This is a genomic window from Pseudomonas putida (assembly GCF_030159595.1).
Taxonomy (GTDB): Bacteria; Pseudomonadota; Gammaproteobacteria; order Pseudomonadales; family Pseudomonadaceae; genus Aquipseudomonas; species Aquipseudomonas putida_AC.
Genome location: NZ_BSKJ01000014.1, coordinates 1 through 55,993 on the forward strand (window position 1 = coordinate 1; position 55,993 = coordinate 55,993).

Annotated in this window: 56 protein-coding genes and 1 pseudogene (1 of these 57 cut by a window edge); 28 read left to right on the plus strand and 29 right to left on the minus strand. The window is 62.3% G+C overall.

Going from position 1 to position 55,993, the window contains the following annotated elements:
- On the minus strand, nt 1-449 hold a 449-nt coding region (locus QQL85_RS24170; protein ID WP_284368780.1), incomplete at its 3' end, for an aldehyde dehydrogenase family protein.
- 196 nt (nt 450-645) lie between these two features.
- Here QQL85_RS24170 and QQL85_RS24175 point away from each other — a divergent pair.
- Both QQL85_RS24175 and QQL85_RS24180 read left to right on the plus strand, forming a co-directional pair.
- Entirely contained in the window at nt 646-1,005 is a 360-nt protein-coding gene (locus tag QQL85_RS24175; RefSeq protein WP_016489813.1) for a cupin domain-containing protein, read from the plus strand.
- Nucleotides 1,006-1,088: 83 nt separating this feature from the next.
- On the plus strand, nt 1,089-1,292 hold the full coding sequence (locus QQL85_RS24180; protein ID WP_284357048.1) for a hypothetical protein: 204 nt from the start codon (nt 1,089-1,091) through the stop codon (nt 1,290-1,292).
- 67 nt (nt 1,293-1,359) lie between these two features.
- On the opposite strand, the gene rpmG is transcribed toward QQL85_RS24180, so the two are convergent.
- Both rpmG and rpmB read right to left on the minus strand, forming a co-directional pair.
- Entirely contained in the window at nt 1,360-1,515 is a 156-nt protein-coding gene (gene rpmG, locus QQL85_RS24185; RefSeq protein WP_003253507.1) for a 50S ribosomal protein L33, read from the minus strand.
- A gap of 11 nt (nt 1,516-1,526) precedes the next feature.
- Nucleotides 1,527-1,763 (minus strand): 50S ribosomal protein L28, encoded by a 237-nt coding sequence (gene rpmB, locus QQL85_RS24190; protein ID WP_003253504.1) that lies wholly within the window; start codon nt 1,761-1,763, stop codon nt 1,527-1,529.
- A gap of 361 nt (nt 1,764-2,124) precedes the next feature.
- Here rpmB and QQL85_RS24195 point away from each other — a divergent pair, with 361 nt between their 5' ends.
- Nucleotides 2,125-3,732: an ABC transporter substrate-binding protein gene (locus QQL85_RS24195; RefSeq protein WP_284357047.1), complete on the plus strand. Its 1,608-nt coding sequence runs from the start codon at nt 2,125-2,127 to the stop codon at nt 3,730-3,732.
- A 122-nt stretch (nt 3,733-3,854) separates the two neighbouring features.
- Here QQL85_RS24195 and radC read toward each other — a convergent pair whose 3' ends face one another.
- Nucleotides 3,855-4,535: a RadC family protein gene (radC, locus tag QQL85_RS24200; RefSeq protein ID WP_284357046.1), complete on the minus strand. Its 681-nt coding sequence runs from the start codon at nt 4,533-4,535 to the stop codon at nt 3,855-3,857.
- A 128-nt stretch (nt 4,536-4,663) separates the two neighbouring features.
- Between radC and coaBC the strand changes: the two genes are divergently transcribed.
- From coaBC to argB, 4 genes and pseudogenes are all read left to right on the plus strand, one after another.
- On the plus strand, nt 4,664-5,875 hold the full coding sequence (coaBC, locus tag QQL85_RS24205; protein ID WP_284357052.1) for a bifunctional phosphopantothenoylcysteine decarboxylase/phosphopantothenate--cysteine ligase CoaBC: 1,212 nt from the start codon (nt 4,664-4,666) through the stop codon (nt 5,873-5,875).
- A 4-nt stretch (nt 5,876-5,879) separates the two neighbouring features.
- Complete coding sequence (dut, locus tag QQL85_RS24210) at nt 5,880-6,335, plus strand: dUTP diphosphatase (protein ID WP_060499666.1); 456 nt, start codon at nt 5,880-5,882, stop codon at nt 6,333-6,335.
- A 144-nt stretch (nt 6,336-6,479) separates the two neighbouring features.
- Nucleotides 6,480-7,847, plus strand: a pseudogene (locus QQL85_RS24215) (phosphomannomutase/phosphoglucomutase); the annotation flags it as partial.
- A gap of 30 nt (nt 7,848-7,877) precedes the next feature.
- On the plus strand, nt 7,878-8,783 hold the full coding sequence (gene argB / locus QQL85_RS24220) for an acetylglutamate kinase (RefSeq protein WP_004575216.1): 906 nt from the start codon (nt 7,878-7,880) through the stop codon (nt 8,781-8,783).
- A 180-nt stretch (nt 8,784-8,963) separates the two neighbouring features.
- Here argB and pyrE read toward each other — a convergent pair whose 3' ends face one another.
- On the minus strand, nt 8,964-9,605 hold the full coding sequence (gene pyrE, locus QQL85_RS24225) for an orotate phosphoribosyltransferase (RefSeq protein WP_003253405.1): 642 nt from the start codon (nt 9,603-9,605) through the stop codon (nt 8,964-8,966).
- Between the two features lie 80 nt (nt 9,606-9,685).
- On the opposite strand from pyrE, the gene QQL85_RS24230 reads away from it, so the two are divergent.
- Complete coding sequence (locus QQL85_RS24230; protein ID WP_003253401.1) at nt 9,686-10,465, plus strand: exodeoxyribonuclease III; 780 nt, start codon at nt 9,686-9,688, stop codon at nt 10,463-10,465.
- A 61-nt stretch (nt 10,466-10,526) separates the two neighbouring features.
- On the opposite strand, the gene rph is transcribed toward QQL85_RS24230, so the two are convergent.
- The gene (rph, locus tag QQL85_RS24235) at nt 10,527-11,249 is read right to left on the minus strand and encodes a ribonuclease PH (protein ID WP_172229255.1); all 723 of its coding nucleotides are present in this window, start codon (nt 11,247-11,249) and stop codon (nt 10,527-10,529) included.
- A gap of 228 nt (nt 11,250-11,477) precedes the next feature.
- Between rph and QQL85_RS24240 the strand changes: the two genes are divergently transcribed.
- Nucleotides 11,478-12,341, plus strand: coding sequence for a YicC/YloC family endoribonuclease (locus QQL85_RS24240; protein WP_284357044.1), 864 nt, complete (start codon nt 11,478-11,480; stop codon nt 12,339-12,341).
- Nucleotides 12,342-12,354: 13 nt separating this feature from the next.
- Nucleotides 12,355-12,975, plus strand: a complete 621-nt coding sequence (gene gmk, locus QQL85_RS24245; RefSeq protein ID WP_284357043.1) for a guanylate kinase — start codon at nt 12,355-12,357, stop codon at nt 12,973-12,975.
- Between the two features lie 131 nt (nt 12,976-13,106).
- On the opposite strand, the gene QQL85_RS24250 is transcribed toward gmk, so the two are convergent.
- From QQL85_RS24250 to QQL85_RS24260, 3 genes are all read right to left on the minus strand, one after another.
- Complete coding sequence (locus tag QQL85_RS24250) at nt 13,107-14,648, minus strand: APC family permease (protein WP_284357042.1); 1,542 nt, start codon at nt 14,646-14,648, stop codon at nt 13,107-13,109.
- Between the two features lie 119 nt (nt 14,649-14,767).
- Nucleotides 14,768-15,535: a gamma-glutamyl-gamma-aminobutyrate hydrolase family protein gene (locus tag QQL85_RS24255; protein ID WP_284357041.1), complete on the minus strand. Its 768-nt coding sequence runs from the start codon at nt 15,533-15,535 to the stop codon at nt 14,768-14,770.
- Nucleotides 15,536-15,539: 4 nt separating this feature from the next.
- On the minus strand, nt 15,540-16,922 hold the full coding sequence (locus QQL85_RS24260; RefSeq protein ID WP_284357040.1) for a glutamine synthetase family protein: 1,383 nt from the start codon (nt 16,920-16,922) through the stop codon (nt 15,540-15,542).
- A gap of 204 nt (nt 16,923-17,126) precedes the next feature.
- Between QQL85_RS24260 and QQL85_RS24265 the strand changes: the two genes are divergently transcribed.
- From QQL85_RS24265 to QQL85_RS24285, 5 genes are all read left to right on the plus strand, one after another.
- A complete protein-coding gene (locus QQL85_RS24265) occupies nt 17,127-17,999 on the plus strand; it encodes a LysR family transcriptional regulator (protein WP_284357039.1) in 873 nt (290 codons plus the stop codon).
- 256 nt (nt 18,000-18,255) lie between these two features.
- A complete protein-coding gene (rpoZ, locus tag QQL85_RS24270; protein ID WP_003253383.1) occupies nt 18,256-18,519 on the plus strand; it encodes a DNA-directed RNA polymerase subunit omega in 264 nt (87 codons plus the stop codon).
- 59 nt (nt 18,520-18,578) lie between these two features.
- Complete coding sequence (gene spoT / locus QQL85_RS24275; protein WP_284357038.1) at nt 18,579-20,687, plus strand: bifunctional GTP diphosphokinase/guanosine-3',5'-bis pyrophosphate 3'-pyrophosphohydrolase; 2,109 nt, start codon at nt 18,579-18,581, stop codon at nt 20,685-20,687.
- A 23-nt stretch (nt 20,688-20,710) separates the two neighbouring features.
- Entirely contained in the window at nt 20,711-21,091 is a 381-nt protein-coding gene (locus tag QQL85_RS24280) for a RidA family protein (protein WP_003253379.1), read from the plus strand.
- Nucleotides 21,092-21,149: 58 nt separating this feature from the next.
- Nucleotides 21,150-21,881, plus strand: coding sequence for a hypothetical protein (locus QQL85_RS24285; RefSeq protein WP_284357037.1), 732 nt, complete (start codon nt 21,150-21,152; stop codon nt 21,879-21,881).
- 98 nt (nt 21,882-21,979) lie between these two features.
- Here the strand turns inward: QQL85_RS24285 and QQL85_RS24290 are convergent, their stop codons facing one another.
- Nucleotides 21,980-22,849: an SDR family oxidoreductase gene (locus QQL85_RS24290; protein WP_284357036.1), complete on the minus strand. Its 870-nt coding sequence runs from the start codon at nt 22,847-22,849 to the stop codon at nt 21,980-21,982.
- Between the two features lie 190 nt (nt 22,850-23,039).
- Between QQL85_RS24290 and exbB the strand changes: the two genes are divergently transcribed.
- The 6 genes from exbB (at nt 23,040) to QQL85_RS24320 (ending at nt 29,783) form a co-directional block, all read left to right on the plus strand.
- Entirely contained in the window at nt 23,040-24,038 is a 999-nt protein-coding gene (gene exbB, locus QQL85_RS24295) for a tonB-system energizer ExbB (protein WP_284357035.1), read from the plus strand.
- A 3-nt stretch (nt 24,039-24,041) separates the two neighbouring features.
- Nucleotides 24,042-24,470, plus strand: a complete 429-nt coding sequence (gene exbD / locus QQL85_RS24300) for a TonB system transport protein ExbD (protein ID WP_003253367.1) — start codon at nt 24,042-24,044, stop codon at nt 24,468-24,470.
- Complete coding sequence (locus QQL85_RS24305) at nt 24,467-25,198, plus strand: energy transducer TonB (protein WP_284357034.1); 732 nt, start codon at nt 24,467-24,469, stop codon at nt 25,196-25,198. The genes exbD and QQL85_RS24305 overlap by 4 nt, the downstream gene beginning before the upstream one ends.
- A gap of 94 nt (nt 25,199-25,292) precedes the next feature.
- Entirely contained in the window at nt 25,293-26,219 is a 927-nt protein-coding gene (locus tag QQL85_RS24310) for a hydrogen peroxide-inducible genes activator (protein ID WP_284357033.1), read from the plus strand.
- 3 nt (nt 26,220-26,222) lie between these two features.
- Nucleotides 26,223-28,301 (plus strand): ATP-dependent DNA helicase RecG, encoded by a 2,079-nt coding sequence (gene recG, locus QQL85_RS24315; protein ID WP_284357032.1) that lies wholly within the window; start codon nt 26,223-26,225, stop codon nt 28,299-28,301.
- A 78-nt stretch (nt 28,302-28,379) separates the two neighbouring features.
- Nucleotides 28,380-29,783, plus strand: a complete 1,404-nt coding sequence (locus QQL85_RS24320) for an aminoacyl-tRNA deacylase and HDOD domain-containing protein (protein ID WP_284357031.1) — start codon at nt 28,380-28,382, stop codon at nt 29,781-29,783.
- 34 nt (nt 29,784-29,817) lie between these two features.
- Here the strand turns inward: QQL85_RS24320 and QQL85_RS24325 are convergent, their stop codons facing one another.
- The 4 genes from QQL85_RS24325 to QQL85_RS24340 all read right to left on the minus strand — a co-directional run bounded on the left by QQL85_RS24325 (nt 29,818) and on the right by QQL85_RS24340 (nt 32,161).
- Nucleotides 29,818-30,192, minus strand: coding sequence for an SCP2 sterol-binding domain-containing protein (locus QQL85_RS24325; protein WP_134697394.1), 375 nt, complete (start codon nt 30,190-30,192; stop codon nt 29,818-29,820).
- A gap of 149 nt (nt 30,193-30,341) precedes the next feature.
- Entirely contained in the window at nt 30,342-30,641 is a 300-nt protein-coding gene (locus tag QQL85_RS24330) for an HU family DNA-binding protein (RefSeq protein WP_016712717.1), read from the minus strand.
- Between the two features lie 187 nt (nt 30,642-30,828).
- Nucleotides 30,829-31,977 carry an NAD(P)/FAD-dependent oxidoreductase gene (locus tag QQL85_RS24335; protein ID WP_284357030.1) on the minus strand — a complete coding sequence of 383 codons (1,149 nt, stop codon included), beginning with the start codon at nt 31,975-31,977 and terminating at the stop codon, nt 30,829-30,831.
- A 16-nt stretch (nt 31,978-31,993) separates the two neighbouring features.
- Nucleotides 31,994-32,161 (minus strand): rubredoxin, encoded by a 168-nt coding sequence (locus QQL85_RS24340; RefSeq protein WP_003253349.1) that lies wholly within the window; start codon nt 32,159-32,161, stop codon nt 31,994-31,996.
- A gap of 129 nt (nt 32,162-32,290) precedes the next feature.
- Here QQL85_RS24340 and QQL85_RS24345 point away from each other — a divergent pair, with 129 nt between their 5' ends.
- Together QQL85_RS24345 and ubiA are read left to right on the plus strand one after the other, a co-directional pair.
- Entirely contained in the window at nt 32,291-32,848 is a 558-nt protein-coding gene (locus QQL85_RS24345) for a chorismate--pyruvate lyase family protein (protein WP_284357029.1), read from the plus strand.
- Entirely contained in the window at nt 32,848-33,738 is an 891-nt protein-coding gene (ubiA, locus tag QQL85_RS24350; protein WP_015272345.1) for a 4-hydroxybenzoate octaprenyltransferase, read from the plus strand. The genes QQL85_RS24345 and ubiA overlap by 1 nt, the downstream gene beginning before the upstream one ends.
- A gap of 107 nt (nt 33,739-33,845) precedes the next feature.
- On the opposite strand, the gene QQL85_RS24355 is transcribed toward ubiA, so the two are convergent.
- Nucleotides 33,846-34,217, minus strand: a complete 372-nt coding sequence (locus tag QQL85_RS24355; protein WP_284357028.1) for a COG4315 family predicted lipoprotein — start codon at nt 34,215-34,217, stop codon at nt 33,846-33,848.
- Nucleotides 34,218-34,390: 173 nt separating this feature from the next.
- Here QQL85_RS24355 and phoB point away from each other — a divergent pair, with 173 nt between their 5' ends.
- The 3 genes from phoB (at nt 34,391) to QQL85_RS24370 (ending at nt 37,950) form a co-directional block, all read left to right on the plus strand.
- Nucleotides 34,391-35,080 carry a phosphate regulon transcriptional regulator PhoB gene (gene phoB, locus QQL85_RS24360; RefSeq protein WP_003253341.1) on the plus strand — a complete coding sequence of 230 codons (690 nt, stop codon included), beginning with the start codon at nt 34,391-34,393 and terminating at the stop codon, nt 35,078-35,080.
- A 48-nt stretch (nt 35,081-35,128) separates the two neighbouring features.
- A complete protein-coding gene (gene phoR / locus QQL85_RS24365; RefSeq protein WP_284357027.1) occupies nt 35,129-36,436 on the plus strand; it encodes a phosphate regulon sensor histidine kinase PhoR in 1,308 nt (435 codons plus the stop codon).
- Between the two features lie 173 nt (nt 36,437-36,609).
- Nucleotides 36,610-37,950, plus strand: a complete 1,341-nt coding sequence (locus tag QQL85_RS24370; RefSeq protein WP_284357026.1) for a hemolysin family protein — start codon at nt 36,610-36,612, stop codon at nt 37,948-37,950.
- Nucleotides 37,951-37,962: 12 nt separating this feature from the next.
- Here QQL85_RS24370 and QQL85_RS24375 read toward each other — a convergent pair whose 3' ends face one another.
- The 11 genes from QQL85_RS24375 to QQL85_RS24425 all read right to left on the minus strand — a co-directional run bounded on the left by QQL85_RS24375 (nt 37,963) and on the right by QQL85_RS24425 (nt 53,047).
- Nucleotides 37,963-38,859, minus strand: a complete 897-nt coding sequence (locus tag QQL85_RS24375) for a peptidoglycan DD-metalloendopeptidase family protein (RefSeq protein ID WP_284357025.1) — start codon at nt 38,857-38,859, stop codon at nt 37,963-37,965.
- A gap of 114 nt (nt 38,860-38,973) precedes the next feature.
- Nucleotides 38,974-39,870, minus strand: coding sequence for a response regulator (locus QQL85_RS24380; RefSeq protein WP_284357024.1), 897 nt, complete (start codon nt 39,868-39,870; stop codon nt 38,974-38,976).
- Nucleotides 39,871-40,033: 163 nt separating this feature from the next.
- Nucleotides 40,034-40,804, minus strand: a complete 771-nt coding sequence (phoU, locus tag QQL85_RS24385) for a phosphate signaling complex protein PhoU (RefSeq protein WP_284357023.1) — start codon at nt 40,802-40,804, stop codon at nt 40,034-40,036.
- A gap of 63 nt (nt 40,805-40,867) precedes the next feature.
- Nucleotides 40,868-41,701: a phosphate ABC transporter ATP-binding protein PstB gene (gene pstB, locus QQL85_RS24390; RefSeq protein WP_012274853.1), complete on the minus strand. Its 834-nt coding sequence runs from the start codon at nt 41,699-41,701 to the stop codon at nt 40,868-40,870.
- A 72-nt stretch (nt 41,702-41,773) separates the two neighbouring features.
- Nucleotides 41,774-43,390 carry a phosphate ABC transporter permease PstA gene (pstA, locus tag QQL85_RS24395; protein WP_284357051.1) on the minus strand — a complete coding sequence of 539 codons (1,617 nt, stop codon included), beginning with the start codon at nt 43,388-43,390 and terminating at the stop codon, nt 41,774-41,776.
- Nucleotides 43,391-43,461: 71 nt separating this feature from the next.
- On the minus strand, nt 43,462-45,750 hold the full coding sequence (locus tag QQL85_RS24400; protein WP_284357022.1) for an ABC transporter permease subunit: 2,289 nt from the start codon (nt 45,748-45,750) through the stop codon (nt 43,462-43,464).
- Nucleotides 45,751-45,889: 139 nt separating this feature from the next.
- Entirely contained in the window at nt 45,890-46,888 is a 999-nt protein-coding gene (locus QQL85_RS24405) for a phosphate ABC transporter substrate-binding protein PstS (protein WP_086976579.1), read from the minus strand.
- 159 nt (nt 46,889-47,047) lie between these two features.
- The gene (locus tag QQL85_RS24410) at nt 47,048-48,565 is read right to left on the minus strand and encodes an S-type pyocin domain-containing protein (protein WP_284357021.1); all 1,518 of its coding nucleotides are present in this window, start codon (nt 48,563-48,565) and stop codon (nt 47,048-47,050) included.
- Nucleotides 48,555-49,028 carry a hypothetical protein gene (locus tag QQL85_RS24415; protein WP_284357020.1) on the minus strand — a complete coding sequence of 158 codons (474 nt, stop codon included), beginning with the start codon at nt 49,026-49,028 and terminating at the stop codon, nt 48,555-48,557. The genes QQL85_RS24410 and QQL85_RS24415 overlap by 11 nt, the downstream gene beginning before the upstream one ends.
- Nucleotides 49,025-51,604, minus strand: a complete 2,580-nt coding sequence (locus tag QQL85_RS24420) for an S-type pyocin domain-containing protein (RefSeq protein WP_284357019.1) — start codon at nt 51,602-51,604, stop codon at nt 49,025-49,027. The genes QQL85_RS24415 and QQL85_RS24420 overlap by 4 nt, the downstream gene beginning before the upstream one ends.
- Nucleotides 51,605-51,757: 153 nt before the next feature.
- Nucleotides 51,758-53,047 (minus strand): MFS transporter, encoded by a 1,290-nt coding sequence (locus QQL85_RS24425; protein WP_284357018.1) that lies wholly within the window; start codon nt 53,045-53,047, stop codon nt 51,758-51,760.
- A gap of 362 nt (nt 53,048-53,409) precedes the next feature.
- On the opposite strand from QQL85_RS24425, the gene QQL85_RS24430 reads away from it, so the two are divergent.
- The gene (locus QQL85_RS24430; RefSeq protein ID WP_016712731.1) at nt 53,410-53,808 is read left to right on the plus strand and encodes an acyl-CoA thioesterase; all 399 of its coding nucleotides are present in this window, start codon (nt 53,410-53,412) and stop codon (nt 53,806-53,808) included.
- A 71-nt stretch (nt 53,809-53,879) separates the two neighbouring features.
- Nucleotides 53,880-54,776, plus strand: a complete 897-nt coding sequence (locus tag QQL85_RS24435) for a D-hexose-6-phosphate mutarotase (protein ID WP_284357017.1) — start codon at nt 53,880-53,882, stop codon at nt 54,774-54,776.
- A gap of 124 nt (nt 54,777-54,900) precedes the next feature.
- Here QQL85_RS24435 and QQL85_RS24440 read toward each other — a convergent pair whose 3' ends face one another.
- From QQL85_RS24440 to QQL85_RS24450, 3 genes are all read right to left on the minus strand, one after another.
- Nucleotides 54,901-55,434, minus strand: a complete 534-nt coding sequence (locus tag QQL85_RS24440) for a DUF3299 domain-containing protein (protein WP_284357016.1) — start codon at nt 55,432-55,434, stop codon at nt 54,901-54,903.
- Nucleotides 55,435-55,482: 48 nt separating this feature from the next.
- A complete protein-coding gene (locus QQL85_RS24445) occupies nt 55,483-55,728 on the minus strand; it encodes a GlsB/YeaQ/YmgE family stress response membrane protein (protein ID WP_010955824.1) in 246 nt (81 codons plus the stop codon).
- A gap of 99 nt (nt 55,729-55,827) precedes the next feature.
- Nucleotides 55,828-55,993: the end of a 5-(carboxyamino)imidazole ribonucleotide synthase gene (locus QQL85_RS24450; protein ID WP_284357015.1), read on the minus strand. The gene runs 917 nt beyond the window's last position; only the last 166 of its 1,083 coding nucleotides appear in the window; the start codon falls outside the window, past its right edge — the gene reads right to left on this strand; the stop codon is at nt 55,828-55,830.

Consider the following 55,993-nt stretch of genomic DNA (forward strand, 5'->3'; position numbering starts at 1 on the left):
AGCTGGTCGTGCGGGGTCGGGGCGACTTCGTCGTAGACCTTGTCGATCGCTTCGGCCGTCCAGTGAATGGCTTGGGCCGCACCCGGGATGTCGATGCTGGAGGAGTCGCCGATCGGCTTGCCCATGTCCAGGGTTTCCAGCAGCGCCAGCTCTTCGACATTTTTACGCAGCAGGTCGGCGAAGCGGATCAGCTTGGCCTTGCGCTTGGCCGGGGCCAATTGCGACCACACGCCAGCGTTGAAGGTGGCGCGGGCATTTTCCACAGCGCGGTTGGCATCGGCCAGGTCGCAGCTGGCAACCTTGGCCAGGAAGCGTCCGTCGACCGGGCTCAGGCACTCGAAGGTTTCACCAGATGCGGCATCGGTGTATTCGCCGTTGATGAAGGCGCGGCCTTCGATCTTCAGTTGCTGGGCACGTTGTTCCCAGTCCGCACGGGTCAGGGTAGTCATACGAAACTCCTCCTCTTGTTTAGGTGCAACGCCGCACTGAGGACTCACAGGCGTTGTCAGAATTCTGGCCGGGCGATGCGCGCACACGGGCAAGCGATACCCTAAACCAGCCGGTGTAAACTATCAATATATTTGACACGAAAGGCTCAAAAGCCTACTGATGTTCATTTTATTAAACAACAATAGGAGCGGCACCATGAGAATAGACAGCATCATCGACTTCGCGCAGATCATTACCGAGGCCGAGCGCTACCGCCCGGCGGCGGAAAAAATACTCAAGGGCGAGCCGGACCAGGCTGTCTACAACCACTATTCCAGCCCATGCGGGCAATTTGCCGCAGGCGTGTGGGAAGGTGAGGTGGGGCAGTGGACGGTGAACTACACCGAGCACGAGTACTGCGAGATCGTCCAGGGCGTTTCGGTGCTGCGCGACCAGGACGGCGGGGCGAAAACCCTGCGTGCCGGCGATCGGTTTGTCATCCCGGCCGGCTTCAAGGGCACCTGGGAGGTGCTGGAGCCGTGCCGCAAGATCTATGTGATGTTCGAACAGAAGTAACTATGTAGTGCAGGCAGCCTGCTGGCTTGCGTGAGGATGGCCCTGCCCATGTCGGGCCACCCCACTTCAACAGGAAGATCAGCATGACCAACGAAGAAGTTCTGCGAACCCTCGCCCACCTGGTCGGCACCCCCTACGCGCCAGCCATGAAAGACACCATCTGCGCCCTCACCGGCCGCACCCGAGTGGTCGGCCCCAACGAGATGTGCACTCGCGAGCACGACATCGAGCGCATCCAGATCAAGGCCGGCGCCGACCTGCTGATCCAGGGCTTCGACTTCAACTGACCCTGCTGCAGGCATAAAAAAACCCGCGTCCTTTCGGATGCGGGTTTTTTTTCAGGTCGCCGATCAATTACTTGATCTTGGCTTCCTTGTACACCACGTGCTTGCGAACAACCGGATCATATTTCTTGATCTCGATTTTGTCCGGGGTGGTGCGCTTGTTCTTGTCGGTGGTGTAGAAGTGGCCGGTACCGGCACTCGAAACCAGACGGATCAATTCACGCATGATGTTCTCCCTTAAACCTTGGCGCCAGCTTTACGGATGTCAACCAGAACGGCGTCGATGCCGCGCTTGTCGATGATACGCATGCCTTTGGCGGAAACGCGCAGACGCACGAAACGCTTCTCGGATTCAACCCAGAAACGGTGGTGCTGCAGGTTCGGCAGGAAACGACGACGGGTTTTGTTGTTTGCGTGGGAAATGTTGTTCCCGGTTACTGGACCCTTACCAGTAACTTGACAGACTCTCGACATGACTCAGCCCTCTAAAACCACATGCCCAACCCGGCATGGGTTGGCCGCTTAATCTCTCAGTCTTTGGCGCCTGGGCGCCGTGATTCTGGAGGTCTTATCGACCGGATCCGCTTATGCGACAGGCCGAGCCCCTAGAAAAGAGCGCTGCTTTATACCAGAAAGACTTGGCTGCAACAACAGTAGATGTACATTGCCGCACGCCAGAACGCGCCGGGCCAGCATAGCGGCAGGCCCCGCCAGCCGTCGACCGCTCGTCGCCAGATTTGTAAAAAAGGGTGTGGTCATTTGCCGGCGGGCGCACTAGGGTAGGCCTTTTCCAGACTGCACTGGCAGATGGGCCACTGACAGCCAAGGAGCCACCATGCGTGCCGCCGCCCTTTCCTTATTGTTCAACTCTCTGTTCGCCGCCGGCGCTCTGTTCGCTGCCGGCGTTGCCCAGGCGGCGCCGCTGAGCGTTTGCAGCGAAGCCAGCCCTGAAGGCTTCGACGTGGTGCAGTACAACTCGTTGACCACCACCAACGCCACGGCTGATGTGCTGATGAACCGCCTGGTGGAGTTCGATGCGGCGCAAGGCAAGGTGGTCCCGAGCCTGGCGGCCAGCTGGACGGTATCGGCCGACGGCCTGGTGTATGACTTCACCCTGCGCGAAGACGTGAAGTTCCACAGCACCGCTTACTTCAAGCCAAGCCGCGAACTGAATGCCGACGATGTGCTGTTCAGCTTCCAGCGCATGCTCTACCCGGCCCATGCCTGGCACAAGACTGCACCGGGCGGCTACCCGCATGCCCAGTCGCTGCAGCTGGGCAGCCTGATCAAGGCAATCGAGGCGCCGGCGCCGAACACCGTGCGCTTCACCCTCAGCCACCCGGACGCCACCTTCCTGGCCACCCTGAGCATGGGCTTCGCCTCGATCTACTCCGCCGAATATGCCGACAAGCTGCTCAAGGCCGGCACACCCGAGAAGCTCAACAGCCAGCCGATCGGCACCGGTCCGTTCGTCTTCCAGCGCTTCCAGAAGGACGCCGTGGTGCGCTACCGCGCCAACCCTGACTATTTCGCCGGCAAGCCGGCGGTCGACCCGTTGATCTTCGCCATCACCACCGATGCCAACGTGCGCCTGCAGAAACTCAAGCGTGGCGAGTGCCAGGTTGCCCTGTCGCCCAAGCCGCTGGACATTGCCGAGGCGGGCAAGGATGGCAATCTCAAGGTAGCGACCACCCCGGCCTTCATGACCGCCTTCGTCGCCATCAACAGCCAGCACCCTCCGTTGGACAAGCCGGAAGTGCGCCAGGCCATCAACCTGGCCTTCGACAAGCAGGCCTACCTCAAGGCCGTGTTCGAAGACTCCGCGGTGGCCGCCAACGGCCCCTACCCGCCTAATACCTGGAGCTACGCCAAGGACCTGCCCGGCTACCCGCTGGACGTGAAGAAAGCCAAGGCGCTGCTGACCAAGGCCGGTCTGGCGGAGGGTTTCAGCACGACCATCTGGACCCGCCCGTCGGGCAGCCTGCTCAACCCCAACCCCAGCCTTGGCGCGCAGTTGCTGCAGGCTGACCTGGCGAAGATTGGTGTGAAAGCGGAAATCCGCGTGATCGAGTGGGGCGAGCTGATCCGCCGCGCCAAGGCCGGCGAGCATGACCTGCTGTTCATGGGCTGGGCGGGGGACAACGGTGACCCGGACAACTTCCTCAGCCCGCAGTTTTCCTGTGCGGCGGTCGAGTCGGGGACCAACTTCGCGCGCTTCTGCGACAACCGCCTGGACCAGCTGATCAGCGCCGGGCGCACCACCAACGACCAGAGCGTGCGCAGCCGGCTGTACCAGCAGGCGCAAACCTTGATTCAGCAACAAGCGCTGTGGGTGCCGCTGGCGCATCCGACGGCGGCGACCCTGCTGCGCCAGGAGGTCGAGGGGTACCAGGTGAGCCCGTTCGGGCGGCTGGACTTCAGCAAGGTGTCGGTGACCAAGTAAGCCTGCACCGGCCTCTTCGCGGGTAAACCCGCTCCCACAGGAATAGCACCGCCTTTGAGGGCTGTGGAGATCCTGTGGGAGCGGGTTTACCCGCGAAAGGGCCAGCACAGGAGCACAACGACCTAAGCCACAATCCATCCCTGCTCAACCATCGACAACGGCTCCCCATCACCGATGATGATGTGATCCAGCACCCGCACATCGATCAGCCCCAGCCCTCGCTTCAGCGACAAGGTCAGATGCACATCATCCTGGCTCGGCTCACTGTTGCCTGAAGGGTGGTTGTGGCACAGGATCAACGCCGCCGCGTTATGCAGCAATGCCCGCCGCACCACCTCCCGAGGGTAGACACTTGCCCGGTCGATCGTGCCCCTGAACAAGATCTCGAACGCCAACGGCCGGTGCTTGGTGTCCAGAAACAGGCATCCGAAAACTTCACTGGCCTCATGACGCAGCATCGCCTTGAGATAACGCCGCACCGCCGCTGGCCCGTCAAGAGCCTCCGCGCGCTTGATGTTCTCATCCAGATAACGCCGACCGATCTCCAGAAGCGCCTGTAACTGTGCATACTTCACGGCCCCAATGCCCGGCTCGCGCAACACGGCCTCGCGATCAGCCTCCAGAAACTGCCTCAGCCCGCCAAAACGCACCAGCAGACCCCGCGCAAGGTCCAGTACGTTGCGCCCGGCAACACCCGAGCCCAGCAGAACGGCAAGCAACTCGGCATCCGTCAGCACCGCAGCCCCACGCTGCAACAACTTCTCCCTCGGCCGCTCTTCTGCCGGCCACTCCCTGATATTCATCCCGCCCCTCTGCCTTTGCTGCGGCCCATTTCGGCCCTGTGTTAATCTATTTCGCCTCGTACATGCGACGTACTGCCGCAGGCAATTTCAAACGTCGCCGCCCGCTCTCACTGGAAAAAGGCAAGCCTATGCAGCGGCTGTATCGCAAGCGCATCGTTCTCGGCGTAGGTGGCGGCATTGCCGCCTACAAAAGCGCCGAGCTGATTCGCCGACTCCTGGAGCACGGCGCGCAAGTGCGCGTCGTCATGACCCGTGGTGGTGCCGAGTTCATCACCCCGCTGACCCTGCAGGCGCTGTCGGGCCACCCGGTGCACATGGACCTGCTCGACCCGGCCGCCGAAGCGGCCATGGGCCATATCGAACTGGCCAAGTGGGCCGACCTGGTGCTGATCGCCCCGGCCACTGCCGACCTGATGGCGCGCATGGCCCAAGGCATGGCCGACGACCTGCTGACCACCTTGGTGCTGGCCACCGACGCCACCGTCGCCGTGGCCCCGGCCATGAACCAGGCCATGTGGCGTGACCCGGCCACCCAGGCCAACCTCGAACTGCTCAAGAGCCGTGGCATTCAGGTGTTCGGCCCGGCGTCCGGCAGCCAGGCCTGTGGTGACGTGGGCCTGGGCCGCATGCTCGAAGCCACCGACCTGGCCTGGTGCGCCGCAGAAAGCTTCAAGCGCCAGGCACTGACCGGCAAACATGTGCTGATCACCGCCGGGCCGACCCAGGAAAACATCGACCCGGTGCGCTACATCACCAATCATAGCTCCGGCAAGATGGGCTTCGCCCTGGCCGAAGCGGCTGCCGAAGCCGGAGCTCGGGTGACCCTCGTCACCGGCCCGGTGCACCTGCCAACCCCCGACCGGGTCAGCCGTATCGACGTGGTCAGCGCGCGGGACATGCTCGCGGCCTGTGAAGCAGCCATGCCGTGCGACCTGTTCATCGCCTCGGCAGCGGTTGCGGACTACCGCCCGGAAGTGGTTGCCACACAAAAACTGAAGAAAGATCCTACGACCGGCGACGGCATGCTGCTGCAGATGGTGCGCAATCCCGATATCCTTGCCACCCTTGCTGGCCGCAGCGACCGCCCGTTCAGCGTCGGCTTTGCCGCCGAAACCGAACACCTGCTCGATTACGCCACGCGCAAGCTCAAGGACAAAAACCTCGACCTGATCGTCGCCAATGATGTGGCCAACCCCAGCATCGGCTTCAACAGCGAAGAAAACGCCTTGACCGTGATCGACCGCCAGCAGCACCAGACTCTCTTCGCGCAGACCAGCAAGGGCAAGATCGCCCGGCAGTTGGTCGCCTTCATCGCCGAACGGCTTAACCAGGTTCAATAGTTACATGCACGCTCTTCAAGCCAAGATCCTCGACCCACGCCTGGGCACCGAATTCCCCCTGCCGACCTACGCCACCCCAGGCTCCGCCGGCCTGGACCTGCGCGCCCTGCTCAAGGAAGACACCGTCCTCGAGCCAGGCCAGACCCTGCTGATCCCTACTGGCCTGTCGATCTACATCGGCGACCCGGGCCTGGCGGCGGTGATTCTGCCGCGCTCGGGCCTGGGCCATAAGCACGGCATCGTGCTGGGCAACCTGGTCGGTCTGATCGACTCGGACTACCAGGGCGAGCTGATGGTGTCATGCTGGAACCGCGGCAACACGCCGTTCACCATCGCGGTTGGCGAGCGTATCGCCCAACTGGTGCTGGTGCCGGTGGTACAGGCCCATTTCGATATCGTCGAAGCCTTCGATGAAAGCCAGCGTGGCGCTGGCGGCTTCGGTCACTCCGGCAGCCACTGAGCCGGCAAATGACCGTTCAGGCCAAGGATGGCGAACTCTCTGGCGAAACCACCGTCCAAGCGTTCAGTTTGCGCCTGCCCAGAAAGCCTTTGACTAATGGAGCTTCCAGAGATGAACGACATGGCCCACCTGGTCCCCGCCGCATTGCCCGACAGCATTTTCCGCGCGTATGACATCCGCGGCGTGGTCGGCAAGACCCTCCACGCCGAAACCGCCTACTGGATCGGCCGCGCCATCGGCGCCCAGAGCCTGGCCCAGGGCGAACAGCAGGTTTCGGTCGGCCGTGATGGCCGCCTGTCCGGCCCGATGCTGGTCGAACAGCTGATCAAGGGCCTGGTCGACGCCGGCTGCCACGTCAGCGACGTCGGCCTGGTGCCCACCCCGGCGCTGTACTACGCAGCCAACGTGCTGGCGGGCAAGTCGGGCGTGATGCTGACCGGCAGCCACAACCCGTCGGACTACAACGGTTTCAAGATCGTCATCGCTGGCGACACTTTGGCCAACGAACAGATCCAGGCCCTGCTGACGCGCCTGAAAACCAACGACCTGACCCTGGCCGAAGGCCGTGTGAAAAAGGTCGAGATCCTGGACCGCTATTTCCAGCAGATCGTCAGCGACGTGAAACTGGCCAAGCAACTCAAAGTGGTTGTGGACTGTGGCAACGGCGCCGCCGGTGTAGTCGCACCGCAACTGATCGAAGCCCTCGGCTGCGAAGTGATCCCGCTGTTCTGTGACGTGGACGGCAACTTCCCCAACCACCACCCGGACCCGGGCAAGCCGGAAAACCTCGAAGACCTGATCGCCAAGGTCAAGGAAACCGGCGCCGACATCGGCCTGGCCTTCGACGGTGACGGCGACCGCGTCGGTGTGGTGACCAATACCGGCAGCATCGTCTACCCCGACCGCCTGCTGATGCTGTTTGCCCAGGACGTGCTGGCGCGCAACCCGGGCGCCGAGATCATCTTCGACGTCAAATGCACCCGCCGCCTGACCCCGCTGATCGAACAGCACGGCGGCCGAGCCTTGATGTGGAAGACCGGCCATTCGTTGATCAAGAAGAAGATGAAGCAGACCGGTTCGCTGCTGGCTGGCGAGATGAGCGGTCACATCTTCATCAAGGAACGCTGGTACGGTTTTGACGACGGTATCTACAGTGCCGCGCGTCTGCTGGAGATCCTCAGCAAGACCGGACAGAGCGCCGAAAACCTGTTTGCCGCCTTCCCGAACGATATTTCCACGCCGGAAATCAATATTGATGTGACCGACGAGGGTAAATTCAGCATCATTGATGCACTGCAACGCGACGCCGACTGGGGCGAAGCCAACTTGACCACCATCGACGGTGTGCGGGTCGACTACACCCACGGCTGGGGCCTGGTTCGCGCCTCCAACACCACCCCGGTGCTGGTGCTGCGCTTCGAGGCCGACAGCGACGCCGAGTTGCAACGTATCAAGGATGTTTTCCGTACCCAGTTGCTGCGGGTTGAGCCTGAGCTGCAACTGCCGTTCTGACCGACTATCTGTTCCTTACAGGAGCCCTGCATGACCCTCGATCGCGATGCCGCTTCCCATGTAGCCGAGGTTTTGTCCGAAGCACTGCCTTACATCCGCCGCTTTGTCGGCAAGACCCTGGTGATCAAGTACGGCGGCAACGCGATGGAAAGCGAGGAGCTGAAAACAGGCTTCGCCCGTGACATCGTGCTGATGAAGGCTGTGGGCATCAACCCGGTGGTGGTCCACGGTGGTGGCCCGCAAATCGGCGACCTGCTGAAGCGCCTGTCGATCGAAAGCCACTTCATCGACGGCATGCGCGTCACCGACTCGGCGACCATGGACGTGGTGGAGATGGTGCTGGGTGGCCAGGTCAACAAGGACATCGTCAACCTGATCAACCGCCACGGCGGCAGCGCCATCGGCCTGACCGGCAAGGACGCGGAACTGATCCGCGCCCGCAAGCTGACCGTCAGCCGCCAGACGCCCGAGATGACCACCCCGGAAATCATCGACATCGGCCATGTGGGTGAAGTGGTGAGCGTGAACACCGACTTGCTTAACATGCTGGTGAAGGGCGACTTCATCCCGGTGATCGCGCCGATCGGCGTGGGCGCCAACGGTGAGTCGTACAACATCAACGCCGACTTGGTAGCAGGCAAAGTGGCCGAGGCGCTGAAGGCCGAGAAGCTGATGCTGCTGACCAACATCGCCGGCCTGATGGACAAACAGGGCCAGGTACTGACCGGCCTGACCACCGAACAGGTCAACGAACTGATCGCTGATGGCACCATCTATGGCGGCATGCTGCCGAAGATCAAGTGCGCGCTGGATGCGGTGCAAGGCGGTGTGAACAGCTCGCACATCATCGACGGCCGCGTGCCGAATGCTGTGCTGCTGGAAATCTTCACCGACAGCGGCGTGGGCACCTTGATCACCAACCGCAAGCCGCGCTGAGTGATGGGTTAGCCTGCACCGGCCTCTTCGCGGGCAAGCCCGCTCCCACAGGGATAGTGTCAACCTCGAAACTGGCGCATTAATTGTGGGAGCGGGTTTACCCGCGAAAGGGCCCGAACAGACGACACAAAAAAGGCGACCTTCAGATGAAGGTCGCCTTTTTTCATTTCCAGGCCAGGATCAGATCCCGTACTGCGCCCGATAAGCCTCGACAGCCGGCAGATGCTGCTTCAGCTGCGGGTCGTCGGCCAGGAACTCCAGCACCTGGGTCAGCGAAACGATGCTGACCACCGGGATACCGAAGTCGCGTTCCACTTCCTGGATCGCCGACAGTTCGCCATTGCCACGCTCTTCGCGGTTCAGCGCGATCAGCACGCCAGCGGCCTTGGCCTGCTGGGCGTTGATGATCTGCATGACCTCGCGGATGGCGGTACCGGCAGTGATCACGTCGTCGATGATTAGCACATCACCGGCCAGCGGCGCGCCGACCAGGCTGCCGCCTTCGCCGTGGTCCTTGGCTTCTTTACGGTTGAAGCACCATGGCACGTCGAGCTGATGCTGATCGGCAAGGGCCACGGCGGTGGTCGCCGCCAGAGGGATACCCTTGTAGGCCGGGCCGAACAGCACATCGAACGGGATCTTGCTGTCGACGATGGCTGCGGCATAGCACCGCCCCAGCTCGGCCAATGCAGAACCGGTGTTGAACAGGCCGGCATTGAAGAAATACGGGCTGGTACGCCCCGATTTCAGGGTGAATTCACCGAAACGCAGTACCCCGCGATCGATGGCAAAACGGATAAAGTCGCGCTGATACGGCTGCATGAATAGTCCCGGACACCACGGATTTAGCTAAATGGGTTGAGCTCGGGTATCATACACGCACGAGATTTTTGGGGCCATTTATGCGGATCATCAGTGTGAACGTAAATGGCATTCAGGCTGCGGCCGAGCGTGGTTTGCTCAGCTGGCTACAAGCCCAGAATGCCGACGTCATCTGCCTTCAGGATACCCGCGCCTCGGCCTTTGAACTCGATGACCCAGCTTTCCAGCTCGATGGCTATTTCCTTTATGCCTGCGACGCGGAGGTGCCTGCCCAAGGGGGTGTGGCCCTTTATTCGCGTATGCAGCCCAAGGCAGTCATCACCGGCCTGGGCTTCGAGACAGCCGACCGCTACGGGCGTTACCTGCAAGCAGATTTCGACAAAGTCAGTATTGCCAGCCTGCTGCTGCCTTCGGGCATGAACGGCGACGAAGACTTGAACCAGAAGTTCAAGTTGATGGACGACTTCGCCAAGTACCTGGACAAACAGCGTCGCAAGCGCCGTGAATACATCTATTGCGGCTCGTTCTATGTGGCGCAGCAGAAGCTCGACATCAAAAACTGGCGTGACAGCCAGCAGTCGCCGGGCTTCCTGGCGCCGGAACGCGCCTGGATGGATGCGATCACCGGCGAGATGGGTTACGTCGATGCCCTGCGCGAAGTCAGCCGTGAAGGCGACCAGTACAGCTGGTGGCCGGACAACGAGCAGGCCGAGATGCTCAACCTGGGCTACCGGTTCGACTACCAGATCCTCACCCCGGGCCTGCGCCGTTTCGTGCGCAACGCCCGCCTGCCGCGTCAGCCGCGCTTCTCGCAACATGCGCCGCTGATCGTCGACTACGACTGGACGTTGACCATCTGAGCGCTGTTCAGACACGAAAAAGCCGACATCGATGTCGGCTTTTTCGTGTCTACAGGAACAGTCAGTCAGCCAGCGCGGCCTGCTGCAGTTCGAAGATCTCGTTCATGCCCTTTTGCGCCAGCGCCAGCATGGCGTTGAAGTCTTCCGGCTGGAACGGCGCGCCTTCGGCGGTGCCCTGCACTTCGATGAAGCCACCGGCGCTGGTCATCACCACGTTCAGGTCGGTTTCGGCAGCGGAGTCTTCCGGGTAGTCCAGGTCGAGCACGGCTTCGCCCTGGTACATGCCCACCGACACGGCAGCGATCATGTGCTTGAGCGGGTTGCCGCCCTTCAGGCCACCGCGCTTCTTGATCACCGCCAGGGCATCGCACAGGGCGACCATGGCACCGGTGATGGAGGCGGTACGGGTGCCACCATCGGCCTGGATCACGTCGCAGTCGACGTACAGGGTGATGTCACCCAGCTTGCTCATGTCCAGCGCAGCGCGCAGCGAGCGGCCGATCAGGCGCTGGATTTCCAGGGTGCGGCCACCCTGCTTGCCACGGCTGGCTTCGCGCTGGTTACGCTCGCCGGTGGAGCGCGGCAGCATGCCGTACTCGGCGGTCAGCCAGCCTTGGCCCTGGCCTTTGAGGAAGCGCGGCACACCGTTTTCCACGCTGACCGTGCAGATGACCTTGGTGTCACCGAACTCGACCAGTACCGACCCTTCGGCGTGCTTGGTGTAGTTGCGGGTGATGCGGATCGAGCGGAGCTGATCGGCGGCGCGACCACTTGGACGTTTCATCTGGGATACCTGTACTGGGACTTTGAATCTGCCGAGCATTATAGAGCCCGCAGCCCGGCGAGGACATGCCTATTGTCGCACCCGCCGCAGCCCGTCGCCTTTTCCTACTGCCCCGAGCCCCCCTCTGTAACATGGGTGGATTGGGCGCCGAGGCCCCACTGCGCTACAATCCTGCGCCTTGCAGCCGAGAGGCTGCCACCGTTCATTCATCTACGCGAGGTACTCCCCATGGTGCACAGCATGACCGCTTTTGCTCGTGTCGAGCGCGCCGGCAGCCAAGGCACCCTGATCTGGGAGCTGCGTTCGGTCAACCACCGTTACCTGGAACCCCACCTGCGCCTGCCCGAGGCCCTGCGCGACCTTGAAGGCGCGGTGCGTGAAGGCCTGCGCCAGGGCCTGTCGCGGGGCAAGGTGGAATGCACCCTGCGCCTCAATGAAGACAGCAACGGCAAGCCACTGAAGGTAGACCGCGAGCGCGCCGCACAACTGGTTGCAGCCGCCGAGGAAGTGGCCAGCCTGATCAAGCAGCCGGCACCGCTCAACCCGCTGGAGGTACTGTCATGGCCGGGCGTGCTGGTGGCCGACACCAGTGACCCGCAGGCACTGAATGCCGAAGCCATGGCGTTGTTCGACGAAGCACTGGCCGAACTCAAGGCCGGACGCCAGCGCGAAGGCCAGGAACTGGCCCGACTGATCAACGAACGCCTGGACAACATGACCAGCGAAGTCACCACCCTGCGCGCCCTGGTGCCACAGATGCTGGCGGCGCAGCGGCAGAAGATTCTCGACCGCTTCGGCGATATGCAGGCCGAACTCGACCCGCAGCGCCTGGAGCAGGAAATGGTGCTGCTGGCCCAGAAGAGCGACGTGGCCGAGGAGCTCGACCGCCTCAGCACCCACGTTACCGAAGTGCGCCGGGTGCTCAAGGGTGGCGGCGCCGCCGGCCGGCGCCTGGATTTCCTGATGCAGGAACTCAACCGCGAGGCCAATACCCTCGGCTCCAAGGCCTTCGACCCACGCAGCACGCAAGCGGCGGTCAACCTGAAGGTATTGATCGAACAGATGCGTGAACAAGTACAGAACATCGAGTAAGGCCACCCCGACCATGAATCACAGCAGCGGCACCCTCTACATCGTTTCGGCCCCTTCGGGCGCCGGCAAGACCAGCCTGGTAACGGCCCTGACCAAGGACGACCAGCAAATCCGCGTCTCGGTCTCGCACACCACCCGCGCCATGCGCCCGGGCGAGGAGCACGGGGTGAACTACCACTTCGTCGTCCACGAAGCGTTCAAGGCGCTGATCCAGCAAGGCGATTTCCTGGAGCATGCCGAAGTGTTCGGCAACTTCTACGGCACCTCGCGCAGTGCGCTGCAACAGACCCTGGACCAGGGCTATGACCTGATCCTGGAAATCGACTGGCAAGGCGCCCAGCAGGTGCGCAAGCTGATGCCCCAGGCCTTGTCGGTGTTCATTCTGCCGCCAAGCCAGGAAGCGCTTCGTCAGCGCCTGGACGGTCGTGGGCAAGACAGCGAAGAGATCATCGCCGGGCGCATGAAGGAAGCGGTCAGCGAGATGGTGCACTACGACGAGTATGACTATGTGATCATCAATGATGATTTCGACGTGGCGCTGGAAGATTTGAAGGCGGTATTCCGCTCGAATCGGCTGCTGTTGAAGAAACAGCAACAGCGTCATGCGACGCTGCTGAAGCAAATGATCGGCTGAAGATCGATGGGGCTGCTTTGCAGCCCTTCGCGGGCAAGCCCGCTCCCACAGGTAAAGCACAAGCCTCAAGGCAGTGATCAACCTGTGGGAGCGGGCTTGCCCGCGAAGGGCCGCAAAGCGGCCCCAATTGTTTAGTCCTGCAGCGGCAGGGTAGCCTGCTGACGCAGGGTAGCCCCCAGGAAGTATGCCGGTGCCCGCATGCGCGACAGCATCATCAGCCCGATGCCCAGCAGCGAGATGATCGCGGCAATCACGAATACCAGCCCCAGCCCACCCACATGCGAGCCGCTGCCAAAGTCTGGCGAGGCGCTGTCGATGGCAGTACGCAAGAAGATCACCGACAGGATCACCCCTCCTACCAGCGGGCACAGGCCGCGCATGATGAAGTGGCGCAGGCTGTCGAACAGGCTATCGCGGAAGTACCAGACGCAGGCGAACGCGGTCAGCGAATAGTAGAAGCAGATCATCATGCCCAGCGCGGTGATGGTATCCGCCAGCACGTTCTCGCTCAGGCTACGCATGGTCACATAGAACAGCCCCGCTGCCACACCCGCACAGATGGTTGCATAACGCGGGGTCTGCGAACGCGGGCAGACGCTGGCGAACTTCGGCGGCACCGCGCCGTAGTAGCCCATGGCCAACAGGGTACGCGCCGGCGCCACGAAGGTCGACTGCAGCGACGCCGCGGTGCTGGCCAACACGGCGATGGACATCAGGATCGCCAGTGGCCCCATGACCGGACCGGCCAGGTGGGCAAAGACGTTCTCCTGGATGCGTGGGTTGTTCAGGCCCAGGCCCGTTTCGCTGATACCGGCAAATTGCAGGGTGGCGATGGCGGTGAACAGGTACAAGCCAAGAATCAGCATCACGGTCCAGGTGGCGGCCTTGCCCGGCACCTCTTCGCTGCCCACCGACTCCTCGCTGACGGTCAGGCATGTGTCCCAGCCCCAGAAGATGAAGATCGACAGCGACAGCCCGGCAGCAAAGGCCGAGAACGACTCGACACCGAACGGGTTGAACCAGGCGAAATCGAACGCCAGCGGTGGTGGCGCCGTGGTACCGCCGAAGGCGGCGACGGCAAAGCCGATCAACACCACCAGCTGCAAGGCCACCAGGCCATACTGCACGGTCATGGTCGTGGCGATGCCGCGACAGCAGATCCACACCGCCAGGGCGATGAACACGCAACAGGTGGTGATGTTGATCAGCAGGTTGTCGGCCAATGCCGCCAGCTCATGCTTGCCGGTGATCTGGCCCAGGAACAGGTAGAAGAAGTCGACCGCTACCCCCGCCAGGTTCGACAGCACGATGGTGGTTGCAACCACCAACCCCCAGCCGCCAATCCAGCCGATCATCGGGCCGAAGGCGCGCGCAGACCAGGTGAAGGACGTGCCGCTGTCCGGTTCTGCCGAGTTCAGTTCGCGGTAGCCCAGGGCCACCAGCAGCATCGGCAAGAAACCGACGATGAACACGGCAGGCAGGTGGGCACCTACCTCGCGCACGGTCGGGCCAAGGGCGCCGGTCAGGGTGTAGACCGGGGCGATGGTGGAAATGCCCAGCACTACGCTGGCCAGCAAGCCCAAACGGCCTTTGGCCAGACCTTTGCTGCGCTGAGTGTTGCCCGCGTCAGCCGCCACGTCGGGTGGGCGGCCGGCTTCTGTGTAATTGCTCATGAGTATTTGCCGTAAATTTTGGAATTGTTTTCACAGGCCTTGCATACAAGGCCCGCTTTCACTCATTGAAAGCTTGCTGTCGGGGACAAGTCATCCGAGACCTTCGGCTGACGTCAGAATCATTCCTGCCGTAAGCCCTCCCGTGCTGCATAAGCAATGCAGGCCTCGCGAAACGCCTGAAACAGGCGCAGCGAAACCGGGTTTTCGTTGAAGCGCCACTCCGGGTGCCACTGCACGCCCAGCACAAAGCCCGGCGCCGCCGGCATGGACACCGCCTCGATCAGGCCATCCGGAGCCCGTGCCTCGACGCGCAGGCCCGGGGCCAGGCGGTCGATGCCCTGGCTGTGCAGCGAGTTGACCTCGAACTGCGCCGCCAGGCCCAGGCGCTCGAACAACCCGCCTGGCTCAATGCCAACGGGGTGACGAGGGCCATATTGCACCTCCAGGGGTGCGTCCTCAGGTTCGCGGTGATCAAGGTAGCCCGGCAGTTCCTGCACACGCTGGTGCAGGCTGCCACCAAGGGCCACATTCAATTCCTGGTAGCCACGACAAATGCAGAACACCGGCACACCAGCGGTAATGGCCGCCTGCAGCAAAGGCAGGGTCAGCCGATCACGCGCCAGGTCATGCCGGGTACCGGCCGTGCTGGGGGCGCCATTGTAATGATGCGGTTCGATATTTGAAGGTGAGCCGGTAAAAACAATGCCGTGCAGACGGGCCAGCAGCGCTTGCGTGTCGCTGCCCCCGTCACGGGCCGGCAAGATCAGCGGCAGGCCGGCAAAGCCGGCCGCCTCGACATACTTGTCGCCTACCGTGTGCGACGAGTTCTTTCCCACCTGCTGGCGGCAGGCGCTGACACCGATCAAAGGGACCGCAGTTGCGCTCATGGGCTTACACCGTGTGCAGGTACCAGTTGTACTCAAGGTCGGAGATCGAGACTTCGAACTCAGCCAGTTCGCTTTCCTTGCAGGCCACGAAGATATCGATGTAGTCCGGGCTGATGTATTGGTTGAGGACTTCGCTGTCATCCAGCGCGCGCAGGGCATCGCGCAGGTTGTTCGGCAGGCTCTGCTCCAGTTGCTCGTAGGAGTTGCCTTCGATCGGCGCCTGGGGCTCGACCTTGTTGGTCAGGCCGTGATGCACGCCAGCCAGGATGGCCGCGAGCATCAGGTACGGGTTGGCATCGGCGCCGGCCACCCGGTGCTCCAGGCGCACGTTGTCGCTGCTGTCGGTAGGCACGCGCACGGCCACGGTGCGGTTGTCCAGGCCCCAGCTCGGCGCATTGGGTACATAGAACTGCGCGCCGAAGCGACGATAGGAGTTGATGTTCGGGCAGAGGAAGGCCATCGACGCCGGCATGGTCTCCAACACGCCACCGATGGCGTGGCGCAGGGTGTCGCTTTGCAGCGGGTCATCACTGGCGAAGATGTTCTTGCCGGTTTTCTTGTCCAGCAACGAAATGTGCACATGCAGACCGTTGCCTGCCTGGCCCGGGTAGGGCTTGGCCATGAAGGTGGTGTCCATTTCATGGTCGTAGGCCACGTTCTTGATCAGGCGTTTGAGCAGGATCGCGTAGTCGCAGGCCTTCAGCGGGTCGGCCACATGGTGCAGGTTGACCTCGAACTGCGCCGGGGCGCTTTCCTTGACGATGGCGTCGGCGGGCAGGCCCTGCTCCTTGGCTGCTTCGAGCATGTCCTGCAGGCAGTCGGCGTATTCGTCGAGGTCGTCGATCAGGTACACCTGGGTCGATTGCGGACGCTTGCCGGAAATGGGCGAACGCGGCGGCTGCGGGCGACCGTTGAGGTTGTCCTGGTCGATCAGGTAGAACTCCAGTTCGAACGCGGCGCAGATATCCAGACCCAGGTCGTCGAACTTGCTCACCACCTGGCGCAGCACTTCACGCGGGTCGGCGAAGAACGGCTGGCCATCGAGTTCATGCATGGTCATCAGCAACTGGGCGGTGGGGCGCTTCTGCCATGGCTCGTCCGACAGCGAGCCGGGGATCGGGTAGCAGATCCGGTCGGCATCGCCGATGTCCAGGCCAAGGCCGGTGCTCTCGACAGTGGAACCGTTGATGTCCAGGGCGAACAGCGATGCGGGCAGGTTGATGCCCTTCTCGTACACCTTGTGCAGGCTGGCCCGCTCGATGCGCTTGCCACGTACCACGCCATTCATGTCGGAGATCAGCAGGTCGACGTACTGCGTGTCCGGATGGGCCTGGAGGAAGTCATTCATCTCGCTGGAAGAACTGGCGCACGGGGTTACCGACGTCATGGTGTACATCCTTTGATGTGCTGCGGCGATGTGGGGATACGGCTGGCGCCTCACGGGCGACGATGGTTGCAGCTGTTGTTCTTTTCACTTTCCCATCGTGGGGATTGGTTACCCGACCGGCGCATTGATTCCGGGGGGCCGTTTCACTATAAAATGGCCTAGACGCAACAGACATTGGCAATTCGGCAAGCAGAGCGTGCACCAATGCAATATCAGATTACCCACGCCGACCTCTCCCTGGTCCTGGCACTGGAGCGTGGCCGCTCACTGGCGAAGGCCGCCGAGCTGCTCAAAGTCGACGTGTCGACGGTATTCCGCTCGATCCGTCGACTGGAGTCGGCGCTGGGCACCGCCTTGTTCGTCAAGAGCCGTAAGGGCTACTTGCCGACCGACACCGCCCAGGCCTTGGCCGAGCAGGCCGAGCGCGCCGAGCAGGCGCTGGAGGCGGCGCGCATTGCCATGACCAGTGGCGAGCAGGTTGTAAGCGGCACCGTACGGCTTACCTGCACCGAGGCAGTGATGCACAGCCTGCTGCTGCCGGCGCTGGCCGAGTTCATGCCGAACTACCCGGCCTTGTCGCTGGAAATGGGCACCTCCAACACTTTTGCCAACCTCAGCCGTCGCGATGCCGACATTGCCCTGCGCCTGACCAACACGCCACCGGAGCACCTGGTGGGGCGCAACCTGGGTTCGACCTCCTATGTCGTCTGCGGCCATCCACAGTGGCGCGAGCGCCTGGCCGAGTCGCCCGCCAGCGTGCCGTGGATCGCCCCCGATGACTCGATGGTGGACCACCCCACCGTGGTCTGGCGCAACCAGCAGCACCCGGGGTTGAGCCCGCGCTACCAATGCAGCAGCATGTCGACCATCGCCCAGCTGGTGACCGCCGGCCTGGGCGTGGCGGCGCTGCCGGACTACATGGTGCATGCGTTGCCCGGGGTGGATGCGCTGAGCGGGCCGCTGGCCGGCTGCGACACCCAGCTGTGGCTGCTGACCCGGCCGGATTGTCGGGCGCTGCGTTCGGTGCAGACCTTGTTCGAAGAGCTGACGCCGCGGTTGCGTGGCGCGATGCTCTGAGGTTATCGTCAGGCTCAAGTATCGCGGCTGTCTGTTCCAGCCCTTTCGCGGCGGTTCGGCGCCCCGATGAACCCGCTCCCGCAGGGTAGGCGGTGCCTGTGGGAGCGGGTTTACCCGCGAAGAAGCAAACACAGGGCTTCAAGGTGACCGCCCGGCAAAACAGCGCTTCCCTATTGGCTGGTGAATTTTTATACTATCGAGTCCGCCTGCCCATTACTGGGCTGCACGCCCACCGCATTTGCTACTGAGGAAGACCATGGCCCGCGTAACTGTTGAAGACTGCCTGGAACACGTGGATAACCGCTTTGAGCTGGTCATGCTCTCGACCAAGCGCGCCCGCCAGCTGGCGACCGGCGGCAAAGAGCCACGCGTTGCGTGGGAAAACGACAAGCCGACCGTTGTTGCCCTGCGTGAAATCGCCGAAGGCATCGTCACCAACGAGTTCATCGCCGCTGAAGAGATCGTCACCGAGGATCCGGTGTTCGCCGCGTTCGAGGACGAGAACAACGAGGCTGTCTGATTGATGCCAGGTCGACGTCGCACGGCGCAAGGCCCTCTTCCTCCGCAGGAGGTGAACCCATGCCGGGTATAGAAGCCTTGGCCGAACGGCTGTCGACCTATCTTGGCCCTGAACAGGTCAACCTGGTCCGGCGCGCCTATTTCTACGCCGAGCAGGCCCACGACGGGCAGCGCCGCCGCAGCGGCGAGCCCTATGTGACCCACCCGCTGGCCGTGGCCAGCATCCTCGCCGACATGCACATGGACCATCAGAGCCTGATGGCGGCCATGCTGCACGACGTGATCGAAGACACCGGCATCGCCAAGGAAGCCCTCAGCCAGCAATTTGGCGAGACCGTGGCCGAACTGGTCGATGGAGTCAGCAAGCTGACCCAGATGAACTTCGAGACCAAGGCCGAGGCGCAGGCCGAAAACTTCCAGAAAATGGCCATGGCCATGGCCCGCGATATTCGCGTGATCCTGGTCAAACTGGCCGACCGCCTGCACAACATGCGCACCCTGGAAGTGCTGTCCGGCGAAAAACGCCGGCGCATTGCCAAGGAAACCCTCGAAATCTACGCCCCCATCGCCAACCGCCTGGGGATGCACACCGTGCGCGTGGAGTTCGAGGACCTCGGCTTCAAGGCCATGCACCCGATGCGCTCGTCGCTGATTCACCGGGCGGTGAAAAGCGCACGCGGTAATCGTAAAGAGATCGTCGCCAAGATCGAGCACTCGCTGGCCAACTGCCTGGCCGCCGACGGCATTCAGGGCGAGGTCAGCGGCCGACAGAAACACCTCTATGGCATCTACAAGAAGATGCGTGGCAAACGCCGTGCCTTCAACGAGATCATGGACGTGTACGCCTTCCGCATCATCGTCGACAAGGTCGACACCTGCTACCGTGTGCTCGGCGCCGTGCATAACCTGTACAAGCCGCTGCCCGGTCGCTTCAAGGATTACATCGCGATTCCCAAGGCGAACGGCTACCAGTCGTTGCATACCACGCTGTTCGGCATGCACGGCGTGCCCATCGAAATCCAGATCCGCACCCGCGAGATGGAAGAGATGGCCAACAACGGTATCGCCGCGCATTGGCTATACAAGTCCAACGACGACGAGCAGCCCAAGGGCAGCCACGCCCGCGCGCGTCAGTGGGTCAAGGGCATCCTCGAACTGCAGCAACGTGCCGGCAACTCGCTGGAATTCATCGAGAGCGTGAAGATCGACCTGTTCCCGGACGAGGTCTATGTGTTCACGCCCAAGGGCCGGATCATGGAGCTGCCCAAAGGCTCCACGGCCGTCGACTTCGCCTATGCGGTGCACACCGACGTGGGCAACAGTTGCATCGCCTGCCGCATCAACCGCCGCCTGGCGCCGCTGTCCGAACCGCTGCAGAGCGGCTCGACCGTGGAAATCGTCAGCGCCCCGGGCGCACGGCCGAACCCGGCCTGGCTCAACTTCGTGGTGACCGGCAAGGCGCGAACACACATCCGCCATGCGCTCAAGCAGCAGCGTCGCTCCGAGTCCATCAGCCTGGGTGAACGCCTGCTGAACAAGGTACTCACCGGCTTCGACAGCAGCCTGGAGAAAATCCCCCAGGAGCGCATCCAGGCGATTCTCGCCGAGTACCGCCTGGAACTGATCGAAGACCTGCTCGAAGACATCGGCCTGGGCAACCGCATGGCCTATGTGGTCGCACGCCGCCTGCTGTCGGCCGAAGGCGAGCAGCTGCCAGCGCCGGAAGGCCCGCTGGCAATCCGCGGTACCGAAGGCCTGGTGCTGAGCTACGCCAAGTGCTGTACGCCAATTCCGGGTGACCCGATCGTCGGGCACCTGTCGGCTGGCAAAGGCATGGTCGTGCACCTGGAAAACTGCCGGAACATCAGTGAAATCCGCCACAACCCGGAGAAGTGCGTGCAGCTCTCCTGGGCCAAGGACATCGCGGGCGAGTTCAATGTCGAGCTGCGGGTCGAACTGGAGCACCAGCGCGGCCTGATTGCCCTGCTGGCCAGCAGCGTCAACGCCGCCGACGGCAACATCGAGAAGATCAGCATGGACGAACGCGACGGCCGTATCAGCGTGGTCCAACTGGTGGTCAGCGTGCACGACCGCGTGCACCTGGCGCGTGTGATCAAGAAGCTGCGTACCCTGACCGGTGTGGTCCGCATCACCCGCATGCGTACGTAGTCCGCCAACCGCAAGGAGTCATCATGAGCAAGACCGTCATCAACAGCGACAAGGCCCCTGCCGCCATCGGCACCTACTCGCAGGCGATCAAGGCCGGCAACACTGTGTACATGTCGGGCCAGATCCCACTGGACCCGAAAACCATGGAGCTGGTCGAAGGCTTCGAAGCCCAGACCGTGCAGGTGTTTGAAAACCTCAAGGCCGTGGCTGAAGCCGCTGGTGGTTCGTTCAAGGACATCGTCAAGCTGAACATCTTCCTCACCGACCTGAGCCACTTCGCCAAGGTCAACGAGGTGATGGGCCGCTACTTCGAGCAGCCCTACCCAGCCCGCGCTGCCATTGGCGTTGCTGCGCTGCCAAAAGGCTCCCAAGTCGAAATGGACGCCATCCTGGTCATCGAATGATGTCCCCGGTGACGGGCACCCTGCCCGTCACCTCTCTCTTCTGCAAGGTTACCCCGTCATGCGTCAAGCACTGCCCCTCGCATTGGCAGCCCTGCTTCTGGGCGGCTGCGCCAGTCATAAACCCGAAGATTTCAACGGCACCTGGATCAACCAGGACGCTATCACCGCAGCCGTCAAAGGCGGCAGTCTGCGCCAGGCGCTGAATGAGCACGGTCCGGTGTTCGAGTGGAAGCTCGACGTCGCCAGCCAGCAAGCCAGCTACAGCAATGGCTTCGAGGCCGCTGACGGCCAGCTGACCGCCAACGAGAAACAATGGCAGGCCAACTTCGAAGGCGGCCAGACCGAGCAGCTGTCGCTCGATGGCGACGAGTTGCAAGCCGTCGACCAGCGTGGCGCCAAGCAGACCTTCGTACGTGCCAAGGCACCGGCGACTGCCAATGCGCCGCTGGGCAGCAGCTTCGAGAAAGCGCTGTACCAGGCCTACCTGGGCGGCAACTGGAAGGTGGTCGAAGGCGAAGGCAAAGGTGCCAGCGTGCGCTTCAGCGACACCGGCAACGTTACCGGCCTGCCGGGGCCAGACCGTTTCGCACTGTGCCTGGCAGGCGACTGCGCGACCATGGGCGGCAGCAATGACAGCCTGTGGCTGGAGCGTAACCAGCGTGGTGCACCGTTCATCATCAAGCGTGATGGCGACAAGCTGGAGATTTTCCAGGCGGTGAACCGTGCACAGCCGGATGACATGCCAGCGCTGGCGGCGGGCAAGCGCCAGTGGGTGCTGGAGCAGAACTGAAGTCGAACGCGCTCCCTGTAGGAGCGGCCTTGTGTCGCGATGGGGCTGCGAAGCAGCCCCAGCATGCTATGCGGCGATGCTGAAATCCCGGGGCCGCATTAGGCCTGAGACTGATTTTTCCCTTCCAGAATCGCGGCATACCCTTCCTTGTAACTGGGGTACACAGGCACCCACCCCAACGCCCGCGCCCGGGCATTGCTGCAGCGCTTGCTGCCGGTACGCCGCACCCGCTGCTCATCGGACCACTCGGTAACCCCCATGTACGCCCGCAACCAGGCCACCACGTCGGCCAGCGGCGCCGGGTCGTCATCAACGCCAATGTAGTAGTCGTCCAGCACCTTGCCATCGGCATCGGCCTTTAGCAGGTGCGCCAACAGGCTGGCAGCATCCTCGGCATGAATGCGGTTGCCATACAGCGGCGGCTCCTCGGCCACGCGGTAACCCTGCCGCACCTGGCTGAGCAGCCACTCGCGACCAGGGCCATAGATACCAGTCAGGCGCACCACGCTCGCCGGGATGCCGCTGGCCAGCGCCAACTGTTCAGCCTCCAGCATCACCCGCCCGGAATAGCCCTCAGGCTCGGTGGCCGCACCTTCTTCGATCCATTCGCCGTCCTTCTGCGCATACACGCTGCTGCTGGAGACGAACAACAGGCGACGGGGGCGCTGGCCACGCTCTGCCAGCCAGGCCAGCACATGACGCAAGCCGTCGACATAGGCTGCCTGGTAGCCCGCCTCGTCGTGCTGGCTAGCCGCCACGCAGTACACCAGGTAGTCCAGCGAACCCTGTGGCCAAGCGTGCGGAATCGACGGCTCGGCCAGGTCGGCGGCAACCGGCGTAACGCCTGCAGGCAGTTGCCCGACCGAGCGGCGCAGGCCGCTTACCTGCCAGCCTTTAGCCAGCATTTGCTTGGCAAAACGCCCACCTACATCACCACAACCCACCACAATCACGGAAAGGTCTGACATCACAAAACTCCCTAGACCAATTGATCAGCCGGTCCACGCTACACGATGGGCGGCTAGACCATAGGCGAAAAAAGCAACAAGATTACTTTTGTTAACAAGAATTACTTGCAATAATGGCGACCAATTTGTTCTCGGCCTACCTCGAGGCCTTGGAGAACGTTCACTTTTTTCTTCATCAGGTCCGGCCAGCATGACACGTACTCAACCTTCCGCTTCGCCAACCCCGTCGCGCGCCTGGCGCGCCATCGCCGCGCTGACACTCAGCCTGGTGCTGGCCCCGGTGGCCATGGCCGATGAGCCAACCGCCAATGCCGCCACACCGGCCGCTGCTACCGCTGCGGCTGCGCCAGCTGCTCCAACCGCCCCGGCAGCACCCGCCGTGGAAGGCCAGGCAACCGGGGGTGAAGCACAGGCTGCCGCCCCGGCAGGTTCGCAGGTAGTGGTTGATCCCGCCACCGACGCACTGGTTGAAGACACCTCGCTGGGCATGGCCCACGACCTGTCCCCATGGGGCATGTACAAGAACGCCGACATCGTGGTGAAGATCGTCATGATCGGCCTGGCCATCGCCTCCATCATCACCTGGACCATCTGGATCGCCAAAGGCTTCGAGCTGATGGGCGCCAAACGTCGCCTGCGTGGTGAAATCGCCCAGCTGAAGAAGTCCACCACCCTGAAAGAAGCCAGCGAAGTCTCCAACAAGGAAGGCACCCTGGCCCACACCTTGGTACACGACGCCCTCGAAGAAATGCGCCTGTCGGCCAACGCCCGCGAAAAAGAAGGCATCAAGGAGCGCGTCAGCTTCCGCCTGGAGCGCCTGGTGCATGCCAGCGGCCGTACCATGAGCAGCGGCACCGGCGTACTGGCAACCATCGGTTCCACCGCACCGTTCGTTGGTCTGTTCGGTACTGTATGGGGCATCATGAACAGCTTCATCGGCATCGCCAAGACCCAGACCACCAACCTGGCCGTGGTTGCCCCCGGTATTGCCGAAGCCCTGCTGGCCACCGCCCTGGGCCTGGTCGCTGCAATCCCGGCCGTGGTCATCTATAACGTCTTCGCCCGCTCCATCGCTGGCTACAAGGCTCAGGTGTCCGACGCCTCCGCTCAGGTTCTGCTGCTGGTCAGCCGTGACCTGGACCACCAAGGCAGCGAGCGCGCCGCCCCGCACATGGTGAAAGTGGGGTAAGCCATGGGCCTGCATCTTAATGAAGGTGGCGACGACCTCGCCGAAAACCACGAAATCAACGTAACGCCGTTCATCGACGTGATGTTGGTGCTGCTGATCATCTTCATGGTCGCAGCCCCCTTGGCCACGGTCGACATCAAGGTCGACCTGCCAGCCTCGACCGCCAAACCGGCACCGAGGCCCGAGAAGCCGGTGTTCGTCAGCGTCAAGGCCGACCAGAAGCTGTACGTCGGCGACGATCAGGTTGCTGCGCCCGACCAGCTTGGCCCGATGCTCGATGCCAAGACCAAGGGTGACAAGGAAACCACCATCTTCTTCCAGGCCGACAAAGGCGTGGATTACGGTGACCTGATGGAAGTGATGAACAACATGCGCGCGGCCGGCTACCTCAAGGTCGGTCTGGTAGGTCTCGAGACGGCAGCCAAGAAATGACGAAACCGCGCTCAAACATGGCGCGCTACGGTGGCAGCCTGGCGATCGTGCTGGGCGTGCACGTGGTCGCCGTGCTGCTGACGCTGAACTGGTCGGTGCCCCAGGCCATCGAGCTGCCCCCGGCAGCGATGATGGTCGAGCTGGCACCGTTGCCGGAGCCTGCGCCACCACCGCCACCGAAAGCGGCTCCACAGCCACCGGCACCGGTTGAAGAACTGCCATTGCCGAAACTGGTGGAAGCGCCAAAACCCAAGATCGCCGTCCACAAGCCGCCCAAGCCGAAGGCCAAGCCCCAGCCGCCCAAGCCTGAGAAAAAACCAGAGCCGCCGACGGAAGCACCGCCGACCGAGCAAACGGTAGACGCACCGCCCAGCAACACGCCACCGCAGAAATCGGCGGCACCGGCACCGAGCATTGCGTCCAACAGCAACGCCTTGCCAACCTGGCAGAGCGACCTGCTGCGCCACCTGGCCAAGTACAAGCGTTACCCGGAAGACGCGCGCCGTCGGGGCCTGCAAGGCATCAACCGCCTGCGCTTCGTGGTGGACGCCGAAGGCAAGGTCGTGTCGTACGCCATGGCCGGTGGTTCGGGCAGTGCTGCACTGGACCGGGCGACCCTGGAAATGATCCGTCGGGCCGGCACGGTACCCAAGCCGCCACCCGAGTTGCTGAACAATGGCACGATCGAAGTCGTGGCACCGTTCGTCTACTCGTTGGACCGCCGCTGAGACTTTTGTTTCTGTCACAAATCGGCAAGTCTGATAACGTGCGTCTATCGATTGCAGCCGCTATGCTGGGCCCGCAACTTCATGGACGCACGTTATGACCCTCACAGAATTACGCTACATCGTCACACTCGCCCAGGAACAGCACTTCGGCCATGCCGCCGAACGCTGCCACGTGAGCCAGCCGACCCTGTCGGTCGGTGTGAAGAAGCTCGAGGACGAGCTTGGCGTTCTGATCTTCGAGCGCAGCAAAAGCGCGGTACGCCTGACCCCGGTCGGTGAAAGCATCGTCGCCCAGGCGCAGAAGGTGCTGGAGCAGGCCCAAGGCATTCGCGAACTGGCCCAGGCCGGCAAAAACCAGCTGACCGCCCCGCTCAAGGTCGGTGCCATCTACACCGTCGGCCCCTACCTGTTCCCGCACCTGATTCCGCAACTGCACCGTGTAGCGCCGCAGATGCCGCTGTACATCGAAGAAAACTTCACCCATGTACTGCGCGAAAAACTGCGCAACGGCGAGCTGGACGCGGTGATCATCGCCCTGCCGTTCAACGAAGCCGACGTGCTGACCCTGCCGCTGTACGATGAGCCGTTCTGCGCGCTGATGCCGGCCGACCACCCGTGGACGGCGAAAAAGACCATCGACACCGCCATGCTCAACGACAAGAGCCTGTTGCTGCTCGGTGAAGGCCACTGCTTCCGCGACCAGGTACTGGAGGCCTGCCCGACCCTGAACAAGGGGGGTGAAGGTTCCAGGCACACCACGGTCGAGTCCAGCTCGCTGGAAACCATTCGCCACATGGTGGCCTCGGGCCTTGGCGTGTCGATCCTGCCGCTGTCGGCGGTGCACAGCCATCACTACGCCCCTGGCGTGATCGAAGTTCGCCCGCTGACCGCACCGGCACCGTTCCGCACGGTGGCCATCGCCTGGCGCGCCAGCTTCCCGCGGCCTAAGGCGATCGAGATCCTCGCCGACTCGATCCGCCTGTGCTCGGTTGCCAAAGCCCCCACGGAACAACCGGCCTGAGTCATGAGTGAGCTGTCGAAGGTCCCGGTCACGGTACTCAAGGGCGTTGGCGAGGCCATGGCGGAAAAGCTCGCCAAGGTCGGCCTGGAGAACCTGCAGGACGTGCTGTTCCACCTGCCCCTGCGTTATCAAGACCGTACCCGCGTTGTGCCGATTGGCCAATTGCGCCCCGGCCAGGATGCCGTGATCGAGGGCGTGGTCAGTGGTGCCGACGTGACCATGGGCAAGCGACGTAGCCTGGTGGTGCGCCTGGGAGATGGCAGTGGCGTGCTGAGCCTGCGCTTCTATCACTTCAGCAACGCGCAGAAGGAAGGACTCAAACGTGGCACCCACCTGCGCTGCTACGGCGAAGCCCGCCCCGGCGCCTCGGGACTGGAAATTTACCACCCGGAGTACCGTGCGCTGAATGGCGACGAGCCGCCGCCCCCGGTCGAGCAGACCCTGACGCCGATTTACCCGTCCACAGAAGGCCTTACCCAGCAACGCCTGCGCCTGTTGTGCCAGCAGAGCCTGGGCCTGCTCGGCCCGCGTAGCCTGCCCGACTGGCTACCTGACGAGCTGGCCCGGGACTACCAACTGGCACCGCTGGACGATGCCATCCGCTACCTGCACAACCCGCCTGCCGACGCCGACCTTGACGAGCTTGCCGAAGGCCAGCACTGGGCCCAGCACCGCCTGGCCTTCGAAGAGCTGCTGACCCACCAGCTGTCGCAGCAACGCCTGCGCGAAAGCCTTCGCAGCCTGCGCGCGCCGATACTGCCCAAGGCCACGCGCCTGCAGGCGCAGTACCTGGCCAACCTGGGCTTCCAGCCGACCGGCGCCCAGCAGCGGGTGGCCAACGAAATTGCCTACGACCTCAGCCAGCATGAGCCGATGATGCGCCTGGTGCAGGGCGATGTGGGTGCCGGCAAGACCGTGGTTGCCGCCCTGGCAGCACTGCAAGGGCTGGAAGCCGGCTACCAGGTAGCGCTGATGGCGCCCACCGAGATTCTCGCCGAACAGCACTACATCACCTTCAAGCGCTGGCTCGAACCGCTGGGCATCGAAGTGGCCTGGCTGGCCGGCAAGCTCAAGGGCAAGGCCCGGGCAGCGTCCCTGGAGCAGATTGCCAACGGCGCACCGATGGTGGTCGGCACCCACGCGCTGTTCCAGGAAGAGGTGAAGTTCAAGCACCTGGCTCTTGCGATCATCGACGAACAGCACCGTTTTGGCGTGCAGCAACGCCTGGCCCTGCGCAAGAAGGGCGTGGCCGGCGAGCTGTGCCCGCACCAGTTGATCATGACCGCCACACCTATTCCGCGTACCCTGGCCATGAGCGCCTACGCCGACCTGGACACCTCGGTGCTCGACGAGCTGCCGCCTGGGCGCACCCCGGTAAACACCGTGCTGGTAGCCGATAGCCGCCGCTTCGAAGTGGTCGAACGGGTACGCGCCGCCTGCGCCGAGGGGCGTCAGGCTTACTGGGTTTGCACCCTCATCGAAGAGTCTGAAGAGCTGACCTGCCAGGCAGCCGAAAGCACCTATGAAGAACTTGGCAGCGCCTTGGGCGAGCTGCGTGTGGGCCTGATCCACGGTCGCATGAAGCCTGCGGAAAAAGCCGAAATCATGGCGCAGTTCAAGGCGGGTGAATTACAGCTGCTGGTCGCGACCACCGTCATCGAAGTCGGCGTGGACGTGCCCAACGCCAGCCTGATGATCATCGAAAACCCTGAACGCCTGGGCCTGGCCCAGTTGCACCAGCTGCGGGGCCGAGTTGGCCGGGGCAGTGCCGTGAGCCATTGCGTGCTGCTGTACCACCCACCGCTGTCGCAGATCGGCCGCGAGCGCCTGGGGATCATGCGCGAAACCAACGACGGCTTCATCATCGCCGAGAAGGACCTGGAGCTGCGCGGTCCGGGCGAAATGCTGGGGACTCGCCAAACCGGCCTGCTACAGTTCAAGGTCGCCGACTTGATGCGTGATGCCGACCTGCTGCCAGCGGTGCGCGACGCCGCCCAGGCCCTGATCGCGCGCTGGCCGGAACACGTCAGCCCGCTGCTCGACCGCTGGCTGCGTCATGGCCAGCAATATGGCCAAGTGTGACGCCAGTCCCAGAATGGATCCAGATTTGCTCGCAGGCTGGTTATACTTCGCGTTTAAAAGAATCAGTGGATACGGACCATGACTGAAGTTGCCCTGGACACCGCAACCCCACACACCCCCTCTGTTATCAGGCTGCTGCTCGACAAGGTCGGCATCGCCTACCACGAGGTGGTCGAGCACCCGCACCTGCCTGCGGCTTCGCGGGTGCAGGCGGTGCTTCTCGACGACGAGGTCGGCGCCCTCATGGTGCTGTTCCCGCAGAGCCAACTGCTGGACCTCAACCGCCTGGCCGAGCTGACCGGGCGCAAGCTGACCGCCGTGTCGGTGCCGCGCCTCAAGCAAATGCTCGACAAGCACCAACTCAAGGCCCTGCCCGGCATTCCCGCGCTGACCAGCTCACCGTGCCAGTACGAGAAGAGCCTGCTCGACGCCGAGACCGTGTACATCCAGTCTGGCGAAGCCGGCCTGCTGCTGAAGATTGAGCGCGCGCACTTCAAGCGCATGCTGGCCAAGGCCAGCGCCAGCAGCTTCGGCCAAGAGGTCGAGGCCATCAGCCCCAACCTCGACCGCCCCCATGACGACACCCGGGAAATCACCAATGCCGTCCAGGCCTTCACTGCCCGACGCATCCAGAAGCGCCTGGAAGAAACCATCGAGATCCCTCCGCTGGCCGACACCGCGCAGAAGATCATCAAGCTGCGGGTAGACCCCAACGCCAGCATCGATGACATCACTGGCGTGGTCGAAACCGACCCGGCGCTGGCTGCGCAGGTGGTGAGTTGGGCGGCATCGCCCTATTACGCCTCACCGGGCAAGATCCGCTCGGTGGAAGATGCCATCGTGCGCGTACTGGGCTTCGACCTGGTGATCAACCTGGCCCTGGGCCTGGCGCTGGGCAAGACCTTGAGCCTGCCAAAAGACCACCCGCAGCAGGCCACGCCGTACTGGCAGCAGTCGATCTACACCGCCGCGATCATCGAAGGCCTGACCCGCGCCATGCCTCGGGAAGAACGCCCCGAAGCCGGGCTGACCTACCTGGCCGGGCTGCTGCACAACTTCGGCTACCTGCTGCTGGCGCATGTGTTCCCGCCACACTTCTCGCTGATCTGCCGCCACCTGGAGGTCAACCCGCACCTGAACCACACCTATGTGGAACAGCACTTGCTGGGCATCAGCCGCGAACAGATCGGCGCGTGGCTGATGAAGCTGTGGGACATGCCCGAAGAGCTGTCGACCGCGCTGCGCTTCCAGCACGACCCGGCCTACGACGGCGAGTATTCGGCGTTCCCCAACCTGGTGTGCCTGGCGACCCGCCTGTTGCGCTCGCGGGGGATTGGCTCGGGGCCGCAGGAAGAGATTCCTGAAGAGCTGCTGGAGCGCCTGGGCATTACACGCGACAAGGCGGAGGATGTGGTGAACAAGGTGCTCGAGGCCGAGAACCTGTTGCGCGAACTGGCTTCGCAGTTCCACGCACCGCATTAAGACCATTGGGGCCGCTTTTGCGGCCCCGGCAATTTCAGCCTTTCTTTTTCGGTTTCAGGTACTTCATCAATCCCTGGAACCACATCACCAGCGCCGGATTGCCCTTGATCTGGATGTGCTTTTCCTGAATCCCCTGCATGAATGCCAATTGCTTGTTGCCCGCCTGCATCGTGGCGAAGCCATAGGCCGCGTCCTTGAAGGCAATGGCGAAGGCCGGCTGTGGGTGCGCGCCGCCCTTGCTGCTGATGCGCTCGTTATTGACGATGAAGTGCCGAGCGACCTTGCCGTCCAGCGTCTGCATCTGGAACACCAGGTCCTTGCCTTTGAGCTGCTGCTGGAATGCCGGGTTGTTGCGGCTGGCCCTGGCCATCAACAGCCCCATGGCCCAGAGAAGAAAGCGGAACTTCATCAACGCGCCTCGAATTAAAAATGACTAAGGCGCGCAGTTTATCCTTTTACAGAACTATTTATGCAAGTTCGAAACATTTTGCCTGCAGAAAGCACAACGGGCGCCCTGGGGCGCCCGCTTGACTGACACTGGGGGTTGTCAGGGAGCGATCACTTGCCTTTCTTGGCCGGCTTGACGGGGGCGTTGACACTGTCGCGCAGGTTCTTGCCTGGCTTGAAGGCCACGGTGTTGCTGGCTTTGATCTTGACCGGCTCGCCGGTTTGCGGGTTCTTGCCGGTACGCGCGCCGCGATGACGTTTTTCGAAAGTGCCGAAACCGACCAGGGTCACGGTGTCCTTGTCCAGGGCGCCGGTGATGCTGTCGAGAATCGCGTTCAAAACCTGATTGGCCTTTTCCTTGGTCAGATCGGCCTTATCGGCGATGACGGCGGCGAGTTCTGGTTTGCGCATAGTGAAGCCTCTTTGACGGAATTCTTGTTGTTATGCCGTGCTGCCTTTGGGAGCAGCGCTCAAGGCACCGCAGGCTCTAATCTGCGGCAGACGGAAGTGAGAATGGCACGAGCTCCGGGGCCGCGCCAGTATCTGCGCGGCCATTGTGCAAGCAACAACAGGATAAAACCGACAGAACACCCGCTATTTACGCCATCACCGGCGGCAACAGACGATTCAGCGCCAGCTTCTCCATCACGGCTGCCCCAGTCAGGGCATAGCTCAACAAGTTGCCGTCAGCGCCGTGGCAGAGCACCTTCAGGTCACTGCCCTGCCCCTCCACCCGCCAAGTGCCTTCGTGGCCCTGGGGAGGCGGCGAAACCACCAGCGGGCAGGCCGGGGTTTTCACGGTGATCGGCATCGGCCCGTAGGCAACCGCCGTCGGCTTGCCGGCCAGGGTTTGCGCCAGCGCGCGGGCGCAACTCATCAGCGGCATCACATAAAGCAGGTTGATGCCATCGACTTCGGCACAGTCGCCGAGGGCGAAGATGTTGGCGTGGGATGTCCGTAGCTCGCGGTCTACGCTGACGCCACGGTTGGTCTGCAAGCCGGCTGCGGCAGCCAGGTCAATGCGTGGGCGCAAGCCGATGGCCGAAACCACCAGGTCGCAGGCGATCACGCTGCCATCGGACAGGTGCGCCTCCAGGCCGTTGGCCACCTGCTGCAGTCGGTTCAGCACCGGGCCCAGATGGAAACGCACGCCCAGGTTTTCCAGGCCCGCTTGCACCGCCGCCGCCGCGGCCGGGTGCAGGAGGGTTGGCATCACTTGTTCGCACGGTGCGACCACGTCCACCTGGAAGCCACCCACGCTCATGTCATTGGCAAATTCGCAGCCGATCAGGCCCGCGCCGAGGATCAGCACACGCTGTTTGCCAACAGCGGCGGCACGGAAGCGGGCGTAGTCTTCCAGGTCATTGATCGGGAAGACCCATTCACCCGCATCGCCTTCGATCGGCACCTGCACGGTCTGGGCGCCCCAGGCCAGCACCAGCTCGCGGTATTCAACGGCCTCTTCGCCGATCCACAGGCGTTTGTGGCCCGGGTCGATGCCGCTGATGCGGGTGTGGGTGCGGATCTCGGCGTTCAATTGCTCGGCCATTGCACCTGGCTCGGCCATGACCAGACCGTCGGCGTCCTTCTGCTTGGCAAAACCCATGGAGAGCATGGGCTTGGAATAGGAACGACCGTCGTCGGCGGTGATCAGCAGCAACGGCGTCTGCGCATCGAGCTTGCGAAATTCACGCGCCAGGTTGTAGCCCGCAAGGCCGGTACCGATGATTACCACGGGGGACGTCATGTCGTGCTTTCCTCGATTAGCCGATGGAGATCATTTCAAAGTCGCTCTTGCCGACGCCGCAGTCGGGGCACAGCCAGTCTTCAGGCACGTCTTCCCAACGGGTGCCGGGGGCGATGCCGTCGTCAGGCCAGCCTTCGGCTTCGTCGTAGATCAGGCCGCAGACAATACATTGCCACTTCTTCATCAGGTCTTTTTCCTTGGTAGAACTCAGGCTTTATTAGGCGGGTCTTTGGCCCTGTTTCAGCCATTATGCAAGCAGTCGGGGCAATCATGCTAAGCTCGCCGCCTCTCTGGTTGTAACAAGCAGACCGACGTGTCGTACGAATCCCCGCAAGCAGCCGCTGTCGCGTGGCTGCCGTATTCACAGCTGGCGACCGGTATCGACCAGCTCACCCTTGACTGGCTGTTCGACGAGGGTTCGCTGACCCGCCGCCTGACCCGCCTGTCCAATGACCACTTCTCCGTCACCCCGCTATTCGAGGGCTGGCAGCCGCTTCGCGATGATGAATGCCAGGCGCTGGGCATTGCCACCGGCGCCGAAGGCTGGGTGCGCGAGGTGTACCTGCGCGGCCATGGCCAACCTTGGGTATTCGCCCGCAGCGTCGCCAGCCGCAGCGCGCTGGAGCGCGGCGGGCTGGACCTTGAAACCCTCGGCAGCCGCTCGTTGGGCGAGTTGCTGTTCTGCGACCAGGCGTTCATTCGCCACCCGATTGAAGTGTGCAGTTATCCACAGGCCTGGCTGCCGACCGAGGCCGCTCATGACGCACTGTGGGGGCGCCGTTCACGCTTCGAGCGTGGCGGCCTGGACCTGCTGGTGGCAGAAGTGTTCCTGCCGGCACTGTGGCAAGCGGCCAAGGAGGAGAACCGCTGATGTACCTGCAACTGCTCAAGTCGCTCAACCGCCTGCACCCGCGGGCCTGGGACTTCGTCCAGCTCAGCCGCATGGACCGGCCGATCGGTATTTACCTGCTGCTGTGGCCAACCTTGTCGGCGGTGTGGATTGCCGGCAACGGTTCGCCGACCCTGGCCAATGTGCTGATCTTCGGCCTTGGCGTGGTGCTGATGCGTGCTGCAGGCTGCTGCATCAACGATTTTGCCGACCGCAAGGTGGACGGCCACGTCAAGCGCACCGCCGACCGCCCCTTGGCCAGTGGCCGGGTTCGACCACGCGAGGCCCTGGCACTCTTCGCCATCCTGGTCGGGGTCAGCTTCCTGCTGGTGTTGTGCACCAATAGCCGCACGGTATGGCTGTCGTTCGGCGCAGTGGCGTTGGCGTTCTGCTACCCGTTCATGAAGCGCTATACCTATTACCCGCAGGTGGTGCTGGGTGCAGCGTATTCCTGGGGCATTCCCATGGCCTTCACCGCAGCGGGTGGCGAGCTACCGGCCAGCGCCTGGTTGCTGTATATCGCCAACTTGCTGTGGACGGTGGGTTACGACACCTATTACGCCATGGTCGACCGCGATGACGACCTGAAGATTGGCGTGAAGTCGACTGCGATCCTGTTCGGCGACGCCGACCGCACCATCATCCTGACCTTGCAACTGCTATCGCTGGGCTGCCTGTTGCTGGCGGGTAGCCGCTTCGAGCTGGGGGGCTGGTTCCACCTGGGGCTGCTGGGGGCTGCGGCGTGCTTTGCCTGGGAGTACTGGTCGACACGCAAACTGGACCGGGAGTCGTGCTTCAAGGCGTTTCTGCACAACCACTGGGCGGGGATGCTGGTGTTTATCGGGGTGGTGCTGGATTACGCACTGCGCTAGCAGCCCGATCACCGACCCTGTGGGAGCGGGTTTACCCGCGAATGCGATGCTGAAGTCAGCGACGCATTCGCGGGTGAACCCGCTCCCACAGGGTTATGCGTCAACCTTCAAGGCTTGGCGACGTGCCAGACGTCCTTCACGCCATCACCGGTCATGTCACCGGCTTTCTTGTCCTTGATGAAGGTATACAGCGGCTTGCCGTCGTAGGCCCACTGCATCGAACCGTCGTCACGGGTTACATGGGTCCATTTGTCCTTGGGCGCTTCGTCTTCTTTCTTGACCATCAACGGCGGCCAGTTGGTGGCGCAATCGCCATTGCACATCGACTTGCCACCCGCATCCTTGTCAAAGGTATACAGGGTCATGCCGGCATGATCGACCCACATGCCGTCCTTCTCCATGGCATGGTGGGCCGACGCCACCCCCGGGAGCGCCAGCGCAGCGAAAAGGGCCATCCAGCTCAGCGTTTGTCGTGTCATTGGATTCACCATTGTTTCGGGGGGAGGTAAGTTCGGGTAACCGCCGCAGCGGCCCTTTGAAGCCTAGTCCAGTCACGGAATGTCGCCATAACGGCCAACACCCTGTCACACAGCTGCAATAATTCCGTTATCTAATGCGGGCCAAGACACCGAATCCAGGAGAGGTTTTGAGCATGGTTGGCAGGAACATTCTGATCGTCGACGACGAAGCGCCCATTCGCGAGATGATCGCCGTTGCCCTGGAAATGGCCGGCTATGACTGCCTGGAAGCGGAAAACTCCCAACAGGCCCACGCGATCATCGTCGACCGCAAACCGGACCTGATCCTGCTCGACTGGATGCTGCCGGGCACCTCCGGCATCGAGCTGGCCCGCCGCCTCAAGCGCGACGAGCTGACCGGTGACATCCCGATCATCATGCTCACCGCCAAGGGTGAAGAAGACAACAAGATCCAGGGCCTGGAAGTGGGCGCTGACGACTACATCACTAAGCCGTTCTCGCCGCGTGAGCTGGTGGCGCGCCTGAAAGCCGTGCTACGCCGCACTGGCCCGAGCGACAGCGAAGCACCGATCGAAGTCGGCGGCCTGCTGCTCGACCCCATCAGCCACCGCGTCACCATCGACGGCAAGCCGGCCGAGATGGGCCCGACCGAATACCGGCTGTTGCAGTTCTTCATGACCCACCAGGAGCGCGCCTACACCCGAGGCCAGCTGCTGGACCAGGTATGGGGCGGCAACGTCTATGTCGAGGAACGCACGGTCGACGTGCACATCCGTCGCCTGCGCAAGGCGCTGGGTGAAGCCTACGAAAATCTGGTACAAACCGTCCGGGGCACTGGCTACCGCTTCTCGACCAAGAGCTGATCGAGTTCAAAAGCGCCACGCTGCACGTTGTTGTACAAGGACCGTCAATTGAACCAGAACTGGCACGCGACCCTGATTCGCCACCTGCTGTTGCTGATTACCGTCTGCCTGATCGGTGGGCTGGTCAGCGGCTACTATGGCTGGAGCCTGGCCATCGGCCTGGCGCTCTACCTGGGCTGGACCCTCAAGCAACTGCTGCGCCTGCATGACTGGCTGCGCAATCATCAACCCGAAGAAGCACCGCCCGATGGCTATGGCCTGTGGGGCGAGGTGTTCGACAGCATCTATCACCTGCAACGCCGCGACCAGCGCGTGCGTGGCCGCCTGCAGGCGGTGATCGACCGGGTGCAGGAATCCACCGCCGCGCTGCGTGACGCGGTGATCATGCTCGACAGCGACGGCAACCTGGAATGGTGGAACCGCGCCGCCGAGACCCTGCTGGGCTTCAAGACCCCACAGGACGGCGGCCAGCAGGTAACCAACCTGGTACGTCACCCGCGCTTCAAGGAATACTTCGAAGCGGAGAATTACCTCGAACCGCTGGAAATCCCCTCGCCCATCAACGACCGCCTGCGCGTGCAGCTGCACATCACCCGCTACGGCAACAACGAACACTTGATGCTGGTGCGCGATGTCACCCGCATTCACCAGTTGGAGCAGATGCGCAAAGACTTCGTCGCCAACGTGTCGCATGAGCTGCGCACGCCGCTGACGGTTATCACCGGCTACCTGGAAACCTTGCTGGACAACGTCGAGGACGTGAACCCACGCTGGAGCCGTGCCCTGCAGCAGATGAGCCAGCAAGGCTCACGCATGCAAACACTGCTCAACGACCTGCTGCTGCTGGCCAAACTGGAAGCCACTGATTACCCGTCAGACAACCAGCCGGTGGCGGTCGATGCCCTGCTCGCCGCCATCAAGAATGACGCCCAGGCCCTGTCCGGGCCGCGCAACCAGCGCATCAGCCTGGAGGCGGCGCCCGGCGTGAAACTGAAGGGCAGCGAGTCGGAGCTGCGCAGCGCCTTTTCCAACCTGGTGTTCAATGCGGTCAAATACACCCAGGACGAAGGCACCATCCGTATCCGCTGGTGGGCCGATGCTCAGGGTGCACATTTGTCGGTGCAGGACTCGGGAGTGGGCATCGATGCCAAGCACCTGCCACGCCTGACCGAGCGCTTCTACCGGGTGGACTCCAGCCGTGCGTCGAATACCGGCGGCACCGGGTTGGGGCTGGCGATCGTCAAGCATGTGCTGATGCGCCACCGTGGCAAGCTCGAAATCAGCAGCGTGCCGGGGCATGGCAGTACCTTTACCTGTCATTTCTTACCGGCACAATTGGCCAACGGTAAAGGCTGAGATTGGGTCTGCCAGGCAGCCCTTCGCGGGCATGCCTGCGCCCACAGAGGCTCCGATGAATCCTCTGCCCTTTGCTTTTACGGCTTCAGCCGCTACATTGGATCCCCTGTGCCAGCAAAAGCTGGCACTTTTTTTCTCTCTATCTCTAAGACGGACCCCGTAAAAACTCCATCATGGACCCTTCCCCTGGTATCAGCCTCACCTCGTTATTCGCCGACTTCGGCATGATCATCTTTGCCTTGCTGCTGGTGCTGCTCAACGGTTTCTTCGTTGCCGCCGAGTTCGCCATGGTCAAGCTGCGCGCCACCCGCGTAGAGTCCATTGCCGAGCAGCATGGCTGGCGCGGCAATATCCTGCGCAAGGTGCACAACCAGCTCGACGCCTACCTGTCGGCCTGCCAGCTGGGCATCACCCTCGCCTCCCTGGGCCTGGGCTGGGTCGGCGAACCGGCGTTTGCCCACCTGCTTGAGCCGCTGCTCGCGTACTTCGGCGTCGACTCGCCCGAACTGATCAAGGCAATCTCGTTCTTCGTTGCCTTCTTCGTCATCTCGTACCTGCACATCGTGGTCGGTGAGCTGGCACCCAAGTCCTGGGCGATCCGCAAGCCCGAGCTGCTGTCGCTGTGGACCGCCGTGCCGCTGTACCTGTTCTACTGGGCGATGTACCCGGCCATCTACCTGCTCAATGCCAGCGCCAACGCCATCCTGCGCATTGCCGGCCAGGGCGAGCCTGGCCCGCACCACGAGCACCACTACAGCCGTGAAGAGCTGAAGCTGATCTTGCACTCCAGCCGTGGTCAGGACCCAAGCGACCAAGGCATGCGTGTGCTGGCCTCGGCGGTGGAAATGGGCGAACTGGAAGTGGTCGACTGGGCCAACTCGCGTGAGGACATGGTCAGCATCGACGCCCATGCGCCACTGAAGCAGATCCTGGCCTTGGTACGCCGCCACAAGTTCAGCCGCTACCCGGTGTATGACGCCGAGCGTGAGGAATTCACCGGCCTGCTGCACATCAAGGACCTGCTGCTGGAGCTGGCCGAACTGGAGCACTTGCCCGAGGCCATCGACCTGGACGACCTCGCCCGGCCGCTGGAGCGCGTATCGCGGCACATGCCGCTGTCGCAACTGCTGGAGCAGTTCCGCAAGGGTGGCGCGCACTTCGTGTTGGTGGAAGAAGCTGACGGCAAGGTAATCGGCTACCTGACCATGGAAGACGTGCTGGAAGTGCTGGTGGGCGATATCCAGGACGAGCACCGCAAGACCGAGCGCGGCATCCTCGCCTACCAGCCGGGTAAATTGCTGGTACGCGGTGATACGCCGCTGTTCAAGGTCGAGCGCCTGCTGGGCATCGACCTCGACCACATCGAAGCGGAAACCTTGGCGGGGTTGGTTTATGAGACGCTCAAGCGCGTGCCTGAAGAAGAGGAAGTGCTGGAGGTCGAAGGCTTGCGCATCATCATCAAGAAGATGAAAGGGCCAAAAATCGTGCTGGCCAAGGTGCTGAAGCTGGACTGACGACCCTATCGGTCAAGGGTTGCCGGCGGTGAAATCCGGCAACCCACTGATCGGCCTGTCGAACCGGTAAGGTATCGACTCCAGCGCCAGCCCCACGTTGCGCTGCACCACGAAATGCAGGTGCGGCCCGGTGCTGTTGCCGGTATTGCCCGACTTGGCCAGCATCTGCCCCTGCCGTACCCGCTGCCCCTCCGCCACCACCACTGAACCGCGCATCAGGTGCAAGTACACGCCCATGGTGCCGTCCGGGTGCAGGATCCTGACGAAATTCCCTGAAGGGTTGGTTCCCCGCCCGCTCTGGGTGTTTTCCGTCTTCACCACCACGCCTTCGCGCGCCGCAATGATAGGGGTGCCTTCAGGCATGGCGATGTCCATGGCGTAGCGCCCCTTTGGCCCAAAGTGGCTGACACGCCCGTTAGGGCCCTGAGTGACGCGGAACGGCCCGCCAATCCAGGGGAATGCGTAACGGAAGCCCTGTGGCCGCATGCCCGGGTCACCCATGGCCTGCAGCAGGGTCGAGCGGTAGTTCAACAGCAGCCCGGGGCGCCCCCGGAGCACACTGAGCATTTGTGTCGTACGCGGCGGCAGCAAGCGGCGCACGATGCGCGGAGCATCGCCGCCTTGCGCGTTCACCAGATTGTCCAGTCGCAACTCGACCTCCACGGGTACATGCAGCTCGTTGCGCGCCGAAAAGCTCACACCACCGTCGAAGGTCCTGGCGTTCAACAGCACCTGGCCCTCCAGCGTCTCGACCATGGGCTCGCGCAGCACCAAGGGCTTGGCGCCCGGGCCTGGCCGGTCGGAATAGGAGACCACACCGGAATCGTCTGTGATCTTGTAGAGGGTCACACCCAGGCTCGACGCCGAGACCATGAGCAATGCACAGAACAGCAGCAGGCGCGTGGGCATGATAGTGGCTTTTTGACAGTTTTGATGTCTCGAAGCCTAGCAGCGGGTTTTGCGGCGGGTATTGCAGTTGGTCGGATGGCGCAGGAGCAGCACTGTGCTGCCCCTGCTTAGGCGTCAAGCGCCAGGGGTGAAATGCTTCTGCGCTGTGCCACGCGCAATCAAGCGCGACAGGTAATCGAGCTTCTGGGCGTCCTGGTCGACGAACTTGAAGGTCAACTGCAGCCAGTCGCTGTCAGGCTTGGGCTCCAATGCCGCGATCGCATGCAGATAGCCGTTCAAGCGCGCGACTTCGGCGCTTTCGCCCTGCTCCAGGTCCAGCACGGCCCCCTCCAGCACCTGTGGTAGCGTTTCGCTGCGGCGCACCACCAGCAGGGCCTCCTTCAGGCTCAGCGCCTTGATCACGCACGGTTGCATACCACTGGCCAGGCGCAGCTGGCCTTGGCCACGGCCTGTCGGTGCTGGGGCGGGTGGCGTGGGTGCACTGACCAATGGCCTGGCGGCGGCCGGCGCGGGTGCAGGAGCCTTTACCTTGGCCGCGTCTGGCTTGCCGCCTGTCAGGGCACTCAGCGAATCGTTGGCGAATGCAGAGTTGGTCCGCGCCGGACCGATGGCCATGAGGCTGTCGAGCTTGCCGATCTTGGCCAGGGCCTTTTTTACCTTGGTCAGCAGTTGCTCGTTGGTGAACGGCTTGCCGACAAAATCGGAAACCCCCGCCTGGATCGCCTGGATGACGTTTTCCTTGTCGCCACGGCTGGTCACCATGATGAACTGCAGGTTTTTCAGCGCAGGCTGCTGGCGGCACCAGGTAAGCAGTTCCAGGCCAGACATTTCCGGCATTTCCCAGTCGCACAGGACCAGGTCGAACGCTTCCTTGTCCAGCATGGCCATGGCTTTGCGACCGTTGACCGCGTCGTCAATGGCCATGCCCGGGAAAGCATTGCGCAGGCATTTGCGGACCAGGTCACGGATAAACGGCGCATCATCCACGACCAGCACATTCACTTTACTCATCGATACTCCTTCTGAACCCCGACTAGCCTACTGCCAAATAATGGCCATTTGCTACAACCTGGTCACGCCGGGACTTCTTCACATCGTTCGCGGGTGCCTGCAGGCGCTCGACCGCAAACGAAAACGCCCGGCCAAGGCCGGGCGTCGATGCTCGGGAGCAACCTTACTTATCGTCAGATTCGCCCGAAACATTAGCCTTTTCGCCGTCGACGACAGCAGTGCCCTGCACTTCTGCCGTCATGCGCTTGAGGCCCATGTGGCGCACGTCGGTGCCGCGCACCAGGTAGATCACCAGCTCGGAGATGTTGCGCGCATGGTCGCCAATACGCTCCAGCGAGCGCAGCACCCAGATCACACTCAGCACCCGCGAAATAGAGCGCGGGTCTTCCATCATGTAGGTCACCAGCTCACGCAACGCGGTTTTGTATTCACGGTCGATGGTTTTGTCGTACTGGGCCACCGACAACGCCAGGTCGGCGTCGAAGCGGGCAAAGGCGTCCAGCGCATCACGGACCATGTTACGCACCTGGTCACCGATATGGCGCACCTCGACGTAACCTCGCGGCGACTCGCCTTCTTCGCACAGCTGGATGGCGCGGCGGGCGATCTTGGTCGATTCGTCGCCGATGCGTTCCAGGTCGATCACCGACTTGGAAATGCTGATGATCAGACGCAGGTCGGAGGCCGCCGGCTGGCGCCGGGCGAGGATACGCAGGCATTCCTCGTCGATGTTGCGCTCCATCTGGTTGATCTGCTCGTCAACCTCGCGCACTTGCTGGGCCAGGCCCGAATCGGCTTCGATCAGCGCGGTGACCGCGTCGTTGACCTGCTTTTCCACCAGCCCGCCCATGGCCAGCAGGTGGCTGCGCACCTCTTCGAGCTCGGCGTTGAACTGCTGGGAAATGTGGTGCGTAAGGCTTTCTTTGTTGATCATCGTTCGCTCCGCGAAGAAGCTGCAAGCTTCAAGTAGTTCGTGTCGTTCCCTGGCGGCCGAGGCTTAGCCGTAGCGACCGGTGATGTAGTCTTCGGTCTGCTTCTTCGCCGGGTTGGTGAACAGGGTGTCGGTATCCCCGAATTCGACCAGTTTGCCCATGTACATGAACGCGGTGTAGTCCGAAACCCGGGCCGCCTGCTGCATGTTGTGGGTCACGATGACGATGGTGTACTTGGATTTCAATTCGTAGATCAGTTCTTCGACCTTCAGGGTCGAAATCGGGTCCAGTGCCGAGCACGGTTCGTCGAGCAGCAGCACTTCGGGCTCGACGGCAATGGTGCGGGCGATGACCAGACGCTGCTGCTGGCCACCTGACAGGCCCAGCGCCGACTCGTGCAGGCGGTCCTTGACCTCATCCCAGAGGGCCGCGCCCTTCAGCGCCCACTCGACGGCTTCGTCGAGCACACGCTTCTTGTTGATGCCCTGGATACGCAGGCCGTAGACCACGTTCTCGTAGATGGTCTTGGGGAAGGGGTTGGGCTTCTGGAACACCATGCCCACACGGCGGCGCAGTTCGGCCACGTCTTCGCCCTTGCGGTAGATGTTGTTGCCATACAGGTTGATGGCGCCTTCCACGCGGCAGCCGTCAACCAGGTCGTTCATGCGGTTGAAGGTGCGCAGCAGGGTCGACTTGCCGCAGCCGGACGGGCCAATGAAGGCGGTCACGCGCTGCTTGGGGATGTTCATGCTGACGTCGAACAATGCCTGCTTGTCACCGTAGAACAGGCTCAGACCCGGCACTTCGATGGCCACGGTCTCTTCAGCCAGGCGCAGGCTCTGCTTGTTGCGACCCAGGGCAGACATGTCGATGCCGTGGGTATGGGAATCTTGCTGCATGGTCAACTCCATACGCTATCAATTCGTTTCAAAGGGCCGCCGGGCTTACCAGCGGCACGCTTGCAATCAGGCTCAGCTGTCGAGCGCCTTGTACTTCTCGCGCAGGTGGTTACGGATCCACACCGCCGAGAGGTTGAGGGAGGCGATCACCAGCACCAGCAGCAGTGCCGTGGCGTATACCAGCGGCCGTGCGGCTTCGACGTTCGGGCTCTGGAAGCCGACGTCATAGATGTGGAAGCCCAGGTGCATGATCTTCTGGTCCAGGTGCAGGTACGGGTAGTTGCCGTCCACCGGCAACGACGGCGCCAGCTTCACCACACCCACCAGCATCAGCGGCGCCACTTCGCCAGCGGCGCGGGCCACGGCGAGGATCATGCCGGTCATCATGGCCGGGCTGGCCATGGGCAAGACAATCTTCCACAGCGTCTCGGCCTTGGTCGCGCCCAAGGCCAGGGAGCCCTCGCGCACGGTGCGCGGAATGCGCGCCAGGCCTTCTTCGGTGGCCACGATCACCACCGGCACGGCCAGCAGGGCCAGGGTCAGCGATGCCCACAGCAAGCCCGGGGTACCCAGGGTAGGCGCCGGCAGTGCTTCGGGGAAGAACAGGCGGTCGATCGAGCCACCCAGCACATAGACGAAGAAGCCCAGGCCAAACACGCCGTAGACGATCGCCGGCACGCCGGCCAGGTTGTTCACGGCGATGCGGATCAGGCGCGTCACCGGCCCCTGCCTGGCGTACTCACGCAGGTAGACCGCAGCCAGCACGCCGAACGGGGTGACGATCACGGCCATGATCAGGGTCATCATCACGGTGCCGAAAATGGCCGGGAAGATACCGCCTTCGGTGTTGGCTTCACGCGGGTCGTCGCTGAGGAACTCCCAGACCTTGGCAAAGTAGGTACCCAACTTGGTGAAGCCAGACATACCGTTCGGCTGGATGGCGTGTACCACCTTGCTCAGGTTGATTTCCACTTCACGGCCGTTGCCATCGCGGGCGACCAGGCTGTCGCGGGCGAAGGCCTGGTGCAGGCCGGTCAGGCGGTCTTCGATAGCCTTGTAGCGGCTGTTCAGCTCGGCGCGGTCGGCATCCATGTCGGCCTGGGCAGCGGCGTCCAGCTTGCCATCCAGCTCCAGCTTGCGGGCCTGCAGGCGCAGGCGCTCGAGGCCATGGTTGATGGCACCGATGTCCTTTTTTTCCAGCTGCTGCAGCTCACCGTTGAGCTGGTTGGCGCGCTTGAGACGGGCCTGCAGTTCGTGCCAGGCAGCCGGGCCTTCGGCAACCACGCGGCCTTCTTCCTTGACGCTGACCAGGTAGCCGTAGAAGTTGCCCCACTCGCGGCGCTCCAGGGCGATCAGGTCGGCCGGGCGTTTTTCGTCAACCAGCCAGTCGCCGACCACCCAGGTGAAGTCGCTGCCGTTGAGGTCGCGGTTACCCACCTTGATCAGCTCGCGGGTCATGAACTCCGGCCCTTGGTCCGGTACCGGCAGGCCGGCACCCTTCAGGCGGGCACGGGGTACTTCTTCCTTTTGCACCACTTCGCCGATGACGACGTGGTCAGCCTGGCCCGGCACCTTGTAGGTGGCCTGGACGAGATCGGCCGGCCAGAAGTGGCCCAGGCCACGCACGGCAATCACCGCCAGCAGGCCGACGGTCATGATCACCGCCATGGCCACTGCGCCGCCGCTCATCCAGACGCCTGGGGCGCCGCTCTTGAACCAGCCTTTGAGGGAATCCTTTTTCACGGATCGCTACCTTTCTATCAAAGCGACGAGTATTTCTTGCGCAGACGCTGGCGAATCAGCTCGGCCAAGGTGTTCATGACGAACGTGAACATCAGCAGCACCAGGGCGGCCAGGAACAGCACGCGATAGTGGCTGCCGCCGACTTCCGATTCCGGCATTTCCACGGCCACGTTGGCGGCCAGGGTGCGCATGCCCTCGAACAGGTTCATTTCCATCACCGGGGTGTTGCCGGTGGCCATCAGCACGATCATGGTCTCGCCCACCGCACGGCCCATGCCGATCATCAGCGCCGAGAAGATACCCGGGCTGGCGGTGAGGATGACCACGCGGGTCAGGGTCTGCCAGGGCGTCGCACCCAGGGCCAGGGAGCCCAGGGTCAGGCTGCGCGGCACGCTGAACACGGCGTCTTCGGCAATGGAATAGATATTCGGAATGACCGCGAAGCCCATGGCGATACCCACGACCAAGGCGTTGCGCTGGTCATAGGTGATGCCGAGGTCGTTGGTGATCCACAGGCGCATGTCGCCGCCGAAGAACCAGCTTTCCAGGTGCGGGCTCATGGTCAGGGCGAACCAGCCGGTGAACAGGATGACCGGGATCAGGATCGCCGCTTCCCAGCCATCCGGCACACGCAAGCGGATCGACTCCGGCAGGCGGGTCCAGGTGAAGCCGGCCAGCAGGATGCCGAACGGCATCAGCAGGAACAGGCTGAACACACCAGGCAGGTGGCCTTCCAGGTACGGGGCCAGGAACAGGCCGGCAAAGAAGCCGAGGATCACCGTCGGCATCGCTTCCATCAGTTCGATCACCGGCTTGACCTTGCGGCGCATGCCTGGGGCCATGAAGTAGGCGGTGTAGATGGCGGCGGCGATGGCCAGCGGGGCGGCCAGGATCATTGCGTAGAACGCGGCTTTCAGGGTACCGAAGGTCAGCGGCGACAGGCTCAGCTTGGGCTCGAAGTCAGTGTTCGATGCAGTCGATTGCCAGACGTATTTCGGCTCGTCGTAGTTCTCGTACCACACCTTGCCCCACAGCGCGCTGAAAGACACTTCCGGGTGCGGGTTGCGCAGGCTCAGGGGCAGCAGTTTGCCGCCTTCTTCGATGATGATGCGGTTGGCGCGTGGCGACAGGGCCAGGATGCCCGGGCCTTCGGCAGCCGGCTCGACCAGCAGGGTGCGGTGCGCGGTGCTGTGGAACACGCCTAGCTTGCCGTCTGCGTCCAGGGCGATGAAGCCTTTGCGGCGCTCTTCGGCGTCAATCTGCACGACAGGCGCCTTGCCCATCTGGAAGGTGCGGATCTGCTTGAAGCGCGACTCGCCGTCCGGGTCGCGGGCCATGAACCACTGGGCCAGGCCGCCTTTGGAGTCCCCGATGATCAGCGAGATGCCACCCACCAGCTGGGCTGTGGCGGTAATTTCGATGTCAGCGCTGTCGGACAGCTTGTAGCGCCCATTTAGGCTCTTGTCGCGCAGGCTGAACACGTCAGCGGTGGCGCGGCCGTTGATCACATACAACCACTGCTGACGCGGGTCGATGAAGATGTTCTTTACCGCTTCGGTCATTTGCGGCAGTTCGATGCGGTTCTGCTCGGTGGTGACCTCTTCGGTCATCATGTTTTCCGTGCGCGTCAGTTGGACTACCTGCAAATGCGCACCGGTGGAGCCGGCCAGTACCAGGGTATCGCCATTGACGTTGACGCTGACGTGCTCCAGCGCACGGCCCTGTTCGTCGAGTACGAACGGCTGCTCGCCGTACGGGTAGTCGATGCCAGGGGTGATGGTTTTCTTGTTGTCCGGGTAGGTGATCTTGTAGGTGTGGTGGAACACCAGCGCCTGACCATTGGACAAGCCCAGCACCACCAGCGGGCTGCCCGGCTGATCGGCACTGATCGAAGTGACCTGGGTGCCTGCCGGCACGGGCAGGTCGACACGCATGAGCTCGTTACCGGTCTTGGTATCGAAGAACAATGCCTGGCCCTTGTCCGAAACACGCATCCCCACCAGGTTCTGCTCTTCAAGCGCGATCATCAGCGGCTTGCCGGCATCCTGCTGCAGCCAGGTCGGCGCCAGCGCTTGCTTGCTGGTCAGATGGGCGCCCTGGAACAGTGGCAGCACCACATAGGCCAGGTAGAAGAAGATCAGGGTGATGGCCGCCAGAACGGCAAGCCCGCCCACCAGCACATACCAGCGGGTCAGGCGGTCCTTGAGCGCACGCATGCGGCGCTTGCGTTGCAACTCGGGCGTATTGAAATCAATGCGCACGGGCTGGGAGTTTTGGGTCATGTTGGAATTGGCCAGATCATTCATGCGCACACCCTAGCGGTCCCGTGTGACAAAAACATTACAAAATGGTGACGCACGAAAGCCCGCCGCACAGGGAGCCTGGCTTCGGACTGAGAATTCGCGGAAGAGGCCGGGCATTAGCACCCGCCTCTTCTTCAGTTACTTACTTCTTTGCAACGTTACCGGCGTGCGACAGGCCCAGGTCAGCCAGGGTCTTGTCGACGACTTTGGCCGGCAGCGGGATGTAGCCATCCTTCACCACGACCTGCTGGCCAGCTTGCGACAGTACCAGCTTGACGAACTCGGCTTCCAGCGGGGCCAGAGGCTTGTTCGGGGCTTTGTTGACGTAGACGTAGAGGAAGCGCGACAGCGGGTATTTGCCGTTCAGGGCGTTTTCTTCGTTGTCTTCGATGTACTCGGTGCTGCCTTTCTTGGCCAGGGGAACAGTCTTGACGCTGGCGGTCTTGTAGCCGATACCCGAGTAGCCGATGCCGTTCAGCGAGCTGCTGATCGACTGCACGACCGAAGCCGAGCCAGGCTGTTCGTTGACGTTAGGCTTGAAGTCGCCTTTGCACAGGGCTTCTTCCTTGAAGTAGCCATAGGTGCCCGATACCGAGTTACGGCCAAACAGCTGCACTGGCTTGTTGGCCAGGTCGCCGGTCACACCCAGGTCGCCCCAGGTTTTCACGTCTGCTTTGCCACCGCACAGGCGGGTGGAGGAGAAGACCGCGTCGACCTGCTCCATGGTCAGGCCCTTGATCGGGTTGTCCTTGTGCACGAACACAGCCAAGGCGTCGACGGCGACCGGGATGGCGGTCGGCTTGTAGCCGTACTTCTGCTCGAAGGCCTGCAGCTCGACGTCCTTCATCTTGCGGCTCATCGGGCCGAGGTTGGCGGTGCCTTCGGTCAGCGCGGGTGGCGCGGTGGAGGAGCCGGCCGCCTGGATCTGGATGTTTACGTTCGGATATTCCTTCTTGTAGGCCTCGGCCCACAGCGTCATCAGGTTCGCCAGGGTGTCGGAGCCAACGCTGGAGAGGTTGCCCGATACACCGGTGGTCTTGGTGTAGGTCGGGATCGCAGGATCGACAGCGGCTACCGCGTTGGCAGTTGCAACGCCAGCGGCGGCAAAGGTGAGGGCCGCCATCAAACGCTTCAGTTTCATGCCTTGCTCCTAGCAGGAATATGGGGGTGTTGGATGGAACGGGCCCAAGTATCGGCAGGCCGCATGAACACGATATGACTTGAATGTGACAATTGGATGAAAGGCCATCACCGGTTGTCCGGGATGGCCTGACGTTATCTTGCTGGGAAACTGACGGCGCTAAAGCTCGCGCCGATCCCTGAACATGACATACAGCGGTGCCAGCCCAGCCTGCGGCGGAAACACCACGATGTAGTCATCGAATTGAACCTGTGTCAGATCCGTGAAGCGCTCTATGATAGGCACATTGGGCATGTGCAGATAGCTAATGCTCGGCGGCCGGAAGATGTCTATCGGCGCATAGGGCGCGCTGCCCTTCTGCCACAGGACGGTCACAGGCCCCCCGCTCTCGCTAGTGAATACGAAAGCCTGCCGACCGGCATCCCAACCCGCTTCCCGCACCCGCACGCGCGAGGGCACGATGGCGCCCTGCGTCGAAGTCATCAGCACATGGCAGTAACGGGTAAAGGGTTTGACACCTTTGGTGCTGCCGGAGCGGGCACCGCGCACCATGGAGCACAGACGCATGGGCAGATCCACCTCTGCCTGCTCAGCGGCAAGATCGGCCCAATCCTGCCGATCGTCGTCGAGTATTTCAGCAAGCGGCACCGTCAGCCCGAAGCGCGGGTCATCGCTTGGAGTTCCCTGCACAAACTCGATTAAATCCGCATATGTACCGGCGTGCTCACCTTGCACGGAGGTCGCCTGCCACTCCAGCTCTGCTACCGCCGAGCGCAGGGTCTTGATCAGATGGTGTTGCAGTTGGGCAACGTCACGGCTCACGCCCTGCGACGTCAGCAATGCCGGGTGCAGGCTTGAGGCATCAGCAGCCGCTGTCAACGTCAAAGGCCCATGGCCTGGGCCAGCCCCAGTGGCTTTGGCCAATTGGGCAATACATGCTTCCAGGCTTTCGATCAGTGTCACACCGCGAGCGTACAAAACGGAATGACGCCCTTGCGCCATGGTCAAGGCCGCAGCATGACGCTGGCTACCTGCATTGATTTCTTGCAGCGTTACGGCCTGAATCGCTGCGTCAAGGAAGGGACTGGTGGCATCGCGCACGGCACCGTCGAGTGCGAACTTGACCGACATTTGCAACCGCTCAAGTTGAAATACTGCCTGCGCAGCCAGGTGCTGAATGGATTCCAGAGCCCGCAGCGTAGCAAGGCTGGCAGCCAGTTGCTGTTCCGGCGTGCTGGCCACGGGGTCAATGGCCAGCTGTTGCTCAAGTGCAGCAAGCTGCAGCGTTGCCTGCTGCTCGGCGGCATGGACCTGCGCCACCAACTTGCGCACTTTCTCCAGATTGCGGGTGGAGGACTGGCTGGCACGCTGTTCGCTCGCCATGCTTCGAAGCGCTCTTGGCGACTGTGGATGCTGCCCCTTGAAGGCCGAAAGGCCATTTCTCTGGTGCCACGATTTGATTGTTGCAACGATATGCTCTGGCGAGTTTATAGCGCCGACGGCCTCGGCATTTGAGTAGAACAGAAGGTCGCTGCCGGCGGGGTGGCCAACTATCTGATCAAAATGATTGATGAGCGCGTTGTGCTCAGATTTCTGGCTCTCAACGTTCCATATAGTAGTAACTAGCGACAAGAAACTTTGCTCGTCGTAATCTTGCAGTCGGCTTTCAAGCTTCATCGTTTCTAACCTTCAAGACGAATCCAGACACGATGAAATCCGTAGTGTATGAATATATCAGCTCAAATTCTTCAAAGCCCACTGAAGACAGGGAGTACATATCCCAACCACCCGTTTCGCCTATGGGCGGTGGCAACACCAACTTTTCTCGTGATTTGATTGGATTTCCCCAAGCAGCTCGGACAGACACCTTATCCGAACAATTATAGGGCTGTGGCAGGTAACCGCCAAACTCTGGTTCACGTTCGACTCGCCTAATTATCGTAATAGTCACAGCTAGTAAAACCTTGGTTTCCGCATCAAAAACGAAACTAATTCCAGGTGCTGGTTCAAGATAAATTTTTATATCTCCATAAAAAAGCTTTATAAATCGAAGCTTAGGATCCAGCCCTATATCGAGCAATGCACGGTGAGTTTTTCCTAAGCATTTCAACCAACCCTCGACACCTAAGATTTCGTTCATGGCTTCACCTTTTCAACAAAATTTTTGAGCAATAGCGTGAGTTCCGTTTTTATGCCCTCAGCCCGCCCAGGGAGAAGCCCTGGCCTAAGCGCCTCAACATTATTTTCAATTGCCGCAAACAGGTCGGTAGCATCCTTCTGTTGTTTCGCTCTGGTGTTACGCCCCCTAAAGGTTTCACTGTAATTTCGATGCACATTTTCAGGTATGATGACAGCAGGGGCCTGCCTCAGAAGGGCGCGGATCTCATGAGACGACAATTCCGGAGCAATCTCCTCGAACCACCACCTTAACGCTGCTTGAGAGGGTATGTGATCAACATCCATATCATCCTTTATACTCCTACGCCCCAACTCACCAGCCTTACCCGTTTCATTCTCAACCGCCGGTTCATTGTTGACTAAACCTGGTTCGGGTAATTCATCATCTCCACCAAACCCAGGAATTATGGCTCCTGTCTCGTCCAGATTCTCGCCAGGAAGTATTTCAAGACTTGGCCCCACAGGATCCAAGGTATCGCCTGGCAGAATGCCCGGCAGTAACGGCCCCTCCGGCAAGGGTGTCGGGCCGAGCAGCTCCGCGCCTGGGGCCGCCAATGGCGTCCAGGTGCGTGATGGCTGGCCCTGAACAGTGCCGGCATCGAACTCAAGGGCCAGACTGGCGGCGAACCACGGCTTGAACGGCAGGACCACTGCCGACACGCCTTGAGTGTCCGCTGGTGTGTGGATCCTTAGCTGATCAAGGTTGTACAGCCCCGAGCCAACATCAGCAGCTCCAACATGACGAAGCTCAAACTCGTGTCGCGCGCCGCTCCAACTTGCTCGCGGGGCCACGGGTGGAAAGCCCCTGATGATTCGACGCTGATTCACCTCATCGAACTGATCGAGCAACCCCTGCTCCGCCGCAATGGCCCGCCATACCGCACTTTCGAAAGCCGGTATGCCGGTGAACGAGCGGCCGCGTAGCTGGTTACCAACCTGCGCCGGCATTGCTACGCCAGCCGCAGCGCCTTTCCCGGGCCACCAGTCAGCGCCAGCCACCTGGCCATTACCGCTGACAACACCAGTACCCGCCGGAGAAACTACGAATGAAAAGTACTGAGGCAGCTGACCTGGGATACAGACGATGCAGTCATCGAAGCGAAGGTCAACGCCAGCGCCAATCTCTGCAGCTTGTGGCTCAAGCGCGAGCATCCGGCCGTTGGACGGGCTTCCAGGCACCGCGGTAGCGTTACCCAGAACGATGGTTTTACTGTCCGGCGTCTCTGCCTCGACGCGGTAGGTATCGGTGACGGGGTCGTAGACGGCATTCCTGACCCGGACTTCGGGTGCGATTCCGGCGCCTGTGGCGGCCACCGCTATCGCACTGCCACCCGGTATATGCTCAACTTTGATACGCTGACTTAAGTGGGCTGTACCACCCGCATCAGCTATGGCTTGCAGATCCTGCCCTGGCGCAATGCCCAACAGGTCTGCACGCACCCCCAAACCTTCGAAGTGCCGCCGACGCTGGGCTTCGGTCAACTCGCCATTACCCAGCTCCGGCGAGTACAACATGGCGGTAGTCGAGAGACCGACCGCCTGACCAAGGCGAATGGCTGCAACCCTCAGCACTTCCTTGGCCGCACTGGCTATCGCCTGCTCGATAGCCGTTGCCAGCTCAGCCGCAACCTGCGCCCCTGCCTGGCCAAGCAGCACACCCCCAGCGGACGCAGCCGCTACTGGCACGGTCAGCGTGGCGGCCTCCTTCAATCGAACAAGGCGCCGGTCTTCGTCCACCTGCTGCTTGTAGCGAATTCTGGATTCGCGCAGCTCAGCGTATTGCCGCTGACGCTCCCATTCCGCCTCCCTGGCGCGCCAGAGCTGTTCCTGTTGGGCATGCTCTACGGCCAGCTCGGCTGAACGCTGCGACAGCTGGGCAATTGCCTCCTGCAGCAAACGAGCCTCTGAGGCCGCTACATACGCTGTTTCCCAGCCCTGATGCAGTTGCTGCATTTGTTGCGCGGTCGCCAGCCCGGCCAGTCGGGCGGTGTATGTACCTGCATCAGCATCATGGCCAGCAAATGCCCCGGCCAACGCCTGCCGACTCGCCAACTCAAGCTGCTTGGCGGCTATAAGCCCTTGGGTTTCGTTTTGCGCTTTGGTGATCTGATAAAGCTGCCAACGCTCACTGCCGTCGTATTCCGGGCGTTTGCGCGCTGCGTTGATCTCTTGCTGTAGCGCCTGTGCCAAGCCTTGTGCCTGGCCAGCGAAATGCGCATCAAGTTGCACGCGCCGATCTTCACGTGCCTGGCTATGAGCCTCCACTTGCTGTCGGTGTAATGCAGCCAGCATTTCGGCATGAGCCCGTGCGGCTGCCGCTTGGCGCGCCTGTTCCTCTGCGCGGGCTTGTGCCAGGGCAGCAGCCCGCGCTCTGGCACGCTTCTTCCGGCGGCGACGGCTGGAACCGCCAAAGCCACCACCGAAGCCACCACCGCCACCAATGCTGAAAAAGCCGCCCCCGCCGCTACTGGAGCCAGAGGAGCCTGGGGTGATAACGACATCACCCGTGGAACTGTCATGAAGTGTGTTTTGAGCCATACAGATTCTCCTTCTCTGTATGGCTCACGCTGACGATCTAGCAGTCGGGGACTGCGTTACATATTCCTCTGTCCTTGTTCACTTCTTTCAGCATGTTACGAGCAGGATGCGGCCATAAAAGCGTTCAGGCATCTGGGGTCTGCGTTAACCGTTTCAACGTTTGTTGGCGAGCAGGTACAGGCCGACAGCCAGACCCACGGCACACAACCCCGCCACATAGTAGGCCGGCGCCATCGGGCTGACCTTGAGCAGTGCTGTCACCACCATCGGCGTCAACCCGCCAAAGATCGCGTAGGCCACGTTGTACGAGAACGACAGCCCGCTGAAACGCACCGCCGCCGGGAACGCCTTGACCATCACATAGGGCACCGCGCCAATCACCCCCACGCACAGGCCGGTCAGCGCATACAGCGGGAACAGCAGCTCGGGCCGGGTCGGCAGGCTGTGGTAGAAGGTCCAGGAACTGGCCAGCAGCAACAGACTACCGATCACGAACACCCGGCCCGCTCCAAAGCGGTCGGCCAGGCTGCCGGCACCGATGCAGCCGAAGCTGAGCAGCACGATGGCCATGCTGTTGGCCTTGAGCGAGTCGATCGGGGTGATGTGGTAGAAGCTCTGCAGCAGCGCGGGGGTCATCAGGATGACCACCACGATGCCGGCGGACAGCATCCAGGTCAGCAGCATCGACAGGATGATCGGGCCCCGGTGGTCACGCAGCACCGCGCGCAGCGGCAATTCCTCGGCCAACGCCTTGCGTTGCTGCATCTCGGCGAATACCGGGGTTTCGTGCAGCCAGCGGCGCAGGTACACCGAGAACAGGCCGAACACACCGCCGAGCAGGAACGGAATCCGCCAGGCGTAATCGGCCACTTCTTCGGCGCTGTACACGCTGTTGATCAGGGTCGCCACCAGCGAGCCCAGCAAAATGCCCGCCGTCAGGCCCGCGGTCAGGGTGCCGCAGGCGTAGCCGGTGTTGCGCGCAGGCACATGTTCGGACACGAACACCCAGGCGCCCGGGACCTCGCCACCGATTGCCGCGCCCTGTATCACACGCATCAGCAGCAGCAGGATCGGCGCCCACATGCCGATCTGGGCATAAGTGGGCAGCAGGCCCATGATCAGGGTTGGCAGGGCCATCATGAAGATGCTCAGGGTGAACATCTTCTTGCGCCCGAGCAGGTCACCGAAGTGGGCCATGATGATGCCGCCCAGCGGCCGCGCCAGGTAGCCAGCGGCGAAGATGCCGAAGGTTTGCATCAGGCGCAGCCACTCGGGCATGTCGGCCGGGAAGAACAGCTTGCCCACCACCGTGGCGAAGAACACGAAGATGATGAAGTCGTAGAACTCCAGCGCGCCGCCCAGGGCGGACAGTGAGAGGGTCTTGTAGTCACTGCGGGTCAGCGGCCGCGAGGGCTGCTCGATACTGCTGGGCACGGAAGTCATCGCTCGTTGTTCTCTTTGTAGGGCATGCAGGCCGCTTGGCACGCGGCTTCTGGATTAGGGGACAAGCGAAGATAGCAAATAGCCGAGCTGCGCTGAAAGCGATACAAAATCCCTATACATATTCATGAATGCGCGGTCGTCGCTGACCGTTATGCTCTATATACTGGCAATTCGTAGGAAAAGGTTGCCCCTAACGTGGGATGTTGTGCGAAAACGCCGGTCAGTATTGTCAGACGGTTTCGCAGAGTTTCCCTACGGCCGCCCAGTGAAACGAAATCGGCGTAGTATGTTTCCAGCTGAATCGTTTACCCGGCCTTTGCGCCACACCAACGAAAAGCGTCACGGGTCAGAGGCCCCATCGCATGATTGAGCTCGAACAAGAAGATCCAATCCCACAAGGCGACCTGGCCTTGCAGATCACCGCATTGCCGCGCGAGACCAACGGCTTTGGCGACATCTTCGGCGGCTGGCTGGTTGCCCAGATGGACCTGGCCGGCACTGCCATGGCCAGCCGGGTCGCCGGTGGCCGCGTGGCAACCGTCGCCATCGACCGCATGGCCTTTCTGGTACCGGTCGCGGTGGGCGCGCAGCTGTCGTTCTATACCCAGACCCTGGAGATCGGCCGCAGCTCGATCCGGATGATGGTCGAAGTGTGGAGCGATGACCCGCTGTCCAGCGAATGGCGCAAGGTCACCGAAGCGGTATTCGTCTTCGTCGCCATCGACGGCAGTGGCCGCACCCGCTCCGTGCCTCGTCGCTGAGCCACGCCGGCGGTAAACTCATTGCATGTGCCCGGGTCCAAGGCCCACTGGCAATCAATGAGATGAATGCAATGGCTACCTACCAGGTCGTAACCGAGCAACATGGCGAACTGAACTGCTGGCGAATCAGCAGCGAACGCGCCGAACTCCTGGTCGCCCAGCAGGGCGCACAGATCCTCAGCTACCAGCGGGTCGGCGAGCCGCCGCTGCTGTGGCTGAGCGACCAGGCCATCTTCCGCCAGGGCAAGTCGGTTCGCGCAGGGGTGCCGGTGTGCTGGCCATGGTTCGGCAACCTGCAGCGCAACCCCCAGGCCGTGCAGGCCATGTACCACGGTGAACAGGCGCCTGCTCACGGGCTGGCGCGCTCACGTGACTGGCAGTTGCTGGGCATCGAGGAAGCAGGCGACGGCCTGCGTATCGAGTTCGAGCTGCCTGAGGCGCAGGGCGACCTGCCCGGCTGGCCCCATGACGTCGAGCTGAAGCTGGTGGTGGAGCTGGGTGACGAGCTGAAGCTGAGGCTTACCAGCCGCAACATGGGCAATACCCCGGTTACCATCAGCCAGGCGCTGCACAGTTACTTCGCGGTCAGCGATGTACGACAGGCACGGGTCGAAGGGGTCGAGGGGCTGGGCTATGTCGAGACCCTGGCTGACTGGGAACAGCGCCAGCAGCAAGGGCCGCTGGCGTTTGCCGGGGAGACGGACCGGATCTACCTCGATACCCCGCAGACGCTGAGCATTGTCGACCCGCACTGGAACCGGCGGATTACCTTGACCAGCAGTGGTTCGCGCTCGGCGGTGATCTGGAACCCGTGGACCGAGCGGGCCAAGGAGCTGCCGGACATGGCTGACGATGGCTGGCAGCGGATGCTGTGCATCGAGACGGCGAATGTTTGGGATGACCTGGTGGAGCTGGAGCCAGGGGCCAGCAGTTCGCTTGGGGTCAGGATTGGTTGTGAAATGATCTAACAGGCTTGTTGCCTGATCTGGCCTCATCGCCGGCAAGCCAGCTTCCACAGGTCCGCCACAGGTCTTGAACCCTGTGTAATTCCTGTGGGAGCTGGCTTGCCGGCGATGAGGCCGGTACAAGCAATCAAAGGTCGGCGTCTTCCACCACCCTCACCTTCCCCGCATCCAGCGCATAGGCCGCATCGGCCAGGTCATTGCTGACCTTCTCCACCTTCAACGTGCCGCTGACCCACAGCGGTGTGTAGATGTCATCGATCTTCAACCCTTTCGGGTAGCGCACCAGCACCAGCTGGTTAGGCGGCGGTGGTGGTACATGGATGCACGCCCCAGGGTAAGGCACCAGGAAGAACAGCGTGCTGTTGCCCTTGGCATCACTTTCCAGCGGCACCGGGTAACCGCCCAGGCGAATGTCCTTGCCGTTCATGCCCGCCACGGTCTTGGTCGAGTACATCACCGCCGGCAAGCCCTTGCTCTGCTTCAGGCCGCCCTTGTCGGTAAAGGTACCCATGGCTTCCGGCGAGTTGTGGTCGATTTCGGGCATTTGCTCAAGCGCCTTCTGATCCGACTTGGGCATCAGCTCCAGCCAGTCGGTTTCAGGCAGTTCGGCATGGGCCAGGGCGCTGGCCAACAGCAGGGGGACAAGGAAAAAGGCACGCATGGAAATGCTCGGCAACTCGGATGAATTGCCGGGCATTCTAACCACTATTCAGCGTTTCTTGATGAATCCGTAGATCACCAGAAGGACCACGGCACCGACCAGCGCGCCAAAGAAGCCCGCCGCCTGCCCGGCCTGGTAAATACCCAGTGCCTGGCCGCCATAGGTGGCCAGTAAGGAGCCGGCAATACCCAGCAGGATGGTCATGATCCAGCCCATGCTGTCGTCGCCCGGCTTGATGAAGCGGGCCAGCAGGCCGACGATGAGGCCGATGAAGATGGTTCCAATGATGCCCATGGCAATCCCTCTGCGGTTCGAAGATGGAACAAGCCAAAGCCTAGACAGCGCTTTGGCTTGTTGCCATTTTCAGAGGGCAAGCCGGTGACAGAAGTTCGATCAGTTGCTGATCAGGGCTTCTACTTCGGCAATTTTGCGCTCGAGGGTAGCCATGTCATGGCAGCGCAGGGTGGCGTGGCCAACCTTGCGGCCTACCTTGAAGGCCTTGCCGTAGTGGTGCAGGTGGCAGTCGCCGATGGCGACAACCTTGTCCACAGCCGGCACT

Coding starts and splice junctions, on each gene's coding strand:
- argB (WP_004575216.1), top strand. CDS start 7,878: ATGACCCTCGATCGCGATGCCGCTTCCCATGTAGCCGAGGTTTTGTCC.
- QQL85_RS24340 (WP_003253349.1), bottom strand. CDS start 32,161: ATGAAGAAGTGGCAATGTATTGTCTGCGGCCTGATCTACGACGAAGCC.
- QQL85_RS24370 (WP_284357026.1), top strand. CDS start 36,610: ATGGACCCTTCCCCTGGTATCAGCCTCACCTCGTTATTCGCCGACTTC.
- QQL85_RS24175 (WP_016489813.1), top strand. CDS start 646: ATGAGAATAGACAGCATCATCGACTTCGCGCAGATCATTACCGAGGCC.
- rpmG (WP_003253507.1), bottom strand. CDS start 1,515: ATGCGTGAATTGATCCGTCTGGTTTCGAGTGCCGGTACCGGCCACTTC.
- QQL85_RS24260 (WP_284357040.1), bottom strand. CDS start 16,922: ATGACGTCGGTAACCCCGTGCGCCAGTTCTTCCAGCGAGATGAATGAC.
- QQL85_RS24400 (WP_284357022.1), bottom strand. CDS start 45,750: ATGAATGATCTGGCCAATTCCAACATGACCCAAAACTCCCAGCCCGTG.
- QQL85_RS24290 (WP_284357036.1), bottom strand. CDS start 22,849: ATGTCAGACCTTTCCGTGATTGTGGTGGGTTGTGGTGATGTAGGTGGG.
- QQL85_RS24195 (WP_284357047.1), top strand. CDS start 2,125: ATGCGTGCCGCCGCCCTTTCCTTATTGTTCAACTCTCTGTTCGCCGCC.
- exbB (WP_284357035.1), top strand. CDS start 23,040: ATGACACGTACTCAACCTTCCGCTTCGCCAACCCCGTCGCGCGCCTGG.
- QQL85_RS24445 (WP_010955824.1), bottom strand. CDS start 55,728: ATGGGCATCATTGGAACCATCTTCATCGGCCTCATCGTCGGCCTGCTG.
- phoB (WP_003253341.1), top strand. CDS start 34,391: ATGGTTGGCAGGAACATTCTGATCGTCGACGACGAAGCGCCCATTCGC.
- QQL85_RS24230 (WP_003253401.1), top strand. CDS start 9,686: ATGCGGATCATCAGTGTGAACGTAAATGGCATTCAGGCTGCGGCCGAG.
- QQL85_RS24240 (WP_284357044.1), top strand. CDS start 11,478: ATGGTGCACAGCATGACCGCTTTTGCTCGTGTCGAGCGCGCCGGCAGC.
- QQL85_RS24280 (WP_003253379.1), top strand. CDS start 20,711: ATGAGCAAGACCGTCATCAACAGCGACAAGGCCCCTGCCGCCATCGGC.
- QQL85_RS24405 (WP_086976579.1), bottom strand. CDS start 46,888: ATGAAACTGAAGCGTTTGATGGCGGCCCTCACCTTTGCCGCCGCTGGC.
- QQL85_RS24435 (WP_284357017.1), top strand. CDS start 53,880: ATGGCTACCTACCAGGTCGTAACCGAGCAACATGGCGAACTGAACTGC.
- QQL85_RS24335 (WP_284357030.1), bottom strand. CDS start 31,977: ATGACGTCCCCCGTGGTAATCATCGGTACCGGCCTTGCGGGCTACAAC.
- QQL85_RS24430 (WP_016712731.1), top strand. CDS start 53,410: ATGATTGAGCTCGAACAAGAAGATCCAATCCCACAAGGCGACCTGGCC.
- pstA (WP_284357051.1), bottom strand. CDS start 43,390: ATGAGCGGCGGCGCAGTGGCCATGGCGGTGATCATGACCGTCGGCCTG.
- rpoZ (WP_003253383.1), top strand. CDS start 18,256: ATGGCCCGCGTAACTGTTGAAGACTGCCTGGAACACGTGGATAACCGC.
- QQL85_RS24320 (WP_284357031.1), top strand. CDS start 28,380: ATGACTGAAGTTGCCCTGGACACCGCAACCCCACACACCCCCTCTGTT.
- QQL85_RS24420 (WP_284357019.1), bottom strand. CDS start 51,604: ATGGCTCAAAACACACTTCATGACAGTTCCACGGGTGATGTCGTTATC.
- dut (WP_060499666.1), top strand. CDS start 5,880: ATGCACGCTCTTCAAGCCAAGATCCTCGACCCACGCCTGGGCACCGAA.
- spoT (WP_284357038.1), top strand. CDS start 18,579: ATGCCGGGTATAGAAGCCTTGGCCGAACGGCTGTCGACCTATCTTGGC.
- QQL85_RS24285 (WP_284357037.1), top strand. CDS start 21,150: ATGCGTCAAGCACTGCCCCTCGCATTGGCAGCCCTGCTTCTGGGCGGC.
- coaBC (WP_284357052.1), top strand. CDS start 4,664: ATGCAGCGGCTGTATCGCAAGCGCATCGTTCTCGGCGTAGGTGGCGGC.
- QQL85_RS24415 (WP_284357020.1), bottom strand. CDS start 49,028: ATGAACGAAATCTTAGGTGTCGAGGGTTGGTTGAAATGCTTAGGAAAA.
- phoU (WP_284357023.1), bottom strand. CDS start 40,804: ATGATCAACAAAGAAAGCCTTACGCACCACATTTCCCAGCAGTTCAAC.
- QQL85_RS24255 (WP_284357041.1), bottom strand. CDS start 15,535: ATGAGCGCAACTGCGGTCCCTTTGATCGGTGTCAGCGCCTGCCGCCAG.
- QQL85_RS24305 (WP_284357034.1), top strand. CDS start 24,467: ATGACGAAACCGCGCTCAAACATGGCGCGCTACGGTGGCAGCCTGGCG.
- rpmB (WP_003253504.1), bottom strand. CDS start 1,763: ATGTCGAGAGTCTGTCAAGTTACTGGTAAGGGTCCAGTAACCGGGAAC.
- QQL85_RS24425 (WP_284357018.1), bottom strand. CDS start 53,047: ATGACTTCCGTGCCCAGCAGTATCGAGCAGCCCTCGCGGCCGCTGACC.
- pyrE (WP_003253405.1), bottom strand. CDS start 9,605: ATGCAGCCGTATCAGCGCGACTTTATCCGTTTTGCCATCGATCGCGGG.
- QQL85_RS24180 (WP_284357048.1), top strand. CDS start 1,089: ATGACCAACGAAGAAGTTCTGCGAACCCTCGCCCACCTGGTCGGCACC.
- exbD (WP_003253367.1), top strand. CDS start 24,042: ATGGGCCTGCATCTTAATGAAGGTGGCGACGACCTCGCCGAAAACCAC.
- QQL85_RS24325 (WP_134697394.1), bottom strand. CDS start 30,192: ATGAAGTTCCGCTTTCTTCTCTGGGCCATGGGGCTGTTGATGGCCAGG.
- pstB (WP_012274853.1), bottom strand. CDS start 41,701: ATGCAGCAAGATTCCCATACCCACGGCATCGACATGTCTGCCCTGGGT.
- recG (WP_284357032.1), top strand. CDS start 26,223: ATGAGTGAGCTGTCGAAGGTCCCGGTCACGGTACTCAAGGGCGTTGGC.
- QQL85_RS24330 (WP_016712717.1), bottom strand. CDS start 30,641: ATGCGCAAACCAGAACTCGCCGCCGTCATCGCCGATAAGGCCGATCTG.
- QQL85_RS24265 (WP_284357039.1), top strand. CDS start 17,127: ATGCAATATCAGATTACCCACGCCGACCTCTCCCTGGTCCTGGCACTG.
- rph (WP_172229255.1), bottom strand. CDS start 11,249: ATGAAACGTCCAAGTGGTCGCGCCGCCGATCAGCTCCGCTCGATCCGC.
- QQL85_RS24440 (WP_284357016.1), bottom strand. CDS start 55,434: ATGCGTGCCTTTTTCCTTGTCCCCCTGCTGTTGGCCAGCGCCCTGGCC.
- QQL85_RS24410 (WP_284357021.1), bottom strand. CDS start 48,565: ATGAAGCTTGAAAGCCGACTGCAAGATTACGACGAGCAAAGTTTCTTG.
- QQL85_RS24355 (WP_284357028.1), bottom strand. CDS start 34,217: ATGACACGACAAACGCTGAGCTGGATGGCCCTTTTCGCTGCGCTGGCG.
- ubiA (WP_015272345.1), top strand. CDS start 32,848: ATGTACCTGCAACTGCTCAAGTCGCTCAACCGCCTGCACCCGCGGGCC.
- gmk (WP_284357043.1), top strand. CDS start 12,355: ATGAATCACAGCAGCGGCACCCTCTACATCGTTTCGGCCCCTTCGGGC.
- QQL85_RS24375 (WP_284357025.1), bottom strand. CDS start 38,859: ATGCCCACGCGCCTGCTGCTGTTCTGTGCATTGCTCATGGTCTCGGCG.
- QQL85_RS24310 (WP_284357033.1), top strand. CDS start 25,293: ATGACCCTCACAGAATTACGCTACATCGTCACACTCGCCCAGGAACAG.
- QQL85_RS24250 (WP_284357042.1), bottom strand. CDS start 14,648: ATGAGCAATTACACAGAAGCCGGCCGCCCACCCGACGTGGCGGCTGAC.
- QQL85_RS24380 (WP_284357024.1), bottom strand. CDS start 39,870: ATGAGTAAAGTGAATGTGCTGGTCGTGGATGATGCGCCGTTTATCCGT.
- radC (WP_284357046.1), bottom strand. CDS start 4,535: ATGAATATCAGGGAGTGGCCGGCAGAAGAGCGGCCGAGGGAGAAGTTG.